The following is a 57,671-nucleotide window of genomic DNA, read 5'->3' on the forward strand; positions in this document are numbered from 1 at the left end:
GTGATTCAATATAACGTTGTCTTTTCTTTCTCGAAGAAAGAATGGTGGCTACTGCGGGATTTGAACCTGCGACCCCATCATTATGAGTGATGTGCTCTAACCAACTGAGCTAAGTAGCCATCTGAGAGCGAGACAATATAATATAATCTTGCTTTCAATGCCATTATCTTTTTAAAGATAATTACACTTTAAATAGTGGCTGGGCTACCTGGATTCGAACCAGGGAATGCCGGCATCAAAAGCCGGTGCCTTACCGCTTGGCGATAGCCCAACAATGATATCTTAAACACATTCTAAATAATGGTGCGGTCGGAGAGACTTGAACTCTCACACCTCTCGGCGCCAGAACCTAAATCTGGTGCGTCTACCAATTCCGCCACGACCGCGTTATTTCCTAAAAACTCTTTGTTACTAAAGACAAACTTTAATATCAAATAGAGTGCTTAGGAAATGGTGGCTACTGCGGGATTTGAACCTGCGACCCCATCATTATGAGTGATGTGCTCTAACCAACTGAGCTAAGTAGCCATTTCCATATTGTTGCTCATTTCGAAACGTTGCCGCTTCGCTGTGAACGGGGCGCATTATGCGGAGTTGAGTGAAACCCGTCAACTTTTTTTTTGAATAAATCGCGAATAAACATCTGTTCGGTTTCTTTTTAGGCAAAGAGGCGTATTTGTCGACAAAAAACAGGTCTAAAAGGCGATATATATAGGAAGTTAAGTTTCTGGTGAGGGACAATTTAGAAAGGGGAAAAACAAAAAGGCCAGTGAATTCACTGGCCTTTTTTCTAGATGTTTAATCAGAATTATACATTGAAGCGGAAGTGAACAACGTCACCATCTTTAACGATGTATTCTTTACCTTCAAGGCGCCATTTACCTGCGTCTTTCGCACCGCTCTCACCGTTAAATTCGATGAAGTGATCGAATCCAACAACTTCAGCACGGATGAAACCTTTCTCGAAGTCTGTGTGGATCTTACCCGCTGCTTGTGGCGCAGTTGCACCTACAGGGATTGTCCAAGCACGAACTTCTTTAACACCAGCTGTGAAGTAAGTCTGAAGAGTCAGTAGTTCGTAACCAGAGCGGATCACTCGGTTAAGACCTGGTTCTTCGATACCCATATCCGCAAGGAACTCTTCGCGATCTTCGTCATCAAGCTCAGAAAGCTCTGATTCGATTGCTGCACAAACAGCAACAACAACGTTGTTTTCGTTTTCTGCGTATTCACGAACAGCGTCTAGGTATGGGTTATTTTCAAAACCATCTTCTGCAACGTTTGCGATGTACATTGTTGGCTTAAGCGTTAGGAAGTTTAGGTAGCCGATTGCTGCCGCTTCTTCTTTGCCAAGTTCAACAGTACGTGCCATACCACCTTCAGTTAGAACTGGAAGTAGCTTTTCTAGTACAGTGATTTCGAATTTAGCGTCTTTGTCGCCGCCTTTCGCTTTCTTCGCGTTACGTTGAATTGCACGCTCACAGCTGTCTAAGTCAGCCAGTGCAAGTTCTAGGTTGATCACTTCGATATCTTCAATTGGAGATACTTTGCCAGCAACGTGAACAATGTTTTCATTTTCAAAGCAGCGTACAACGTGACCGATAGCGTCAGTTTCACGGATGTTAGCTAGGAATTTGTTACCAAGACCTTCACCTTTAGATGCGCCAGCAACTAGGCCCGCGATATCTACGAATTCCATTGTCGTTGGAAGGATCTTCTGTGGATTAACAATTTTTGCTAATGCATCTAAGCGTAGATCTGGAACCGGAACGATACCTGTGTTTGGTTCGATCGTACAAAATGGAAAGTTTGCTGCTTCGATGCCTGCTTTAGTCAGTGCGTTAAACAGAGTTGACTTACCAACGTTTGGTAGACCAACGATGCCACATTTAAAACCCATGATATAAACCTTATTCTGCTTTGAACGTATGTAAGCGATTTTGTGCTTTTGGTAGGCCATCTTTTAATAAGATGTCTAGGCTGCGAACCGATTCGTCAACGACGGCCTCGATACACTCTTGCTCTTTTTGAGGAGCTTTGCCTAATACATAACCTGCAACTTTATCTTTGTGTCCTGGATGGCCGATGCCTAATCTAAGACGATAGAATTCTTTATTGTTACCCTGCTTGCTGATGATGTCTTTCAGACCATTATGTCCGCCATGACCACCACCTTTTTTAAACTTTCCAATACCAGGAGGCAGATCTAACTCATCGTGAGCGACCATGATCTCTTCTGGTTTAATTTGGTAGAACTTTGCTAAGGCTGCAACTGCTTTGCCTGACAAGTTCATAAAAGTCGTTGGGATCAGCAAACGAAGATCTTCACCGTGAACCATGATACGACCCGTTAGGCCAAAGAACTTTGGTTCGTTCTTTAGTGTCACGTTATGTACACGCGCTAATTCTTCAACTACCCAAGCGCCCGCGTTGTGGCGAGTTTTGGCGTATTCTGGACCTGGATTAGCCAGTCCAACGAGAAGTTTTATTTGTTGGCTCAAGGTATGGATCTCTCTTGGGATTTCAAAAAGCGCCGTATGATATCACAGTTTATGAAAAAGGTGCGAGCTAGCTGATAGCTGCGCGATTATTCCTGTTTGTGATAACTAGCAGTGCAATATTACTCAGACATAAAAAAAGCACTTCATTGACTGAAGTGCTTAATATCTTTCTCTCGCGTGTTTCTAAAACCAAGCTTTTGTAAAAAAAGCTATTGGGCTTTGATTAGTTGAACATCGCTGAGATTGATTCTTCGTTGCTGATACGACGAATCGCTTCAGCAAGCATGCGAGAAAGGCTAAGTGTTGTCACTTTACCCGTCGCAGCCATCTCTGGAGATAGAGAGATAGAATCCGTTACGATAACTTGGTCTAGAACAGAGTTCTTGATGTTGTTCGCAGCAGTACCAGAGAAAACAGCGTGAGTTGCGTAAGCGAATACACGCTTAGCACCGCGCTCTTTAAGCGCTTCAGCTGCTTTACATAGTGTGCCACCCGTATCGATCATGTCATCAACGATAACACAGTCACGACCTTCAACATCACCGATTAGGTTCATTACTTCAGAAACGTTAGCACGTGGACGACGCTTATCAACGATAGCGATGTCAACATCACCTAGCGCTTTAGCCGTTGCACGAGCACGTACAACACCACCAAGGTCTGGAGAAACCACTACTGGGTTTTCTAGGCCACGGTTAGCCATGTCTTCTAGAAGAACTGGAGTGCCGAAGATGTTATCAACAGGTACATCGAAGAAGCCTTGGATTTGCTCTGCGTGTAGGTCGATAGTAAGAACGCGGTCAACGCCAACGTTAGAAAGGAAGTCTGCAACAACTTTTGCAGTAATTGGCACACGAGCAGAACGTACACGACGATCTTGACGGGCATAACCGAAGTAAGGGATTACAGCAGTAATACGGCCAGCAGAAGCACGGCGCATTGCGTCAATCATTACCACCAATTCCATAAGGTTGTCATTGGTTGGTGCACAAGTTGATTGAATCAGGAATACATCGCTACCACGAACGTTTTCATTGATTTGAACAGCGACTTCGCCATCAGAAAAACGGTCTACAGTAGCATCGCCAAGAGAGATGTATAGACGATCAGCAATACGTTGGGCTAGTTCAGGTGTTGCGTTACCAGCAAATAGCTTCATATCAGGCACGGTGGAAACCTCGGGTTGCGTCCAGTTTTAAATAGATTGTGGGTGGGCTGATTGGTATTCAGCCAGAGTTTCTTTTAAAGGAGAAATGTTTCTTCCTTTCGCTACGAAAGCGGAAACTGTGTCAGGCAGTTGTTCTCGCACCAATTCGGCTTCTTTTTTGCTGTTAAATTCAGCAAAAACGCACGAACCTGTACCAGTCAATCTCGACGGCGCGTATTGTAGCAGCCATGAAAGTTGCTTATCAACCTCTGGGTACAGCATTCGCACAATTTTTTCGCAATCGTTTACGTATTCTTGCTCTAGAAGCGTTGCTAGCGCTCGCTTTGGCGTATTTCGAGTTAATTCTGAATGTTTGAATATGTCTGCAGTTGCTATGCTCACTTGAGGTTTGGCGACTAGATACCATTTTTCATCCGGATTAGCTGGTGACAATTGTTCTCCAACCCCTTCAGCAAAGGCGGCGTGGCCTCGAACGAAGACAGGAACGTCAGCACCAAGCTTCAAACCGATCTCGGCGAGTTGATCGTCTGACAGGTTGAGTTGCCATAAATAATTCAGAGCGACCAACACGGTTGCTGCATTTGAAGAGCCTCCGCCAATACCGCCACCCATAGGCAGCACTTTCTTGAGTTCAATATCGGCACCGAAACAGGTTGAGGTATATTGCTGTAGCGCAGTAGCGGCTTTCCAGATCAGGTTGTCTTCAAGTGCTACCCCAGGGATTTCTGGTGTGATTGTTATCGAGCTAGTTTCTGAGTTTGCGGTAACTGTCAGTTCATCACCAAAATCGACAAACTGAAATAAAGTTTGAAGTTCGTGATAGCCATTGTCACGTCGACCAGTGATATAGAGAAATAAATTCAGTTTAGCCGGAGAAGGCCAATGGGTTGGCGTTGTTATCATCTTTTCAGTGTCCACTTCGAAACTACAATGTTGATTTTGTTATTGTCTTGCTTGAATGACAATCGAGTAGGGAGTGGGATTATCTCTACCTTAGTGTTGTCTTCACCCGATAGTTGCTTATTCGGCATCTCTGTATTGCGATAGTTAGCAAAACTCAGTGTCCATAATTGGTTGCTGACTTGTTTGGTGAGAGATTCAAGCGTGTTGGTCGTGTTCAATTGGTAGCTATCGGCTTGGTCTGGAATGCCAAGGAACCATTGTGGCAGGTGATCAATAGGGATCTGTAAACCTGTCAGCTGCTCAACCAAGACTGAAGCGCTCGCATGAGTAAATACTTGATCGCCATAGGTCACGACTTTTGCACCCGATGGATCTATGGTTAGGTTCAGTGCAGTTTGACCGAGAAAAGTAGTGAGCCTTAATTGACTTTGATTTGGTGAATGTTTCCAAATGAAATTTAGGCTTTGACGTTGCTCTGGGGAAATGTAAGCGAGCTTGCCTGAGGCTTGATAGTTGTCTATCTGTAAAAGCCGATCTTGATGACTTTGCCATTCAACGCTGGTTGGTTGTTCTGGGATAGACGAGCAACCCACCATAGTTATGGCCATAAAAATAAGAGACGCGATTTTGAGAAGCTTGCTCATGTTTGCTCACAACTTGTTCAAATTTATCTAAAAAACGCTTCAACTATAGCATTGAATTCACGAACTCAGGAAAACAAATCCCGCTTGCTCTTTAAATAGAGCCATGCATCAAGTAAAATTCGCCCCTTGTTTCCATTCCCTGATCGAGAACTTCTGATACATGTCTTTGCTTGCCGTAGGTATCAATCACAATACAGCGTCGGTTGAATTGCGAGAAAAAGTCGCTTTTGGTCCAGATAAATTATCTGAGGCACTCAAGCAACTTAACGCAAATGCACACGTGAATGGAAGTGTCATACTTTCTACCTGTAATCGAACTGAAGTGTATTGCGACGTTAAAGGCGTGGCTAAAAACAAACTCATCGATTGGTTGTCGGTTTTCCATCAAGTTAGCCCAGAAGAGCTAAAGCCAAGCCTTTATATCCATGAAGAGCAGGCGGCGATTAAACACTTAATGCGCGTTGCTTGTGGTTTGGACTCTTTAGTCTTGGGTGAACCGCAGATCTTAGGTCAGGTGAAGCAAGCGTATACGGACTCGCGAGAGAACAAATCCGTTGATGCTTCAATGGAAAAACTATTCCAGAAATCATTTTCTGTTGCGAAGCGTGTTCGAACTGAAACTGAAATCGGCGGAAGCGCGGTTTCTGTAGCTTACGCAGCCTGTACCTTAGCCAAGCATATTTTTGAATCCATCGCAGATTCAACCGTGTTACTGGTTGGTGCGGGTGAAACCATTGAGCTGGTGGCTAAGCACCTTTCGGCGAATGGCTGTACAAAAATGATTGTGGCGAACCGAACTCGAGAACGTGCTCTAGGGCTAGCAGAAGAATTTGGTGCTGAAGTGATCAGCTTGAATGAGATCCCTGATCATCTTCATCGAGCGGACATCGTAATTAGCTCAACCGCAAGTCCATTGCCTATTATCGGTAAGGGTATGGTTGAGACTGCTCTAAAAACAAGAAAGCATCAGCCGATGTTATTGGTTGATATTGCCGTTCCACGTGATGTGGAATCGCAGGTTGGTGATCTAAATGATGCCTACCTTTATTCGGTTGATGATTTGCAGTCGATTGTTGATGGCAATATCGAACAACGTAAAGTTGAAGCGATTCAAGCTGAAGCGATCGTCAGTGAAGAAAGTGCCGCGTTCATGAGTTGGATGCGCTCTTTACAAGCGGTAGACAGTATTCGAGATTACCGTAAATCGGCTAACGAAATCCGCGAAGAATTATTAAGTAAAAGTTTACAATCGCTTGCCGCTGGCGGTGACCCTGAAAAAGTTTTACTCGAGCTCAGCAATAAGCTCACAAACAAATTGATCCATGCTCCAACGCGCGCACTTCAAAGTGCAGCTGAGCAAGGAGAACCTGCAAAATTAATGGTCATTAGACAGAGTTTGGGCTTAGAAAACCCTCAATAATATTAGACCTCCAACAAGATAAGACATTATGAAAGCCTCGATTCTAGTAAAGCTTGAAACACTTGTTGAACGCTATGAAGAAGTTCAACACCTACTTGGTGATCCAGATGTAATCGGGAATCAAGACAAATTCCGTGCACTTTCGAAAGAATACTCTCAACTTGAAGAAGTGACAGCTTGCTTCCAGTCATACCAGCAAGCGAAAGAAGATCTAGAAGCTGCTGAAGAGATGGCAAACGAAGACGACGCAGAAATGCGTGAAATGGCTCAAGATGAAATCAAAGATGCGAAAGCAGCAATTGAGCGTCTGACTGATGAGCTACAGATTCTTCTTATTCCAAAAGATCCAAACGATGAGCGTAACTGTTTCCTAGAAATCCGCGCAGGTGCGGGTGGTGATGAAGCAGGTATCTTCGCGGGCAACCTGTTCCGTATGTACTCTAAGTTTGCTGAGAAGAAAGGTTGGCGCGTTGAAATTATGAGCAGCAATGCTTCTGAACAAGGCGGCTACAAAGAGATGATCGCTAAGGTTAGTGGCGACGCTGTTTACGGCACCATGAAGTTTGAGTCAGGCGGTCACCGTGTACAACGTGTACCTGAAACCGAATCTCAAGGCCGTGTTCACACGTCAGCATGTACGGTTGCGGTTATGCCTGAGATCCCAGAAGCGGATCTTCCAGAAATCAAAGCGGGCGACCTTAAAATTGATACTTTCCGTGCATCAGGCGCGGGTGGTCAGCACGTTAACACCACGGATTCAGCAATCCGTATTACTCACTTACCAACGGGTACAGTAGTAGAGTGTCAGGACGAGCGTTCTCAGCATAAAAACAAAGCGAAAGCGATGGCTGTTCTTGCTGCTCGTATTGTTCAAGCAGAAGAAGAGCGCCGCGCGGCAGCGGTTTCTGATACACGTCGTAACCTACTAGGTTCGGGTGACCGTAGTGACCGTATTCGTACGTACAACTACCCACAAGGCCGTGTTTCGGATCACCGTATCAACCTTACAATTTACCGTCTTAACGAAGTACTTGAAGGTGACATGCAAAGCTTGCTTGATCCTGTACTTCAAGAGCACCAAGCCGATCAGCTTGCTGCACTTGCAGAGAACAACTAACCAGTATGCAGTCAGCATATACGGTTGAAAGTGCTTTAAAAGCAGCAATCGTAAAGCTTCAAGAGGGTGATAACACATCACCCTCTATTGATGCCGCGGTACTGCTTTGTCACGCCTTAGATAAACCAAGATCTTACCTACTGACTTGGCCTGAGAAGCATCTCACCTCTGAGCAAGAGTCTGAATTCAATGCCCTTCTAAAACGTCGCTTAACCGGTGAGCCCGTGGCTTACATTATCGGTGAGCGTGAGTTTTGGTCACTGCCGTTAAAAGTTTCCCCTTCTACATTAATCCCACGCCCAGATACCGAGCGTTTGGTTGAAGTAGCGTTGGATAAAACCTTTGGCAAGCAAGGCGCGATTCTCGATTTAGGGACAGGTACAGGTGCTATCGCGTTAGCATTGGCGTCTGAGATGCCGAATCGACAGGTGACGGGTATTGATCTTCGCCCTGAAGCGCAGCAGCTTGCGACAGAGAATGCACAGCGTCTCAACATCACCAATGCGACTTTTTTGCATGGTAGTTGGTTTGAGCCTTTGAGCTCTGAAGGCGTTGTGAAATTCTCTCTGATTGTTTCTAACCCGCCATACATTGAGAAGAATGATCCTCATTTGTCTCAAGGCGATGTGCGTTTTGAGCCGATCACAGCACTGGTTGCTGAAGAGAAAGGGCTTGCAGATATTCGATACATTTCTGAAAACGCACGTGGCTTTTTGGAAAATGAAGGTTGGTTAGCATTTGAACACGGCTATGACCAAGGTTTGGCAGTTCGTGAGATTATGCAGGCGCTCGGTTATCTCGATGTTGTCACAGAGAAAGATTACGGTGGTAATGACCGAGTGACATTGGGTCGTTACTGTTCATAGTTAGTGATTGTTAATCGTCTTGTGAGCAATGGATGATGAACTTGCTAAATTGATACCTTTAACTCGACAATACATTTAACCCGATAATGCATTTAACGCAGAAATGCAGAGATTTTATGCAGAACTACAGAGCATTAACGGGTATTGTGAGGCTCGTGTTAACGAAAGCACATATAAAAATATAAAGGAATACCATGTACGAAGGTCTAAAACATTTTCACCTATTAACGATTGCTATAAGTGCGCTACTTCTCTCGATTCGTTTCGCTCTTATGATGGCTAACTCACCTAAGCTTAAGCATCCTTTCTTGCAGCGTTTCCCTCATATCAATGACTCGTTGCTATTGCTATCGGGTATTGGTTTGATTTTCATCACTGGCTTTATTCCATTTACACCAGCAGCACCATGGTTAACCGAAAAACTAACTTGTGTTATGGCTTACATCGCATTAGGTTTCTTTGCGCTTAAGCTAGGTAAAAACAAGCTACTGAGAGTATTCTCTTTCTTTGGTGCGCTTGGCTGGTTAGCGATGGCAGGCAAAATCGCAATGACCAAGACACCAACATTTTTCGGTTAATTATCTCCTTATTTCGGTTAACTATCTATGTACGAATTTTTTGATGAAGACTTTGACCAGCTAGAGTTAGCTGAAGGTGCATTGATCTTAAATAAAGCGATTAACCCAGAAACTCAAGACAGTTGGGCAGAGCAAGAGCTGGCGAGATTGTTAAAAGACGCCGAGTTTGCTTTGGTTAATGAAACCGATGAACAGCAGAAGTTTGAATCTTTTATTCGACTATTCTTTTATGAATGGGGCTTTGCTGGCGATAAAGATGCGTATTTCTCTTCGGAAAACGCGTTCATCGATAAAGTGCTTGAGAGAAAGAAAGGCATTCCAGTGAGTCTGGGGGCGATCTTTCTTTTTCTAGGTCGCAAGCTAGGCTTTCCTGTAGAGGGCGTCTCTTTTCCGACTCAATTCTTACTTAAAGTAAGTTGGTACGGGCAAGCTGCGGCCTACATTAACCCTTATAACGGTGAGTACGTTGGCGAACAAACGCTGCGAGCATGGCTAATTGGCCATGATGGCCCATTAGCTAAGGTGAAACCTGAGCACCTAGAAGTCGGCGACCACCCAACGATTATTGGTAAGTGGTTAGCCCTGCTCAAGAGTGCACTGCTGCGAGAAGAGCGTTATACACTTGCATTGAAGTGTACCGATCTTGCGTTAACGTTTGTGCCGGATGATCCGTATGAAATCCGTGACCGCGGTTTTATCTATCAGCAGCTAGACTGTCACCAAGTGGCCGCAACCGATTATCAATACTTTATCGACCAATGCCCAGATGACCCTGCATCTGAGTTACTGAAATCTCAAGTGAACGTCATGAACGAAAAGACAGTGGTAGTTCACTAATTAATAATTATTTAGAGAGAATATGATGGAACAAAAAACAGTTCACATTGGCGATATGCCAATTGCTAACGACAAGCCATTTACGCTATTTGCAGGCATGAACGTTCTTGAATCTCGTGATCTTGCTATGCAGATCTGTGAGCACTATGTAAAAGTAACCGAGAAGCTGGGCATCCCTTACGTATTTAAGGCGTCTTTTGATAAAGCGAACCGCAGCTCAGTTCATTCATACCGTGGTCCAGGAATGGAAGAAGGTCTCAAAATCTTCCAAGAGCTGAAAGATACTTTCGGCGTGAAGATCATTACTGATATCCACACAGAAGCTCAAGCTCAGCCAGTTGCGGATGTGGTTGATGTAATCCAACTACCTGCATTCCTAGCTCGTCAAACTGATCTTGTTGAAGCAATGGCTAAGACTGGCGCAGTAATCAACGTGAAGAAGCCTCAGTTCATGAGCCCGAATCAAGTTGGCAACATCGTTGATAAGTTCGCTGAGTGCGGTAATGACAACATCATCCTTTGTGAGCGTGGCGCTTGCATGGGTTACGATAACCTTGTTGTGGATATGCTTGGCTTTGGCGTAATGAAGAAGTCTTCAAACGGTAGCCCAATCATCTTCGACGTGACGCACTCTCTACAAATGCGTGACCCATCAGGTGCTGCATCTGGCGGTCGTCGTGAGCAAACGGTTGAACTTGCTAAAGCGGGTCTTGCTACGGGTATTGCGGGTCTGTTCATTGAAGCTCACCCAAACCCAGACCAAGCTCGTTGTGATGGCCCATCTGCGCTACCTCTAGACAAACTAGAGCCGTTCTTGAAGCAGATGAAAGCACTTGATGACCTTATCAAAGGCTTTGAGCATATTGATATTAAATAATTGAGATGGATGTGAAGTAACGGAAACGTTATTTAACAAAGTTGATCTAAGAAAGCCCAGTTCTCTGAATTGGGCTTTTTTTTATCTCGTAAAATCAGCCGAACATAAACCGTTCATTTAAAGAGTTGTTAACGTGGCGGGTTATTACCTAAGAAACTCTTATATGAGTGTGAGGTCAGTCCTGTTTGCAGTAAATTACTGATATTCATCACACTTTGTAAGTAAACGATTGCTTGTGATGCAGGGGAAGTTTGAGTGTAATCTCATAATTTTGTTACACTTAACTGTTGACCTATGCGTGACCAATTCGACATAAATATGAAATCGTCGTGTTACATCTAGAATGTTAATTTAAGATTAGTCATGTTGAAGTCTTATTGTTCGAACTCCAGGAAAGGGGTCGCAATAGATTATAAAAAGCAGTGGATTCCCTAAAAAGTTCAAAGGTATGACAATGAAGCAACGCCTTATTCTAAAGACAGCACTAAGTGCTGCAATTCTAGCTACTCTAGCTGGGTGTGCGTCTCAATCAGCTCATGATTGGAACCAAGACGAAACTTACAAGCTAACGATTCTTCACACAAACGATAACCATGGTCGTTTCTGGCAGAATAAATATGGCGAATACGGCATGTCTGCACGTAAAACGCTAGTTGACCAACTTCGTTCAGAAGTTGAAGCAGAAGGCGGTAGCGTGTTGCTTCTATCTGGCGGTGACATCAACACGGGTGTTCCAGAGTCAGACCTTCAGGACGCAGAACCTGATTTTAAAGGTATGAACAAAATTGGTTACGATGCCATGGCATTGGGTAACCACGAGTTTGATAACTCTTTAGACGTATTACAAAAGCAGATCGACTGGGCTAACTTCCCAATGCTATCTGCAAACATCTACGATAAAGCGACAGGTGAACGTAAGTTCCAAGCTTACGAGATGTTCGAAAAGCAAGGCATCAAGATTGCGGTTATTGGTTTAACAACTGAAGATACCCAAAAGATTGGTAACCCTGAATTTATCGCAGGCATCGACTTCCGTGATCCTAAAGAAGAAGCGAAGAAGCTAATCGCTGAACTTAAAGAAACAGAAAAACCGGATCTAATCTTTGCTGTGACTCATATGGGTCACTACGAAAATGGCCAACGTGGTGTTAATGCTCCGGGTGATGTCGCACTTGCTCGTTACCTAAACGAAGGCGATCTAGACATGATCGTTGGTGGTCACTCTCAAGAGCCTGTATGTATGGAAGGCCCTAACGTTGCGAAGAAAAACTTCAAGCCGGGTGATGAGTGTAAGCCTGACGTACAGAACGGTACTTACATCGTTCAAGCTCACGAGTGGGGCAAGTACGTAGGTCGTGCTGATTACGAATTCCGTAATGGCGAGCTAGAGATGGTGAGCTACGACCTGATTCCAGTTAACCTTAAGAAGAAAGTTAAGATCGACGGTAAGAAGCAACGTGTTCTTATTCAAGATGAAATCGCACAAGACCCAGAGCTACTTGAATTCCTACGTCCTTTCCAAGAGCAAGGTCAAGCACAGCTAGAAGTTCAAATCGCAGAGACAAATGGCAAGCTTGAAGGCGATCGTAACGTCGTTCGCTTCCAACAGACCAACCTAGGTCGTTTAATTGCGACTTCTCACATGGAGCGTGCAAAAGCAGACTTCGCTGTGATGAACTCTGGTGGCGTTCGTGACTCAATTGAAGCCGGTAATGTCACTTACAAAGACGTGCTAACAGTACAACCTTTTGCAAACATCCTGACTTACACAGACATGACGGGTAAAGAAGTTCTAGATTACCTAAATGTAGTGGCAACTAAACCAATCGATTCTGGTGCTTACGCTCAGTTTGCTGGTATCTCAATGACAGTAGCAAACGGTGAAGTATCGAATGTATTCATCGGTGGCAAACAGCTTCGTCTAGACGAAACATACCGTTTCACAGTACCAAGCTTTAACGCTGCTGGTGGTGACGGTTACCCTAAACTGTCTGACCACCCAGGTTACGTAAATACTGGTTTTGTTGATGCTGAAGTACTGAAAGAGTACCTAGAAGCAAACAGCCCGGTTGACGTGAACAAGTACGCGCCTTCAGGCCAAATGGTTTACAAGTAATTGAATCCAAGCAATTGTATCAATAGGTGCTAAATTAGATTGACTCTAGCACCATGATAAATTTAACTAAAGCGACGCCTCGGCGTCGCTTTTTGTTTATCTATCGTTTGGATTTGTTATGACCCCAGCAATCAATCTCGCCAAGAAAAAGAAAATCGCTCATAGCGTGCATCAGTACCATCATGATGCCAATAATACGAACTATGGTTTAGAAGCCGTTGAAGCGCTTGGTCAAGATCCCAAACGTGTATTCAAAACGCTGTTGTTCTGCTTGAATGGTGTGGCGAAAGATTTGGCGGTTGCCGTTATTCCTGTCGACCAGAAGCTAAATCTAAAGCTTGCCGCTAAAGCAGCGAAAGGCAAAAAAGCAGAGATGGCCGATCCTGAGATTGCTCAGAAAACCACGGGTTATGTTGTTGGTGGCATTAGTCCGCTTGGACAGAAGAAAGCACTGCCTACCTTCGTTCATTCCAGTGCGACAGATTTTGAAACGATATGTGTGAGTGCAGGTAAGCGTGGGCTAGAGATTGAATTAGACCCAAAAGACTTAACATTTCTGACTCGCGGCCAGTTTGCTGATTTATGTTTATAGATTGTCGTCGTCATGATGATAAAACTATCGAATGACCAACAAAAACGCCCGCTAGACTAATCTAGCGGGCGTTTTTATATCGAGAGTCTCGTCTTACTGATTCAGACTACTTCTTCAGACCTAAAGTACCACCAACACGCTTTGGTGCAGGTTTGTTCGGTCTGTTTGAATCTTGGCTGCGGTTTGCCGGCTTCCCGCTTCTACGATCGGTATTATCGCGATCTGTGCGATTGCGATCCGAACGATTTCTATCTGAATTAGAACGCTCTGAACGAGAGTTCGATTTCCAGTTCTCGGTATTACCACCGCTTTCACCATTCGATGAATTGCGGCCACGCTTTGAATTAGGTGCATGACGGAATTCATCCGCATTGTTACCGCGGTAGGTGCGTGTACGGTTCTCGTTTTGATTACGGCGCGCTGTTGAAGCTTGGTTCTCTTCACGGCTATCAAAAAGTTTCGCGTCAGTCGCTTTGCGAATGCGTTGACCTTTCGCGTTCATTTTTGACGCATCTTCCGTACTTACTGAGCCTTCACACATCGCTAAAATTTCAGTGATCTCTTCGTCGCTCAGGTAGCGCCATTTGCCGTTAGGAATACCGTCTAGTGAGATATTCATAATACGAACACGGCGTAGCTTAAATACTTCATAACCGAGCGCTTCACACATACGGCGAATTTGGCGGTTAAGGCCTTGTGTTAGCGTAATTCGGAATGAGAACTTAGTCTCTTTCTCTACTTTACATGGCAAAGTGACTGTATCGAGAATGTGAACGCCAGCGCCCATTTGCTTCAAGAATTCCGTCGTAATCGGCTTATCTACACGCACCACGTATTCTTTCTCGTGGTTGTTACCTGCACGTAGGATCTTGTTTACGATGTCGCCGTCATTGGTTAGGAAGATAAGGCCATCAGAAGGCTTATCTAGACGACCAATCGGGAAAATGCGCTTGTGGTGGCCAATAAAGTCGACGATGTTGCCAGGAATATCACGCTCAGTCGTACAGGTGATACCTGTTGGTTTATTGAGAGCAATGTAAATCGGCTTCTCTTTTGAGCGAACAGGCTTATTGTCGATCTCAACATCATCACCTGGCAAGACTTTAGTACCCATTTCAGGGATCTTACCGTTAATAGTAACTCGGCCTGCATCAATCAGTTTATCGGCTTCGCGGCGTGAGCAAAAACCAGTTTCACTGATGTATTTATTAAGGCGTTTAGCTTGGGATTCTTGTGACATGATATTCTCTTAGCGTTTCACAACGGAAATGTAGATAAACAAAAAGCAACCTTTGGATAGTTGCTTTGAGTTGAAATTCGTTAACTGAGGTAATTTTAGCACTTGGTGTGAGTCTAGGCACGAAATATCGATCTTGATGCAAAATCGTTACTAGTCCATTTATCTATCTCAACCTATTAACTGGTGCGTTTTTGATGGCGCTCTCTGTTCTCTAGCTTTTTCTCATTACTCTTTCTGAGCATTACGTAGACTGCGCCCGTACCACCATGAAATTGCTGAGCAGAATGAACACATTGAACGTCGTTGATTTGTGTTAGCCAATTTGCCACGTAGCTTTTCATCATTGCAGGTGGATTCGAACGCTCACCCTTACCATGAACAATGATGACGGTACGAACATCCATTCTTAAACACTGACGCAAAAATGAAAGCACTTCGTTACGTGCGTCTTTCAGTGTTTTCCTATGAAGGTCGAGCTTGGCTTGAATAGGGTATTTTCCTAGGCGCAGCTTTTTGTATACGCCTTCTTGTACACCGTCTTTTTTATAAGCAACAACATCGTCTGGCTTGATCATTGGCGAATAGTCTAATGATAAGTAGTCTTTCTCGTCGTCAGACAGCCACATAGCGGCTTCACGCTTAGCAAGGTGAGATTCGGTGACTCGGTGTACTTTCTGGTGTTCAGCGGTGTCATGGTCGATACGTTTAACATCGCCCATCATTTCTTGGAATAGATCTAAGTCATCATCATGAGACATAGTGTGTATCTCAAGTTGGAGAAGGATAGGGTAAGTATACCTAAGTTGAGGTTAGGTTTAAAAATGAAAAAACCGGAGAAGACAATAAGTCTGCTCCGGTGCAAAGCGTTTTGACATTTACTTATAAAGTAAAAGAATACTTAAAAGTAAATGATTTAGGCAGAGCGATTCTAGTGAGGAGATTTTTCAGTCATAACTTTGTATATGAAGAAGCCTCCATAAAACATCATGAGACCCAGAGCCCCGAAGATTACTATCATTGAAGATAGTCCCACCGCATTACCAAATAGGAGATCTAGCCAAAAGTCCATGTGTATACCTCAAAGTTATATGACATGGCTTAGTGTATTAACAAGCATTATCAATTCACTGATCTGGATCAATCCTGTTTCATAAGTTAAATACTTGTTGGTAACTGTGTGTTTTTCGTCACATCATGTTCGTTGTTGTATGTCTTTTGTTCGAACGATTCAAAATCGCAATAAATATGAGAAAAAGCCCTTGCGGATAAATTCAGAACCCGTATTATACGCTCCATCGACAGGCAATGAGCCAGTTAGATATCTCGGTGAATAGCGCAGCTTGGTAGCGCATCTGGTTTGGGACCAGAGGGTCGGGGGTTCGAATCCCTCTTCACCGACCACATTAAAGAAAGCCGTAGCAGAGATGCTACGGCTTTTTTGTATTTGGGATTTCTACATTCTAACTGCATTGACTGTTTATGGTTGAGGGCAGAGAGTTAGGTCTATTGGACAAACTCATTTGTCGCAACGTTGTTCTTAACCCAGATCAAAGCTTGTAAGCGATTCTTCACCTTGATTTTTTTAAACGTGTTGTGAAGGTGTGCTTTGACCGTATTCTCACTGACATAGAGGGTATCTGCTATCTGAGTGTTAGATGCTCCATCACCGAGTAACTTAATGATCTGCTGCTCGCGTTTGGTCAGCTTGAGGTAATAAGGACTGGTTTTCGCGCACTGCCTCTCTCTGTAGAAGCTAATGTACTGGTAAATGAGCTTTCTACTCATCCACATCTCGCCTTGCAAAATGCAGTTAAAGCCGGCCACGAGCTTTTCAAGCGTGTCCGACGTATAAAAAATGCCGACAAGATACTGCCATTTAAGCATTTCAGAGTGCGGGAAATCGCCTGGTGTATTGAGTAGCACTTCATGGACATCACTTGCTACGTCATCTCTGAGCTCCTGGTATTTCTCAATGTATTGCTTACTCATTGTCGGGAAATCAATAATAATCAGAACTAAGTCATCGTTTTTTAGGGATTTAGCACTGAGCCTTTCCGGTGATATGAGTTTTATGTTCAGGTTAACTTTCTGTTCTATAGACTCTTTTAGTAGTATCGATTGTAAATTGTTCTCCGCAAGTAAAATGGTGTTATGAGCCTCCAGTTTAGCCATGTGGAACTCCTTTTCTTAACTCATTACTTGAACTTTAGGTGTTTTAGTTTAAAGCACGTATTGTTATTTTGCTAATTTTTAAAGCTAATTATTCATCAAATTTATAAAATTAATTTAATAGTATTGTCGAAGGTAAAATAATACTTAAGTAGAAAGAGGGAATTACCGAGATTTATGGTTTTATTTTATTGATTGTACAGTCTTTATGAATTTTCCAGATCCCCTTGTTTGGGTGAAGTTTTATAGTGGCAGGAAACTGATTTATATTAATAATCAACGTTGTAATACCACTATTCGTATTCTGGTTGAAATTAGAGTTGGTGTTCGTACTCAACGTTAATGAAGATGCCACACTGTTATTTATGGTCAGAATAAGACTTTTATTTTTTATCAGGCACTGTACTGAATTTAAATCAGAAGAAAATCCATTAAAATGGAAAGAAATAAATAAAACGGCGATCAACGCCGTTTTAATATATGCACTCTTTATCATATTAATTCTGATAAATTATACCGACATTACCACTTGCGCCATTACCTGAAACGAGAGCAGTATCATAAGAGGTTTGTTCAATCATAAATTGGTTTGAACTGCTGTTTGTTAAGCTAACAATGGCATCTGAATGAGATCCTGTTTGTAACGTGAATACTCGGTTATCGCTACTGCTCACGAGATCGATATCGACATAGTTATCGTCGCCACCACCAACATCGGTGTTGACTATCGTTTGAACATAGTTATTATCGCCGCTGATATCGATGTCTACATCATTATTATCAACACTCGCGTTACTAAACTCGGTATAGGTTGTATTGGAGTTACCAGAGACATTCACATCAGCTTCATTGTAGTCAGCACCACCTAGAGCATTGACGACAGAGATGTTCTCGTTACCCACTTGTGTAACTCGTAAATCATTGCTTCGACCATAAGGTTGAACTGTAATTTGGGCTTGGTTACTAACACCATCTTGATCAACCCAGGCGTTGTTGTTTACATAGCGTAACTTAACGTGAGCTTCATTGAGATTGCCATCTTGTTGAACCACTACGTCAGAGTTATAGCTAGCATGTGTGTCAACTAGTGCAACATGCCCATAAGTAACACCAGACGTGTTCTGGTTAATGGTGACATTGGCATTAGCGCCACTACCCATTTGCCAAACGGCAGTATTATCCATCGCTAAAGGTTGAATACCGGCTACTGTCGATGATATGCCAAGATCGGTTGTTCCTTCTATTGTCCCCAACGCTGGCTCAGAGGCTGGAAAAGGAGCAGGTAAATTATCTGCGTATGCTGCATTAAAGCCCAGAATAGCACCGACTATAATTCCAATTTGTGTAACTTTCATAAGTTGTATCCTTATACATTTCCATGTCGACTATGTTGTTACTTCATCGAGAAGCAACGGTGAATCAAGCTTTCCATACTGCGCGCTAATTGGCTTGATTGATGTGAATTCTCATTGAGCTAGACGCTTTCACTAAAGCAAAGTCGTTGCCGTCTTGAGAAATTCCTAAATTACTTCTTCCAGAACCAACCAAATAAGCAGTATTGCCATTGCCTTTTTGGTCAATGCTCAGCTGACTACTCTGTCTTGAGAAGTTAGCTTGTCCGATAACTGCTAAATTGTTATTCCCGTCTTGGGAAATAAGCGCTTCAGAATTTACTCCGAGTTGCCCAATTGCGGCATCGTTATTTGAACCATTCTGGTCTATTAAGGCGGTATTATTGCGCCCTGTTTGACCAATGTATGCGGAGTTAGAACTTCCGCTTTGCGTTATCTTCGCTCTGTTGTTCGCGGTAATACCAGGACTGCGTTGCTTTATTATTGCTATTGAATCAGTAGCATTAGATATATTTAATTCTGAATAATTATCTAAATCTCCAGAAGAGAAGCTTTCTAAATAATTATAATCATTGACTATATCTTGATTAACATTATGTAAAAAATCCCCTTCTATATCTGACGCGATAGCATTATTAAAACCTCCTGATAAAAAATATAAACAAGTTAAGCTGATAAGTGATGCTTTCCCAATTACCATCATCTTTACCTTAAAGTGTTCGTGATTATGATCCCTACGAAAATAAACTGCGTAGGGAATGAGTGAACCTTTGTCTTATCGAAATCCTAGGCCTTGAATTTACGAACAGCTATAAACTTAAAGTTGAAAATATTTAGTTGTTCATATGAAATTTAATTAGTATTTGACCGAATCCTACCAACCTTAGTTAATCAATTCCCTTCAGTAATTAATTCGAAAGTTTATATATGCCACTGTAAGCATGAATTACGCTTTATTCAGTTTCAACGAATCACATTCTCATTTTGTAAATAGACTTTGAATGGGAGCACATATGAAAATCAAGCTGCTTACAATAACTCTGCTTTCCTTTGCTCTTCATGCAGAAGAAAAGAGTCATGGTCTTGAAAATGCTGCTCCTTTAGAAAATGGACAAAAACTTGAGGACTCGACAAATAATCTTAAGGAAAAATTCAATGACTTCAGTGAAGTCGATGGAATCATTGTGGACAGAACCATTACGCGGTTGGGAGAGGATTTCTATTTTTTCTTCTCGCAATCGCTCAATGATAGTTATCCCGACCTTAAGGAAAATTTGACGGTAAAAGAAAGGCCAACGGCGTTATCAGGAAGCATCATAGAGGTTCAACACTCTAGAAAACCGATCTTCCGTACGGCGTTGTCCCCTGGTCGTAGACAAGCGAAAGAACGCGCTGCCGATGCAACACGAGTGGTTGGGAATTACATCATCCGATGGCAAGCGGAACGGATCTTTCAGGACACTTACGATCTAGACCATGATGAATTTTAAGGAGCCAAGGATGTCGATATTTTTCAGAAAGGCCGCGCTCATTGCGCTGATAGTTTCGCCTTCGGTTTACTCAAGCGAATTAGTTTATACGCCCGTAAATCCAAGTTTTGGCGGAAACGCTTTAAACAGTTCTCACCTTTTTAATCACGCTAATGCTATCAATGATTATGAAGACCCAAGTGCAAGGGATATCTTTGATGAGCAAGAATCAGCCTTAGATCGTTTAGCGTCTAGTTTAGAGTCTCGTTTGATAAGCCAGTTGCTTGCTGATGTAGGTAACGGAAATACAGGGCAGTTAGAAACAGATGACTTTTTCCTCAATATTGTTGACGACTCCGGGACTTTGTTGGTTCAAATCGTCGATAAAGAGACTGGGGAATCGACAGAAATCAGTGTCTCTGGATTAAACCCCGACCTCTAATCACAAGGATTGTGTTATGAAATCGATCATTATCGTCTTCTTGACCTTTGTGTTGGGAGGGTGCACTTACTCTATGCAAATTCCAGAGACTTCTGAAACGCCAAAGTTGATGCCGAGAGGATCGACTTATACGGACCTGATCTCATTACCTCAGCCTCGCGGTAAAATACTTGTTTCGGTTTATGATTTTAGAGATCAAACGGGACAGTATAAACCTCAGCCAAACAGTAACTTTTCGACAGCGGTACCACAGGGTGGAACGTCTTTACTGACCACGGCATTGATAGATTCCCAGTGGTTTGTTCCTCTAGAGCGTGAAGGGCTCCAGAACTTGTTGACGGAACGAAAGATCATTCGTGCTGCTCAGAAAAAAGACAAGGTAGTGAACAATCACGGAGCCGACTTAACATCGTTGAGCTCTGCGAATATCGTTATTGAAGGCGGTATTGTTGCTTATGACTCTAATATTGTTACAGGTGGGGCTGGTGCGAAGTATCTTGGCATTGGTGGCTCAGGGCAGTATAGAACCGATCAAGTGACAGTTAACTTAAGAGCCGTTGATGTAAGAACAGGGCAAGTTCTGTTGAGTGTGACTACGACAAAAACCATTTCATCACATGAGATAGGATTCGGCGCATTCAGGTTTGTTGACTACAAAGAACTATTGGAAGTTGAAATGGGCTATAGCCAAAATGAACCGGTCAATATTGCTGTGATGTCTGCTATTGATGCCGCGGTGATTCATTTGATTGTGAAAGGAATGAAGCGTGGAATGTGGTCGCCGGGCGATCCGAATGCATTAGAAAATCCGATTATCGCACGTTATTCCGAAGCGAGTACAGACATACTTTAAGCTACCGAGTAAGCAGCAAAATAGGGCTATGCGGAAAACGGACCTTTCCCTTAGCCCTGTTTTTTTCTTCAAGCAACTCAATGATCAATTCACATCACACGTAATATCTTTTATCGGTGTTTCCGAGGTAACAAAACAAACATACGCTTCCGCTGGCTTATTCGGGCCTATTCGAATGTAACCTGCCTTTATTTCATCTTCATCAAACGTCACCGAGTGAGAGCTTCCCGTTTGGTTGTCGTAAAAGTTTGCTTCAAAATTGTTGTTCATTTGGCTTGCGATACGGTTTCGTGTTGTAGATGTTGTGAACGTAATATTGGCGCAGCGCATCGGTGGTTTCTCTGTAATCAAAAACTGTCCGCTTTCTTTATCTAATACACCGCCTTTGGTATCCGGTTGTATGTCTATCGCCTGAAACTGTTCGATGGTGCATGTTTCTTTGGCTGAGGCTATTGAGGGCATCAGCATCGTGAGGGCTAAAGGGAAAGCAAAAAGTACTGGTTTCATTAGAACAACGCCATAGGTAAAAAGAGCGAAAGATAATAGCACTGCAATGGTGCTATTAAATGTAAAGATTCTGTTATTAAGGAAATGCTTTTATAACGAAAACAAAATGAGGTTGAGCATCGTTAGCTTTTTTAGCTAGTCTCAAATTGACATTGGGCTGATTGGCTTTGTGATTGCTGAATGACACTGAAGCCTTTCTTTTCTAATAACTGTATAAGGTTACCTTCTCCAATTAGGTGCAAGGTACCAACTACTATCATGTAGTTCCCTTTAGTCTTAAGCTTCCAATCATTGGAGGATAGTTTGTTTGCCCAGTCTATGTTGCGATCGGTTAAGAATGCTTTCTCAAGTTCAGGCGATATCTCTGACAGTTCTGAGAAGGCTTCCAGCTTCGCTAAATCACCCGCTTTCCAGCTTTCAATCAGGCAATGAACCACGCGATCAGTTTGGTCAAATTCTTCAAGGCTACTGACTAACCACTCTTTACCGTCGTCCTTTTGTTTTGTCATCAGGTCTATTTGGAATTGCAGAGGCTCCAAACTGATAACCGGAACATCTTGGGTAGTCGCTTTGTTCGCTAGCGTCGCATCAACGCCGCTGGCGGAGCCATAACCAAGGTTTTTTAACTGCTGCATTTGTATGGAGAGAGAAGTTGCCCAAGGCGGTGAGCGAAGCAGTTGTTGCGTCGGCATGCCCAATGATTTTGATATGTCGGTTAATAATTGCAGCTGTTCTGTATTGAGTACATCGGCAGTCGTGAGTTTGTTGCGGGGATATACAACGCCATCAGACTTTCTGATATCCGTTTCGATAACTAACCCATCACTGTTTTTTAGCGCGTCGGTGATCGCTGAAGGAAGTGGGTACATACTCTCGTCCCCAACGTGCACGGAACCTAAGATAGTGAGTGTCAGTTCATCCTTTTTTGCTTGCCAATAAAGGGGCTCGGCGACCGCTTGCCTAGCTGAAAAAGCGAGAACGAATAAAACCATGTATAAGAATGGGCGCAAAGGGAGCTCCTTTAGGAAGTCTTAAACTCGTTAAAATCGATTTTGACGGTGTTTTTTAACGGTTTTTTTTGAGAACGATGTCACGTTGTTTGTACGAAAAGTATAACAACACCAACAAACTCTTAAACCTTTCTCAGTAACAACGACACGATTTTATGAAATCCTTTCAAAAGATTGTGATTCAATTCTCAAATATTACGTCAAAATAAAACTGACGGAACTGTCGATGTCGGTAACTTTATGATTTTAATAAGGTTAATTTTATCAATATTTTTTAGATTTGAAGTCGATCACTTTATTAACTTGATTTAATTCACGGCGAAAAATAAGACCATATAGTTTATCTAACTTTTGAAGCGTTCTATTTTGCTTCTGACTCAATTTTTTAAATTTATGGGTGAATACGATGTTGAAGAGAAACTTACTATCTGTAGCAGTACTGGCTGGTTTAACGGGTTGTGCGGTAACACAAGCACCAGAACAAAAGGTGGTTAATGCACTGGCTGATAACCTTGATGTGCAATACGAAATCTTGACGAACCACGGCGCAAACGAAGGCATGGCTTGTCAGGATTTAGGCGCAGAGTGGGCATCATGTAACAAAGTGAACATGACTCTGACCAATGACGGTGAAGCGATCGATTCGAAAGATTGGACTATCTACTTCCACAGTATTCGCCTTATCTTAGATGTTGATAATGAGCAGTTTAAAATCACTCGTGTAACAGGCGACCTACACAAACTAGAACCTACAGATAAGTTCGATGGTTTTGCCGCTGGTGAAGAAGTGATTCTTCCACTAACAAGTGAATACTGGCAACTGTTTGAAACCGACTTTATGCCGGGTGCATTTGTAACGGCGCCAAATGCTGAACCTAAGATGATTGCTTCATTGAATACGGAAGATGTCGCGTCGTTCGTAACCGGTTTGGAAGGAAACAACCTTAAGCGTACACCTGATGACAACAATGTCATGGCAACAGCGGTTACTCGCTTTGAAAAGAATGCTGATCTGGCAACGCAAGATGTATCAACCACTTTACTACCAACGCCAATGTCGGTAGAAGCGGGCGAAGGTTCAGTGAGCATTGCTGGTGGTATTGCCCTACCTAAAGACGCATTCGATGCTGAGCAGTTCGCTGCAATTGAAGAACGTGCAGATGTGGTAAACGTAGATGTGAGTGGCGACCTACCTGTTAGTGTTGCTGTTGTTCCTACTCAGTTTACGGGTGATTTAGCGAAATCTGGCGCTTATGAACTAAGCATCTCGGAAGAGGAGATTGCGATTAAAGCGTTTGATAAAACAGGTGCTTTCTACGCAGTTCAGTCTATTTTTGGCCTAATAGACAGTCAGAACGCTGAATCATTACCACAACTGTCGATCCAAGATGCGCCACGCTTTGATTACCGTGGTGTGATGGTGGATGTTGCTCGAAACTTCCATTCAAAAGATGCCATCCTAGCCACGCTAGATCAAATGGCAGCCTACAAGATGAATAAACTGCACCTTCACTTAACGGATGATGAAGGCTGGCGTTTAGAAATTCCGGGTTTACCAGAGCTAACGGATGTAGGGTCTAATCGTTGTTTTGATTTGGAAGAGCAAAGCTGTTTACTGCCTCAGCTAGGTTCGGGTCCAACAACAGACAACTTTGGCTCCGGTTTCTTTAGTAAAGCGGATTACGTCGAGATCTTAAGCTACGCAAAAGCGCGCAGCATCGAAGTAATTCCAGAAATTGATATGCCGGCACACGCTCGTTCTGCTGTGGTATCAATGGAAGCTCGTTACACTCGCCTAATGGCGGAAGGCAAAGAAGCTGAAGCAAGTGAATATCGCTTGATGGATCCACAAGATACATCGAACGTGACTACTGTTCAGTTCTACGATAAGCAAAGCTTCATTAACCCATGTATGGAATCGTCGACTCACTTTGTTGATAAAGTGATCTCTGAAGTGGCAGCAATGCACCAAGAAGCGGGTGTTCCGCTAACGACTTGGCACTTTGGTGGCGATGAAGCGAAAAACATTAAGTTAGGCGCTGGCTTACAAGATATTAATGCAGAAGACAAAGTGGCATGGAAAGGTAACATTGACTTATCTAAGCAAGATAAGCCGTTCCAACAGTCTCCACAATGTCAGAAATTAATTGCTGACGGTACAGTAAGCGATTTCGGTCACCTGCCAAGCCATTTTGCAGAAGAGGTGTCTAAGATTGTTGCTGAGAAGGGTATTCCACACTTCCAAGCGTGGCAAGATGGCCTGAAATACAGCGAAGGTGAAGAAGCATTTGCAACAGAAAGTACGCGCGTTAACTTCTGGGATGTTCTTTACTGGGGTGGCACTTCATCAGTTTACGACTGGTCTGCGAAAGGTTATGACGTAATTGTTTCTAACCCAGATTACGTATATATGGATATGCCATACGAAGTAGATGCAGCAGAACGTGGTTACTACTGGGCTACGCGTGCAACCGATACTCGTAAGATGTTTGGCTTTGCTCCAGAGAACATGCCACAAAATGCAGAAACGTCACTAGACCGTGACGGCAATGGCTTCAGTGGTAAAGGTGAGATTGAAGCGAAACCTTTCTACGGTTTGTCAGCGCAGCTTTGGTCTGAAACTGTACGTACTGACGAGCAGTATGAATACATGGTGTTCCCTCGTGTTCTTGCTGCGGCAGAGCGTGCATGGCACCGAGCAGATTGGGAAAACGACTACAAAGTGGGCGTTGAGTACTCTCAAGCTACTGACTTAGTGAATAAGCAGGCTCTAAACAGCGACTTTAATCGCTTCGCGAATATTGTTGGTCAACGTGAGCTGGCTAAGCTCGAGAAAGCGGGTATTGATTACCGACTACCAGTTCCAGGTGCTCAGGTTGTTGATGGTAAGCTAGCGATGAACGTTCAATTCCCAGGCGTAGAGCTTCAATACTCAGCTGATGGTGAAAACTGGCTGACTTATGATGAGCAGCAACGTCCTTCGGTTTCTGGTGAAACGTATATCCGCTCTATCTCTGAAAGTGGCGAGAAAGTAAGTCGAGTAACTTTGGTAAAATAATCGACAAGCAAAATTAATAGATGAGCTCCCTAGCTTTTATCTGATTCAGATAAGAGTGGGAGCTTTTTTTTCGTCCAAATCAAGTTAGCCACTTCTCTTAAACTGAAACATATAGAAATAGCCTTTATGTATATCGTCAACAATGTACATAAGGTGAGTTCCATCGCAAAAGTGACGCGCTTCTCATTATTCTCTTCAAAAAATAAGTCTCTCATCAAAAACTCTAAATCAGGTGTGATTCAACCAACTAAATCTAATTTTGCATCGTAAAATAATGTGATCCTGATCTGTGCGTTTTTTAATCTTGAGTTTTTTATCAATTTTTATGTTTTTAAGTGACTGATTTTAATGTGTTAAATAACTTGTTCTTTTTTGATAGTGAGAGAGATCACTCTGCTCATTCTTTTATTTTGAAACGCAAATTAATTCGAGCAACATAGATTTCATGCCAGGGAGGCAACTAACTACTCAAGCGGTGAAGGTGAATGATGTACCGAAGATGTGCCGCTGAAAAAATCAAACTAAGGCAGTTTACTATGAAAAAAATTATCGCTCTAAGTGCACTTTCTCTTGCTTTTGCTTCTAGTGCTTTTGCTGGTTCTTCTTACGTTACAGGTAACATCCAAATTCATGACGATGGCCGTATCCACGGTTCTGATATGACTTCTACGCTAGAAGCTGGTCACACGTTTGACAACTCTCTAGGCGGCTTCACGGTTTATTCTGAGTTTGATGGCATCCAACTTGGCAAACTTGAATCTGAAAATGGCGGTGCAGGTAATACTACTCCAGGCATCACTGTCGGTGGTGAGCAATCTTTCAACATTACTGACAAATTATGGGTTGCTGCTGGTTACCAACACCTATTCTCTGCGGGTGAGAGTATTCAGTTCCGTCCATTAGTTAAGATCGGCTACAACTTCGATAACGGTATTTCTATTAGCAACCGTACTCGTGCACACATCGATGATACTTCTGCTAATGCTGATACAGATTACCGCATGGATAACCGCATTGGTTACACAGTGAATGCTGACCTAGCACTTAGCTACAACAACGTATACATGATTGATGCTGAAGCGATGGATCATGAGTTACGTGCTACATGGACTCGTCAAGGTGTTCAACCTTACTTTGAGTTCCGTAGCCAAGCTAACGGCGTAGATTTCGCAAACGGCGATTCTAAGCAGAACAACGCATTCGTATTCGGTGCTTCTTACGGCTTCTAAGCCGATTCACTTAGCTGCTTAGTCTATTAGATTATTAGCCGAGTGAGCTTCTTCGCTAAATAGCTTTTTTGTTAAATCGCTTTTTGCTCAATAGCTTCTTAGCCAATTAGCGAGGAGAAATATAGCGGCACTAACAGCCCGGTTGGTGCCGCGACAAGATTTGCTTTACTGTCCAAAAGCAAAGAGCCTAGCAAGTAAACCACAGTCTTGGGTTTACTCATGCTAGGCTCTATTTTTATGACTTCTTTTTATGACTTCTTTTTATTGCTTTGCGTTTGTCTAGTTAAGCTTTATTTTCCGTTGTAATGACGGTACTCAAACACCTGACCTTCTTCATTAAACGCATACACAGAATACTCGTCTTTCTTATCGCCATACTCCATGCCTGGTGAGCCCATTGGCATACCTGGAACCGCTAAGCCAATCGCATTGCGTGGTGGGTTTTCTAAAAAGGCTTTAACGTCCTCTGCTGGAATGTGCCCTTCAAATACGTAACCGTCGATCTCTGCCGTGTGGCAAGAGGCTAGTTTTTGCGTTACCCCTAACTTCTGCTTTATTGGATTCATATCATCGTGGAGCTTCTCAGTAACATCGAACCCAGCATCTCGCATATGTTCTGTCCATTCTGTGCAGCAGCCGCAGTATGGAGATTTGTGGTTTAGAACATCAGTAGCTAAAGCTTGTCCTGAGATTGCAGCGAGTGCAGTAAGAGTCATAATTTTACGAATCATGGTTAACCTCATGAATATGGTTTTTATTAATATTAGAATGAGTTGGTTTGAACAATCTCAGCCTGTTGGCATTGCTTACTACAGTAATTGACGACATCGCCATCGCTGCCCCTGCAACTACTGGACTAAGCAGAAATCCGAAAAATGGGTAAAGCACACCGGCCGCGATAGGAATACCAAGCGAGTTGTAGATGAAGGCACCAAATAGGTTTTGCTTCATATTTCTCACGGTCGCTTGAGATAGCTCGATCGCGTTGCTTACTGATAATGGCGATGAGTTGAGTAGCGTCATTTGCGCACTTTCAATCGCGACATCACTGCCACTGCCCATTGCTATGCCTATATCTGCTTGAGCAAGTGCAGGCGCGTCGTTAATACCGTCTCCGACCATGGCAACACTCTTATATTGCTGTTGCAGCTGAACAATGTGTTGAGCTTTCTGCTCTGGAAGCGCTTCTGAAATCACTTCGTCGATACCGACGTTTTTACCTATCGCTTGAGCTACAGAGTCGTTGTCGCCCGTTAATAGCACAGTGTGAATTCCGGCGGATTTTAGTTGAGCTATCGCCTGTTTGCTATCTATTTTTAACGCGTCTGAAATGCCCAATATGCCTTCCAGTTTTTGGTCAATCGCAATGAAAATAGGCGTCCACGCTTGCGAGCGGCAAAGCTCGATGAAATCCGCGCCAACCTCTGTATTGATACCTAATTGGGTGAGGTACTTAAGCGAGCCAACTTGCACTTTCTTGCCGTTAATTGTTGCTTGAACCCCAAGCCCTCGTTGGTTTTTAAATTCGCTGTGTGGGAGTACTGAAACTTCCAAGCTCTCTGCATATTGGCAAACGGCTTTGGCAAGTGGGTGCTCAGATCCTACTTCTACTGAATAAGCACAAGCCAGTAATTCTTGTTCTGATAAATCGCCATAAAAGGCTTGCTGAACGGTTGGCTTACCTTGGGTTAGGGTGCCTGTTTTATCAAACACGACAGCATCAATTTTGCTTGCAGATTGCAACACATCGGCATCTTTGATCAGAACGCCAAACTCAGCGGCTTTGCCAACGCCGACAGTAATTGAAAGTGGTGTCGCAAGGCCTAAGGCACATGGACAAGCGATGATCAGCACTGTGGTTGATACCACTAACATGTAACTGGCGCTTGGTTGTGGGCCAACAAAAAACCAAACTAAGGCGGCAGCAACTGCGATTGCGACCACAACCGGAACAAAAACGGCTGAGATAGAATCGGCAAGCTTGGCGATTGCTGGTTTACTGCTTTGCGCTTGGCGAACCATTTGAATGATCCGAGCCAGCATGGTGCTTGATCCAATCCCAGTCGCTTCAATAATTAAACTACCATCCCCATTAATAGTGCCCGCAGAAACGCCATCATTTATTGTTTTGACGTTGGGCAGTGGTTCACCGGTCAGCATCGACTCATCGATATAAGATTCACCTGAGACCACGACACCATCAACCGGTACTTTTTCTCCGGGTTTTACTCGTACCTGCATGCCTACCTGAATCGCTTCTACTGCGATGGTTTGTTCTTTGCCATCGACAATAACCACCGCTTTTTGAGGCTGTAAGTTAATCAATGCCTGTAAAGATTTTGTGGTACGCGCTTTGGCTTTGGCTTCGATGTAATGACCCAAAGAAATTAAGCCAACAATCATCGCACTTGCTTCAAAATAGACATGACGAGAAGCTTCAGGGAACCACGATGGAATGAGCACAACCAACATTGAGTAGAACCATGCTGCGCCTGTACCCAAAGCTACTAGCGTGTCCATGGTCGCGCGTTTATGCATCAAGGATTGCCAAGCATTGGTGAAGAAGCTGCGTCCAGAAGTGGCTAACAACACTAAACAAACCACACCAATGAATCCCCAAGCCAGTTGGTCGTAAAATGTAGTAATGGTCATGCTGCCGCCGAACACGCCCCATGCCATCAGCGGCGCACCGATTACCAACGCGCTTACTGAGTTTCTAAGGAAGGCTTGTTGAGTACGAAGTTGCTGTTCTTGTTGTTTTTGCTGTTGAGTCGCTGCATCGTCGACAAACTCAGCGCCATAACCAGCAGCTTTCACCGATTCTATTAGAGCGTTTTCAATGATGTCTCTTGTTTGAGAGGTGAAAACCAAGGCAGTTTGTTCGGCAAGGTTGATCTGAGCTTGGTCGACAAACTCATTCTTTTTCAGTGCTTTCTCTACCGAAGAGACACAACTCGCACAAGTCATCCCCTCAAGAACAAGGTGATAGGTATATTGGCTAGCTGCGGTTTTATCTTCACTCTTTTTATCTGCTTGTTCGTCTTCTAAATCTGAACTCGATGAAAGGTCATTCGTTTCTGAGTAGGGAGCTGCGTGGTAATCCAGGCTTTCGACCAGCTTAATCACCTCAGACTCAGAAAGCAGAGTAACCAGTGATAATTCCTGTTTGCTGACTTCTAGGTTTAAGGCTTGCTCAGTTTGTTCAAGCGCTTTAGTCAGTTTGCTCACACACTTGCCGCAACTCAGACCGGATAGCGAAAGGTGCAGCTGATTACCCATAGAATAGCCAAGCGTTGCTAACTGTTCGTTGAGCTGAATGTAACTAAATGGAGTCGAAATATCGATGTAGGTCGGCGATATGTCATTAATCATCGTGCTGTCGAGATCGCTAAACAGTGTGCGAACTTTCTTCGCGCAACCCATGCAATTTAGGCCGTTGAGCGCCGTTGTGTAGTAGTTCATATCGATACTCCAATTCTCATCTACGCCTAACATAAACCTTCCCGTAAGGGTAAGGTCAAACATAAATTCAAGAATTTGATCTTGGTGGAGTGCTAGCTGGTGGTTTCAGTTTGGAATGGAAGAGGGAAATTAAGAATGTGCGGCTATAATCTACTTGCTAAGACTATCTATTTACGACTTTAAGGGCGTAATTGGCCTTTCAATAACGGCTTTCGTACAACAACAGCGCATTAATCATTCACTACTGATTGTAGATTTAAGCGGTGGTGATAAAATAGCGCCCAAAATTTAGTGATATTTTTCTGTTACAGGCTTTGTAATGGCGAGCACTAAAAGAATCACCTACATAATCAAGGTATTTAAATGACGGTTAAAACTCGTTTTGCTCCTAGCCCAACTGGCTATCTTCACGTTGGTGGTGCACGTACTGCACTTTACTCTTGGCTATTCGCTAAAAACCAAGGCGGTGAATTCGTTCTACGTATCGAAGACACAGACCTTGAGCGTAACTCTCAAGAAGCGGTTGATGCAATTCTAGAAGGCATGCAATGGATGGGTATGGAATGGGATGAAGGTCCTTACTACCAATCTAAGCGTTTTGACCGTTACAACGAAATGGTTGATAAGCTACTTGCTGAAGACAAAGCATTCAAATGCTACGCGTCTAAAGAGCTGCTTGATGAAATTCGTGCAGAGCAAGAAGAAAACAAAGAAATGGCTCGCTACGATGCTAACCACCCTAAAATTGTTGCAGCAAACGAAGCAGCAAAAGAAGGTGATGCATGCGTTATCCGTTTCCGTAACCCTAAAGAAGGCAGCGTAGTATTTGATGACCAAATCCGTGGTCGCATTGAAATCGCGAACAGCCAACTTGATGACCTAATCATTCGTCGTACAGACGGTGCACCAACATACAACTTCGTAGTTGTAGTGGATGACTGGGATATGGGTATTACACACGTTGTTCGTGGTGAAGACCACATCAACAACACACCTCGTCAAATCAACATCTATGAAGCACTAGGCGCGCCAGTTCCAACTTTCGCTCACTGTGCAATGATTCTTGGTGATGACGGTGCGAAACTTTCTAAGCGTCACGGTGCTGTTTCTGTAATGCAATACCGCGACGAAGGTTACCTACCAAATGCACTAAACAACTACCTAGTTCGTTTAGGCTGGTCTCACGGTGACCAAGAGATCTTCTCTCAAGAAGAGATGATTGAATTCTTCAGCCTGAAGGCTATCAGCAAGTCTGCTTCTGCATTCAACACTGATAAGCTACTTTGGTTGAACAACCACTACATCAAGACTTCTGAGCCTGAGTACGTTGCTAAATACCTGCAATGGCACCTAGACGCACAGAAGATCGATACAACAAATGGCCCAGCTATCACTGAAGTGATAAAGCTAGTTGGCGAGCGTTGTAACACGCTTATCGAACTTGCTGAGCAATCTCGTTACTTCTACGAAGATTTCTCTGAGTTTGAAGCTGGTGCAGCGAAGAAGCACCTACGTGGTGTTGCTAAAGGCCCACTAGAGCTTGCTCTTGCTAAGGTTGAAGCGCTTGAAGATTTCACTACTGCAAACATCAAAGATGGTGTGATTGCAGCAGTATGTGAAGAGCTAGAGATCGGCATGGGTAAAATCGGTATGCCACTTCGCGTAGCAGTAACAGGCGGCGGTCAGTCTCCTTCTGTTGATGCAGTGATGGAGCTTGTTGGTAAAGAGCGCGTAATCGCTCGCATCAAGATGGCTCTTGAGTTCATTGCTGAGCGTGAAGCTAACGCTTAATCCTATTTCTCTTGTTTGAGATAGAATGTACTTGAGATAGAACGATCATCAGCCGACAGCTTAATTCGCTGTCGGCTTTTTATTGTTTAATGAAAATACGGTCAACGTATTTTAGGACGAGACAGTTATAGCAAGTCTTGAGCTTTTGCTAAAACACTGAGTTTTGGGAATATATTTTGGCAGCTGTGCTGGTGGTTCATCGGGTTCATATCTGCAATCGCATCTTCGACAATCACCACGTTATAACCCAGTTCAAATGCTTGTCTAGCCGTTGATTCGACCCCAATACTTGTTGCTACCCCGGTCAGATAAATATCCGTAATACCTTGCTCACAAAGCTGCTTCTGCAAATCTGTGTTGGTAAATGCACCCCAGGAATATTTGGTTAGATAGCGATAATTAGGGTTTAGGCGCAGGCTTTCGATGACCTCTCCCCATACGATCTTTGATGCGTCAGGCTGAGCCGCTTTATTTTGCAGTTCCGTTCGGCCTTGTGGACGACCGGCTACATTAACAATAATTACGGGTAAATCAGCATCATCAAATGCATCGCAGAGAGCAAGGCTGTTCTCTATGATCGGTCGGGACACGGTTTCCGGTAATTGATCAACGATACCTTGTTGCAGGTCGATAACGACAAGCGCAGAGCATTTACTCATTTTCATTACTTTATGCCTTAGTGGTCTTTGTGTGAGGTTATAGTGGTTAACTTTTACGGTGTATTAAGCGGGTGTAAAAGCGGATGAAAGCCAGTGCAACCATCATATAAATGAGTAGGTTCAAAGGGGTAGTGACGTCATAAACAGGCACAAGTTGCGTTGCGCTCATGGTAATCATTACTAATAGGTTGCCCCCGAGAACTCGATAGACCATCCACTGATTACCAGCGAACAGGCGATACACCGTAAAGACATTAACAAAGTAAAATGCCATTAATTGCCATACTTCGGTCATCGAAGGTAACAGCAGAACATACTGAATGAGGAACAGTGACCCAAAGGCTAAGTAGCCAATGGTCCAGTGCTTTATCATTTGCCTAGGCATGTTGCTTAATATCAAGGCGCAAATGGCACTGTTAATGATGAACAGACTTCCCGATGATATTGGTAGATATATCCAGACTAGAATTGCTGAGATGAAGCTCATTGTGCCGACTAACGTATTGCTTAATCGTTGCTGGCTGTTGTCAAGTAATCGGGCAAATAAGCGCTTTTTCTTAAAGTTACCCTGGTAGAATTGTTTGACTGTCTCTGGAAAAGGGGGCTTGTAATCGACATTAACCGATGATGCTTCAATAAAAGCCATAGCCTGGTTAAGTATCGAAAAATCATTGTGATCAACCCCTTGATCATGGGCGTTTTGCAGTAACTGTTTGGCAACCCAGATTGCTTGAGTTTGCTGTTGATGCTTCCACTGCTTTCTGGCAGGCATACGGCCATGCAAATCGGGCAGGCGCATCAGATCGTTCAGCGCTTTGAAGGTCGGGCTTTCAATATTTAACTCGCAGCTCGTGTGTAACTGGAAACGCTGCGCTGAGTCATTGTAAGCGAGTGAATGAATGAGGGGAGGCATCGCCTCTAAAACAACACTGACTTCGTTGTTAAAGCGTGTGTCATCATCCTCAGGCCAAACCACGCTATAGATGGTCGTATAGACCACGAAGCCAAGCAGGGTTTCTTGCAGCCTTAGTACCGCAATATTAAATGTAGCTACACCATCAAAGCTGCCAGATATCGCCAGCAGGATGCAGACAATAAATGCCGTAATGTAAGCATAGCCGATGACCGGATCGGAACCCATGTATATACAAATTGCGAGTAACAGTGCGATGTTTGCTAAAAAATAATATCGATCTTGCCCAAAAACAGCGATTAACCAAAGCCCGACAAACGCGCCACAAAGCGTCCCCAACAATCTGAGAATGCCTTTTTTCTTGCCAGCAGTAATAGTATCAGTGATGGCCAATATATTGACCACGATAGCCGCCCAGTAAGGCTTCTCAAGGTTAAAATACAACGCAAGGTAGATAGCTAAACAAAATGCTAGGGCAACCTTTATGGCATTCTTGGCTGGAGTGCTCAGTGACTTTATAATGAGTAGCATAGTGGGGTTTAGCGGCAGAGGGATCGAATACGAGGATATTGCCTGATCTTTTGGTCAGCCTAAACTCTAGTTTGAAGGCCTTGATCCATCAAATATAGCAACTCTATTGCATCGTTTAACATTCAGGGGGAGGGGGGCGATCAGTCACTCTACTTATACGATATTGTTCGATGCTGATAATGATCGATAGATCTTCTAATAGTTAATAGCGATAGAACATCAGGTTTATCGTTCTTCTAAGCTGGCTAGTTGTTCCGATTATTTTAGCGCTGTTGAGAGTATGATTACTTCAGATCGATACTGTTTAGTCGACCCATAAAGATCAGCAGATCAATCACATCTTTGTGGGCATCCAATAGCGCCCTTTTGGTTTGGCTATAAGCGGCAAGTCTGCCGTGCTTTCTAATGGAGCACACCTTAGTTTTGTATTTGTAGTCGCCGTTTTCTGAGAATACACGCCACTTAGCGATGTAGCACTCGTCGCGGTGCTCAGGATCACTCTGAGTTGGATTTGGCTTGAATACAATTTTGGGTTCTAAACTATGAGGCAGGCGCGTCATCAGGTAGGGCTCTTTGAGGACTTTGGGCCAAAATTTGCCCCATAGCTGTCTGCCCAGTTCATCTCTTAATTTAATGGTTTTCTTCAGTGCTTTGTCTTCACCCATACGAACAAAACCGACCGACCGATGCAACACCGTATCTTCGGGAGTATGAATGTGGATCTTAAAAGCGGTTTTACCTTTCGAGATAAAGCGGTAACCGGTAGCACCAATTAGATTATTCTGACTCATAGTTTGCTAAGTGATGATTATGTTATTAATAAGATTACGCCAAATACTGCAAAACCGAAACTAATACCCATGAAAAAAATAAAGCCTTAACAAAAATGCTAAGGCTTTATTAGAAACTATGAGACGGGCGTGTCGCTAACTACATGATTTTCTGCATCACATCACCAATTTGAATGCTTCCTGCAAGGCTTGGTTGGTCGATCGTCAGTTCTGCTTCGTTTTCATAAACGCGAGAAACCGTCAGTGTGATATCGCTTTGAGATACCTTATTACGTGGCAAGCCGCGTTGGTCGATAAACGAACCTGTGTGCCACAGTTGCAGCTTGTCACCTTGTTGAACACCATGCATTCGACCTAAATCAATGGTCACAGTGTTACCAAATACCGCTGCCACCTCTGGAAGCGTGATTTTACATGACACTTCAGATTCCAAGTCCAACATAATATTGCGGCTAACACGCAGCATCATACTGCCGTAGGTTGATGCCCAGAAACGAGCACTGCGGGTGTCCACTTCACTGGTCTTAGCAAATGGCCACTTTGCCACTTCACGATAGCTGCGGTTGTAAACCTGATGTCCTGTTTTGCCATCGAAGACTTGCATCTCTAACGCAAACTGACGATTGATGATGTCATCTTTCAAAAGCTTGGATTCGATGGTCGCGGTTAAATCTGTAATGTCACCACCAATGATGTACTGCGCGCCAGTGTCTTGGGCGATCATCTTGATCACCTCTGGTCGACGCTTGTCGATATCGTAATTGGTCGTGCCAACGGAAACAAAGCTGCGAGATTCTTGCGCCAGCTGTCGATCCACGACATGGCCAAAATCATCACCAATGTTATAGATTCTGCCCATCACTGCTTGCTGAGGGGAGGTCACATCAATGTTGCCGACCAAAAATGTCTTCTTGTATTGGCTCTCATGGCAAGCATTTGCCGAAGGATAGATATCGATCCTTGCGGTGATCATTATATTGCCACTGCGTTTTTTCTCTTTTTCTACCAAGATGTAGCGCACTTCATGATTGGTAAATTGAAACTCTTTCTTGTTTGCGTCGAGGTACGGCGTGAGGTTAGCAATGCTACCAATGTCGGCTCCTGAGAACTGGATCGCTTTATATACCGCGTCTTCCAAAGCATGGACCCTTGCGGCGCTCTCTGACGATACGATGGCTGCTGTACCGGTAACTTCATACCAAGAGGCATGAGCACTGAAGCTTATGGTTATCAGTGAACTTATTGAAAATAAGTAAGAAATTATTTTTTTCATCTATTCGTTACCAGTTGGGTATAAATATTGCTTAACAAATAACTATAAGCTTGAAGCTGACTTAAGTGCGTTTTTCTTAATCTGAACCATTAATGAAAAGCAAAGACTGTTCCAACATTGTAATCCATTGAAAAGAATAATGGTGAGAACATATTGGAACAGGGAGCACTAAACCTATCTGGAGATAAGAGAATGAAAAAATGGCTCGTAGTAATGAGTGTCATGTTGTTGACCTCATGCGCTTATTCGCCAATCTATAACGGCAAGTCTGAATATTCAGGCAGTCAGTTTATGTTGATGGATAGCCCTCGTCATACCATGGATTTCTTCGTGGAAAGTATGACCGAAGATCTGATCATTTCGAATACGAGTATCTCAGCAAGAACTCCGATAGCGATTACGTCGTTTGTTGACCTGCAACACATGGACACAACGAACTGGCTAGGAAACTCGGTATCAGAAGGTTTCATTCATCAGTTTCAGCGTCGTGGCTTCAAGGTTGTTGATTTCAAAACAACAGGTTCTATTCAAGTGACTCATCAAGGTGACTTTGCGTTAAGCCGCGATTGGAAAGACTTAGCTCAAGAACAAGACGTACAGTACGTACTGACAGGCACTATGCTTCGCCAAGAAGGTGGTGTGTTAGTCAATGCTCGTGTTGTTGGCATGCAAACTCGCATTGTCGTGGCGACGGCACAAGGCTTCTTGCCTGCAGACCGTATTGGTCGTGACCTAGATACTCTAAACAGTATTCGAACTCAAGATGGCGTTATCATTCGTTCTGACCCAACGATCAGCCAGCCTTATACTGTTATTCTTCGCCCTTAGGAGTTCGAGATGAAGAAGTTAATATTTGTTGTTGCCGCTTTACTGCTTGTTGGCTGTCAGCCACTGCAAAACATGAGGCCAGACGACTACTTAGTTGCCGTTGGCTACGCGAGTATCAGTGAGCAGAAAGGACGTAACGATGAAGAAAGACGTATCCGTGCGATGAGAGCTTCTAAGATCGACGCCTATCGTGAACTTGCAGAACAAGTTTACGGTATGCGAGTGAGTGGTCGGGCAGAGTTGGAAGATCAACGCCTTGGTACGGAACGTACTTCTGGTGCGGTTGATGGCGTAATCCGCGGTGCAGAAGTGGTACGCAGCTACCCTGTGGGCGATAGCTATGTTACTGAGCTTCAGCTTGATATCCGTAAGATGGAACAGCTACGTAATTACGGTGAAGTTCAACCTGTACCTGAAAAGAGACAACAAACGCTGTTCTAGCCCAAGGGGCGTCTAGCGATAGGACTATCCAGTTATATTGGCTGCTTTCGTTTTCCAGATGGCGTATCGGCAACCAATAACTAATATGAATGTAAAAGCGGCAAGTATGAAAATACTTGCCGCTTTTTTGTTTATCGATTTTGTCAGGGCGTTCAAAGGCTGATTAGGTGTTTTAATAAAAGATAACGACAGGAATAGTCTGAGATACAGATAAACGGTTAACAAGGGGTATTACTGAAGAGGAAGAGTTAACTTAACTAGGCTTTTACGTTGGTTCCCAGCGTAGAGATAGTATGCGTTTGACCACCGGCATTGTAGGTCATGCCAATTTTTCCGTGACTTTGCTGCATCATATTGCTGAGTTTTTTGAAGCTAAGGTGCGCTCGATTTAAGGCTTCGCCATTCACAAGGTTCGCTTGCTGGCAATCGTGCACTATGGACTGGATCTTAGTGACTAACTGAGCAAGTTCAGGGTTCTCGGTCAGTTCTGAGATATTGGTATGGGCTGCGATTCGCTGATCGGTTGATCTTAGTTGTTCAACTAGGACCACTTTTTCTTTGGCGATTCGCTCAATATCGTTTGATTGTCGGCTCGTAATAGCGGTTTTCTCTGAACTTAGTAATTCAGATAAGGCTTTGGCATTTTGAAGTTGAAAATTAACTAAATCTGCTAGTGCCGCCATAACGTAAACCTATTCATAACCTCGTGTACTTTAAGACAATAACTTCAATCAAAAGTGAGTGTTGGCTTAAAGGCCTTTTAATTCATCTTCGAACTTGATCATGTTGTCAGCCAGTTTCTCTGGATCGACAGTGTATGAACCATTCGCAATTGCTTCTTTGATCGCTGCTACTTTCACAGAATCAAAGCTTGGCTGTGCTGCCATATCTTGGTGGAGCTGACCAATCGCTTTGCCTTGTTGGCTCAGTGAAACCGCATCTTTGCTTGCTGGTGATTTAGTTGATACATCAGAGCGTGATGCCTCAGAACTAGAATCAGAGCGTACTGCTGATCGGTTAGTGGTCGTTAGGGTTTGCCCTGAACGAATATTATCAATGCCTGCCATAGTTAAGCCTTTTTCTTCAAAAATGGGAACCTGTACAGTCAATATCGACCAAGGGTTCGAATACTTTAGCAATTTTTAGCTCAATAGTCGAAAAGGGACAAAACACCGCAGCCGTTATATTTGGCGTTAGAGTTGAGGGTGAAATCGCTAACGATACCGTCAATTTAGAAGTAAAGAGTTAAAAGTAAACCGTGACTTCAGACATGCTGGTAACAATCCCTTCAATTATACGCTGTGATTTATCATTTTTCACTCTTACTTGATCACCCATAGAGCCATCGGTAAGCGCAGTTCCTTTGGTGGTAATGGTCATGCCACCTTTTACTGCCTGTATGATAACGTTCTCGTTTCGGCACACGACACAGATATCACCTCTTTCTACAACATCGCCCGGTCTTAGGTTCTTTTTTACCTTAGCGCCGATGACCTGATGTGGAGCTGTGAAACCTTGGCGACGAAACTTGTTAAGAGAAATCATAGCGGTGGTAACATCGTATTGACCGACGATTTCGCCTCTCGCGAGTGAGCGAGTGGTGGTGACAAGAGGCACCGACATCGAAAGGCGCACCGGTACATAAACTCGCCACTCATCAGGAACACATTGCACTAAAACCGTAATACTGCTGCGGGTATTGGTGGTCGTTGAAGCGCTGGTCTCTAAAGGCACTGGGCAGTCTGTCGCTTTGATTCTTGAGTCAACATTTGCTGAATTAACAAAGAGTTCGCCACCTTGTGGCTGCTCAACTGTATCAAGGATATGTTGCTCCGCTGCAGACTGAATCATCTCAATTTGTTCTGGGGTCGCAGCTTGTACAAAAAAACTAAACAATATTGATAAAATGCCGATAAACTTAGCGACAGTTTTAAAAGTAGCTCTACACATTGCTATGGAAAGAGGTGGCAAATTTGCTTTATAATACGTCATTCTGTTTCTCTGGTGGTTCGTAGCCTGCAGTAGACTAACACTTTTTATACAAAAAAGTTTGATATGGAGATGAGCTCATGACGGGTATTCTTGATTCGGTGAATCAGCGTACGCAACTCGTCGGTCAAAACCGATTAGAATTACTAACCTTTCGCCTAATGGGGCGTCAGCGTTACGGCATTAATGTCTTTAAAGTAAAAGAAGTGCTGCAATGTCCTAAGCTGACAAAGATGCCAAACTTGAACCCACTGGTTAAAGGTGTAGCACACATTCGTGGCCAAACGATCTCTGTGATCGACTTGAGCTTAGCGATTGGTGGCCGTCCTACAACGGATATTGAAAAGTGTTTTGTGGTTATCTCTGAGTTTAACCGAACCATTCAAGGTTTCTTGGTAAGTTCAGTTGAGCGCATTATTAACATGCACTGGGAATCGATTCTTCCGCCGCCAGATGGCGCAGGTAGAGCTAACTACCTGACAGCGGTAACCAACATTGATAATGAATTGGTAGAAATTCTTGATGTTGAGAAGATCCTTGCAGAAATTTCTCCTGTTGATGAAACAATGGACAGCAAGATTGCTGAAGATATTGCGAAAGTAGAACAAGAGAAAGAACTGGTTCGCCGCATCTTGATTGCTGATGACTCGACCGTTGCTCGTAAGCAGGTTCAGCGTGCTATTGAGTCGATTGGTTTTGAAGTTATCTCGGTGAAGGATGGTAAAGAAGCCTATGAGAAGCTGATGCAGATGTCATCAGAAGGCAGTATTTACGATCAGATTTCATTGGTGATTTCTGATATCGAAATGCCAGAAATGGATGGATACACGCTGACTGCTGAGATTCGTCGTCACGCCGAACTTAAAGATTTATACGTAATTTTACACTCATCGTTGAGTGGTGTATTTAACCAAGCCATGGTTGAGCGTGTTGGAGCTAACTCCTTCATCGCTAAATTCAACCCAGATGAGCTTGGTGCAGCTGTAAAAGCTGCGTTAACTAACTAAAAGAGACATTAATGACTGCTATAACAATAAGTGATCAAGAGTATCGCGATTTCAGCCGTTTCTTAGAATCTCAATGTGGCATTGTATTAGGTGACAGCAAGCAGTATTTAGTGCGCAGTCGTCTAAGCCCATTAGTAACGAAGTTTAAGTTAGCTTCTTTGTCTGATTTGTTGAGAGATGTAGTAACAGGTCGAAACCGTGAGCTGCGTGTGGCTGCTGTCGATGCCATGACGACGAACGAGACACTTTGGTTCCGTGATACTTACCCGTTTGCTGTGCTTGCGGATAAGCTTCTACCGGAAATAGCGGCAAATAAACGTCCTATTAAGATTTGGTCTGCGGCAAGCTCTTCAGGCCAAGAAGCATACTCAATGGCAATGACGATTCTTGAAACTCAAGCTCGTAAGCCAGGTATGCTGCCAAATGTATCGATTACCGCAACTGACATCTCAGCAAGTATGTTGGATATGTGCCGCACTGGCGCTTACGACAACCTTGCATTGGGACGTGGACTTTCTCCAGAGCGCCGTCGTACTTTCTTTGAAGATGCGGGCGATGGCCGTATGAAAGTGAAAGATAACGTCAAGCGCATGGTGAACTTCCGCCCTCAGAACCTGATGGACAGCTATGCATTGTTAGGCAAGTTCGACATTATTTTCTGTCGTAACGTGCTGATTTACTTCTCGCCTGATATGAAGTCAAAGGTACTTAACCAGATGGCAAATAGCCTGAACCCTGGTGGGTACTTACTATTGGGCGCGTCTGAATCGTTAACAGGCTTAACCGATCGTTTTGAAATGGTTCGCTGTAATCCAGGCATCATCTACAAATTAAAGTAACGAGCGGCACCGATATTAGGTGTAAGGTTACCGTCTAAATTTAAAACCCAGCCAAGTGCTGGGTTTTCTTTTTCCTGCTTAAGCTATATCTTTAAGTCAGAGTGACATTCCAATTTACTCTATTTTTTGGCTTGTTTATTGCAAGTTTACCCACGAGTAACCTGTAAAAGCATTGATAGACCGCCTTGTTTCAAAAGTTGGTATATATATTGCTTTGGTTATTTCATAACAGTCAGTTCTTGAGTTGAGGTTTACATGGCTATTTCTTTTGACAATGCTTTGGGCATTCACCAGCACACAGTTGGTGTACGTGAGCGTAACGCTGAGGTGCTTTCCACCAATATCGCGCAAGCAAACACGCCTGGGTATAAAGCAAAGGGATTAGACTTTAAGAAATCACTGCAAGCGGCAAGTTCTGGGGCAAGCATTGGTCTTAGCCGTACAGATGGTCGGCACATTTCTGCCTCAACAACGGTGAACGGGGAAACGAAGTATCGCATTCCTACCCAACCTGATACAGGAGATGGCAACACGGTTGATTTGGATTTGGAAAGAAACCTTTTCATGCAAAACCAAATTAGGCATCAAGCCTCTCTCGACTTCTTAGGAAGTAAGTTCAAGAATTTAACTAAAGCGATTAAAGGGGAATAATTAGATGAGTTTATTCAATGTATTCAATGTGACTGGTTCTGCGATGAGTGCTGAATCTGTTCGTCTAAATACGACCTCGAGCAACCTTGCGAACGCGGACAGTGTAAGTAGTTCTGCTGAAGAAACTTACAAGGCTCGTCACGCAGTGTTCGGCGCTGAGTTAAATAAAGCACGCAACAGTGGTCACACTGTGCCTGTGAAAGTATTAGGTATTGTGGAAAGCGATAAGCCGCTAAGCGCGGAGTACAACCCGGATCACCCATTAGCGAACAACGAAGGCTATATCTACAAGCCTAATGTCAACGTTATGGAAGAAATGGCAAACATGATTTCGGCATCACGTGCGTACCAAACAAACGTACAGGTTGCTGACTCGAGTAAACAAATGCTGCTGCGTACGCTGCAGATGGGTCAATAAGGATAAGGAGGTAGCACATGGCTGGAATCAACAACAATGTTGGTCAAAGCGGCTTGTCCTATGTTGACCAGCTGAAGAGTCTTCAAGATGGCGCTAAAAAGCCCGACGAAACAACAGGTAAGCAGGATCTTAAACAAGAAGACTTCTTATCTTTGTTGACTAAGCAACTAGCACAACAAGACCCTTTCAAGCCGGTTAGCAATGACCAGATGATTGCGCAAATGGCTTCATTTGCGACCGTAGATGGCATTGGCAAAATGAATACACAGTTTGAAAGCTTGAATTCATCAATGACCTCTAACCAAGCTCTTCAGGCCTCCTCTTTAGTTGGGCGTGATGTATTGGTTCCTGGTGCGGCAGGTGTAAAACCCGGTGATGGCGGTATGGCGGCAATGGTTAAGCTTCCTCAGGCAATGGACAATGTAATGGTCCGTGTTGAGAACGAAGTTGGCCAATTGGTTCGCACATTTGATATCGGCTCTAAACCATCTGGTGATACACGTGTTGAATGGGACGGAAAAGACGAAGACGGTAACCCATTGCCGGCCGGTAAATACAACGTGAAAGCGTCGGGTTTGCTGGATGGCGAGAACACAGAGTTCCAAGTTTCCAGTTATGCGAACGTGAACAGTGTGCTTCTTGGTAAGGGCGATGGCAACGTACTACTCAATCTGGCTGGTTTCACATCGCCAGTACGACTTGCTGAAGTACTAGAAGTTGGTAAAGCGTAGCTCTTTATTGAGTGACTATGCTAGCTAGATAGATTAGGAGAATAATGGAATGTCATATGTAGCTTTAAGCGGCCTATCCGCTGCACAATTAGACCTGAATACAACCAGTAACAACATTGCGAACGCGAACACATTTGGCTTTAAAGAGTCTCGTGCCGAGTTTGGTGATGTTTACTCAAGCTCGTTGTTTACTAACGCAAAAACGACGGCAGGTGGCGGTGCGCAAGCTAGCCAAGTGGCGCAACAGTTCCACGAAGGTTCAAGTATTTATACGAACAACCCAATGGACTTACGTGTAAGTGGTACAGGTTTCTTTGCAGTATCGAAAGACCGCATGGTGCCAGAGATTAACGAATTAACGCGTAATGGTGCATTTCACCTAAACAAAGACAACTACATGGTTACCGCTAATGATGAGTTTCTTTTAGGTTACGATGTTGATCCAAACTCGGGGGAAGTTCTTTCTTATGCGCCAAAGCCTCTCGACATTCCTGCTGAGTTTGGTAAACCAAAACAGACAGAAAACATTGAAGTAGGGGTTAACCTTCCTGCAAACGGTGATCTTAAAGACCCGGCTGCATTTAATTTCAAAGATGCTGATACTTATAACCGTGCAACGTCTTCGACGGTATACGATTCTATGGGTCAGTCTTACAAGTTAACGACTTACTACCTTAAAGATCAGACTCAACCAAACACTTGGCAAACGTACTACACCATGTCAGATGAGAACGGTGAAAAGCCGGTCAACATTACTGGTGGTGATGCGACGAATGCACAAGGTCATGTTGGTCACACAATGAAGTTCAACAATGACGGTACGTTAGCAAGCCTAAACAATGGTCAGCCGATTAACTCGGAACCACTGGGTGCTGGTGCGAACCCTATTGACTTGAACGGTGCTGATCCAACTCAAGTGCTTAAGTTTGGTTTAGATTCTTCAACTCAGTTTGCCGCTCCGTTTGAATTGACTAAGTTTGATGAAGATGGCGCGACAACAGGTTTCTTAACAAAAATCGATTTCGATGAGTACGGCAGTGTTCTAGGTACTTATTCAAATGGTGAAAACGTGATGCTTGGCCGTGTAGGCTTGGTTCGTGTACCAAATGAGCAAGGTCTGGATAAGAAAGGCGGTACTCAATGGGATTCTACCAACGACTCTGGTGACAAGATCTGGGGTGAATCGAACAAAGGTTCATTTGGTAGCATCAACAACGGCTCGCTAGAGCAGTCGAACATCGATATGACTCAAGAACTGGTTGATTTGATTTCTGCTCAACGTAACTTCCAAGCGAACTCGCGTTCTCTAGAAGTACACAACCAGCTACAACAGAATATTCTTCAGATTCGTTAATCGTTTAAAGCGTTTGAATCATCTGCGAATACCCAATTCAATGTTATTGAATTGGGTATTGTTGTTTGTCTTCTTATTTGCCGCCCCTATTGCCGCCCGGTAATGCCTCTGGCAACAATTATTCCTCAATGATCCTTTGATGATCACCCTTCTTGTTCGTTTTCTATTTAAATTATTGATAAATAACAGTTAAAAATATTGGCACAGTGTTTGCTTTATTAGCCCCAGAAGATGATTTTTGGAGCAAAATTATGGATCGCGCACTGTTTCTTGCCATGAGTGGCGCTAAGCAAAATATGCAAGCTTTGCAGCTACGTGCAAACAACCTTGCCAACGTAAGTACAACGGGTTTCCGTGCTGATTTAGCACAGGCACGTTCAATGCAAGCGTATGGCGAAGGCATGCCTACTCGTGTTTTCAGCATGACAGAGCGTCCGGGTCATAATTTCGCTCAGGGTAGTGTGGTTACTACTGGCCGAGATCTAGACGTTACCATTCAAGGTGATGGTTGGATTTCAGTGATGGACAATACTGGCCGTGAAGGTTTAACACGTAACGGTAACCTAAGGGTTGACCAAAACGGTTTACTAACCAACGCAAGCGGTCACTTAGTGCTTGGTGAAAACGATGCACCAATCACGCTGCCAATCCCAATCAGCAAAGTAGAAATTGGTACAGACGGTACGATTTCGGTGATTCCTCAAGGCGCTCCAGCTGAAGAATTGGCCGTGGTTGATCGTATTAAGCTTGTACGTCCAGACAACCAAAGTTTGTTTAAAGACACGAATGGTCTATTCCGTTCGAAAAACCCAGATCAGGCATACGAAGCAGATGCAGCGGTAACGTTGCTAAAAGGTGCTATCGAAGGCAGTAACGTAAATGCCGTAGGTGAAATGACCAGCCTAATTGACTTACAACGTCAGTTTGAAATGCAGGTCAAAATGATGAGCACAGCAGAGGAAATGGACAAGTCGTCTGATTCACTGCTTCGTATGAGCTAATAGAATTTAAAGGACATTGCTATGCATCCAGCATTATGGGTAAGTAAAACGGGTTTAGACGCCCAACAAACCAATATCTCAACGATTTCGAACAACCTTGCCAACGCCTCAACCATTGGTTTTAAAAAGAGCCGCGCGGTATTTGAAGATCTATTCTACCAGAATATTAATCAACCGGGTGGTCAATCGTCTCAGAATACTGAGCTGCCAAGTGGTTTGATGCTGGGTGCCGGTTCTAAGGTCGTCGCGACTCAAAAAGTGCACACTCACGGTAACGCACAAACGACATCTAACAGCCTAGACATGATGATTGAAGGCGACGGTTTCTTCCAAGTTGAAATGCCAGACGGTGAAACAGGTTACAGCCGCAATGGTCAGTTCACACTGAACGGTGAAGGCGCGATCGTAACGTCGGGCCAAGGTTATCCTCTACAACCAGAAATTGTGATTCCTGAAGACGCGATCTCGGTAACGGTTGGTAACGACGGTGAAGTATCGGTTCGTCTACGTGGCGAGCAAAACAACGTCGTGGTTGGTCAAATTACCATTACTGACTTTGTAAACCCAGGTGGTCTAGAGCCAGTAGGTCAAAACCTTTACTTGCCAACTGGCGCGAGTGGCGACCCACAAGAGGGTGTACCGGGTTTTGATGGCCTGGGTAACATCCGCCAATCGATGCTAGAAACATCGAACGTAAACGTAACCGAAGAGCTGGTAAACATGATTGAAGCTCAGCGTGTATACGAAATGAATTCGAAAGTTATCTCGTCAGTAGACAAGATGATGAGCTTTGTTAACCAACAGCTGTAATTGGTTTATTCGCCGTTTACTTTTTTAATTAATCTATCTGTTTTTGCTAATTGACCCATTTACCACTGCCTGCTGAGAGTATATCGCCATGAAACGTATTTTTTGTTTAGCCCTGTTAGCTTCGATGACTGGTTGTACAGTACTGGATCCAATTGAGACGCCAGCACAAGAGAACGCGACCACAGTGGTTGATGCGGTTGAAGGCGATAAGTCGGCAGAAGAAAGTTCAGGAATTATCGACACGCTTCGTGGGCGAACCGATCCAATTGCTGGTGACCCTGCATGGGCGCCAATCAACCCCAAGCAGAAGCCAGAGCATTATGCAGCGGCAACGGGCTCACTGTTTAATGTGAACCACATTGGCAGCATGTATGACGACTCAAAGCCTCGTGGTATTGGTGACATCATCACTGTAGCGCTAGATGAGAATACTCGAGCGACCAAAAAAGCCAACGCAGACATGTCTAAGTCGAATGATGCATCAATGGAGCCGCTGGCTGTTGGTGGTCAAGATCTGACGATCGACAAGTACAACTTCTCTTATGATCTGAGTAACACCAATACTTTTGCTGGTGATGCGTCAGCCAACCAAAGTAACAGCATCAGCGGCTACATTACCGTTGAAGTCATCGAAGTATTAGCTAATGGCAACCTAGTGGTTCGTGGTGAGAAGTGGATGACACTGAACACCGGCGATGAGTACATCCGCCTAAGCGGTACCATCCGTCCAGACGATATTGATTTTGAAAATACCATTGCTTCAAACCGTGTTTCTAACGCACGAATTCAGTACTCAGGGACTGGCGTACAGAAAGATATGCAAGAGCCTGGATTCTTGGCACGATTCTTTAATGTATCTCTGTAGAGCTTGATAGGACGACGACATACTGACAGCCTCTATCACTCAGCCACATTTAGCTAAGCTATTATAAATTAAAGCAATACAGACAGGTTACTCAATGAAAAAACTGACACTCGTACTATTCGGCATGCTATTTCTTGCCACCAGTGCCCATGCTGCGCGAATCAAAGACGTGGCAAAAGTGGCGGGTGTTCGTAGTAACCAACTTGTCGGTTATGGTTTGGTCACGGGCTTGCCGGGTACTGGTGAGACAACTCCCTTTACCGATCAAACATTTAACGCAATGCTGCAAAATTTTGGCATCCAATTGCCGCCCGGCACTAAGCCAAAAACCAAAAACGTCGCGGCTGTTATTGTGACTGCTGAACTGCCAGCATTCTCTAAGCAAGGGCAAGAAGTTGACGTAACCGTTTCTTCTATCGGTTCAGCAAAAAGCCTTCGTGGTGGTACCTTGCTACAGACCTTCTTGAAAGGTCTAGACGGTCAAGTGTATGCGGTCGCGCAGGGTAACTTGGTGGTAAGTGGCTTTAGTGCACAAGGTAACGACGGTTCTAAGATTGTCGGTAACAACCCTAACGTTGGTATCATCTCTAGCGGTGCGACGGTTGAACAAGAGATCCCAACGCCATTCGGTCGTGGTGACTACATCACCTTCAACCTAATCCAATCAGATTTCACAACGGCTCAGCGTATGGCTGATGCGGTTAATAATTTCCTAGGCCCACAAATGGCTTCAGCGGTAGACGCAACTTCAGTAAAAGTTCGTGCACCGCGTGAAATCAGCCAGCGTGTAGCATTCTTGTCGGCTATCGAAAACATCGAGTTCGACCCTGCTGAAGGCTCTGCAAAAATCATCGTCAACTCTCGTACAGGTACGATTGTGGTTGGTAAGCACGTTCGCCTAAAAGCGGCGGCGGTCACCCACGGTGGTATGACGGTTGCAATTAAAGAAAATCTAAACGTAAGCCAACCGAATGCATTCTCTGGCGGCCAAACGGTAGTGGTCCCTGATTCTGATATCGAAATCACGGAAGGCGATGGTAAGATGTTCAAATTTGAACCTGGCCTAACGCTGGACGATTTGGTACGCGCAGTCAATGAAGTGGGCGCTGCACCTTCGGATTTAATGGCAATCCTTCAAGCACTGAAACAAGCGGGTGCGATTGAAGGCCAATTGATCATTATCTAAGGAATAAAGCATGATTAAGAATAACAATGACATCGGCTTTATTCACGACATCGGTAGCCTAGACCGCCTTCGTCAACAAGCGGTAAACGGTGAAGAAGGTAGCGAGAAAGAAGCATTAACCGCGGCGGCAAAACAGTTTGAATCGATTTTCACCTCGATGTTGTTTAAGTCAATGCGCGATGCTAACTCGAGCTTTAAGTCGGATATGTTGAACAGCCAGAACGAGCAGTTCTATCGTCAGATGCAAGATGACCAAATGGCGAGTGAGTTAAGCGCTTCAGGTTCATTAGGTCTTGCAGATATGATCGTGGCTCAACTAAGCGCTGGCCAAGCAAGCGATACGTCTGAAGAGAAGGTTCGCAGTGAAGGCTTTGATGCTTCATTGCAAAGACCGCAATATTCAGGCCGTTCGGAAGAGCGAGCGTCAGACGTTCAACCTGCGCAAGCAGCAAAACAGCCAGTATCCTTTGATTCTCCAGAATCGTTTGTGACCTCAATGAAGCCTTACGCGGAAAAAGCGGCAAGTGCGCTTGGTGTGGACTCGTCTCTTCTATTGGCACAAGCTGCCCTTGAAACGGGTTGGGGTTCTAAAATGGTTAAGAACTCTTTGGGCAACAGCAATAACTTATTTAACATCAAAGCAGATAGAAGTTGGAAGGGCGATAAGGTCGCGACTCAAACTCTTGAGTTCCATGGCAAAACCGCCGTTAAAGAGTCAGCTTCCTTCCGTTCTTACTCTAATTTCGAAGATAGCTTTAATGATTACGTGAAGTTCTTGAACGAAAATCCAAGATACGAAACGGCGCTACAGCATCAAGGCAATTCAGAGAATTTCATCAAAGGTATTCATCAGGCTGGTTACGCAACTGACCCTAACTATGCAGACAAGGTTTTACGAGTTAAAGCCAAGATTGATGAGATGAACTAGCGTCATAAATCAACATAGAGAGCTTGCTACTGGCAGGCTCTTTTCTTCTCCGTCCCTTCAGTTCTTACGCGTAATCCATAGTTATCTCCTTACACTTCAATAAATTATCGTCTTTTAATTTTCTATTGTTTTTGTTGGCACATATATTGCAATTATCTTAGTAATATACGGTTGTAGTTAATCAGTTCATTCTGGTTTTGTTAAGTTTTTTGGGGGCATTATGGCGTCGGATCTTCTGAATGTAGGGGCACAAAGTGTTCTTACGGCTCAGAGACAGCTCAACACCACTGGTCATAACATTTCTAACGCTAACACAGAGGGCTATAGCCGCCAGTCTGTGATTCAAGGTGTGAATGACCCGCGCCAGTACGGTGGGCAATCCTACGGTATGGGGGTACATGTGGAAAATGTTCGCCGCTCTTGGGATCAGTTTGCCGTCAAAGAACTTAACTTATCGACAACCAATGCCGCCAACAAAGGCGATACCGAAGCCAACCTCGATATGCTGTCGAGCATGTTGTCGTCGGTCGCTTCAAAGAAGATTCCAGAAAACCTCAACGAATGGTTTGATTCCGTTAAGACTCTCGCCGATACCCCAAATGATGTGGGTGCGCGTAAGGTCGTGTTAGAGAAAGCAGGGCTTGTAACTAAAACCTTGAATGAATTTCATGAAACAGTTCGTCAACAGTCTGATTCTACGAATAAAAAATTAGATATGGGTATCGAGCGAGTTAACCAACTTGCGTACGAGATCCGTGATGTTCAGCGTTTAATGATGCGAACTCCTGGGCCTCATAATGACCTACGAGATCAGCATGAAAAGTTGATTAATGAGCTTTCTGGTTACACCAAAGTTACGGTGACACCACGCTCAAATGCCGAAGGGTTTAATGTCCATATTGGTAATGGCCATACCTTGGTCTCTGGTAGTGAAGCGAGTCAGCTGAAGATGGTTGATGGCTTACCCGATGCGCATCAGCGTCGCCTAGCAATTGTTGAAGGTAAGTCTTTAAAACCGATCACCAGCAGTGATATCGACGGAAAAATCGGCGCCATGCTAGACATGCGTGACGAACATGTCCCGGCAATCATGGATGAGCTTGGTCGTTTAGCGACCGCGTTTTCATATGAGGTCAATAGTCTTCAAGAACAAGGTTTGGATCTTAACGGCAACGTAGGTAAGGACTTGTTTACCGACGTGAACTCAGAGCTGGTGGCAAAATCTCGTGTCACGGCTAGCGGGCAATCGAAAGCCGATGTTGCGGTATACATTGATGATACTTCTGCCTTAAAAGGCGGTGAGTATGGCCTGAAATACGATGGCAGTGACTATGTCGTGACTAAGCCGAACGGTGAGACCGTTAAGATGGCGACCGACTCTAGCGGTAGTGCTTTTTATCTTGATGGCATGCGAGTGGAAGTACGTAATCCTCCTGAACTAGGAGAGAAACTGTTACTGCGTCCAACGCGCAATTTTGCTGCTCAAATACAGATGGAAACCAAAGACCCAAAAGACATTGCTGCGCAAAGTTATGAGGCATCGACCACGTTTGCTAAGGGTACTGCTGGTTTCAAAATTCTAGAAGCTGGTCAACTACGTGAGTTTGAAGTGATTGTCTCACCAAAAGGTGAGCAGTTTGCTGTGACGGATCCGAAGGGCAACATTTTAATGCAGCCGCAACCGTATCCGCCACAAGGGCCAGTGACCATCAACGGTACAACGTTTGAGCTCACACCCGGTGCGGTGGCAAATGATAAGTTTACGGCAAACCTTGTCCCATCAGAAGGTGACAACGGTAACCTGCGTAAGCTACAAGATCTTCAAACAGGAAAGCTGTTGAATGATGGTGAGTCTACGATTTTAGACCTTTACCACAACTTGAATACTAATACGGGCTTGAAGTCTTCAACGGCAAATCGCCTGAGTGATATTGCGACATTAGAAAAACAGTCGGCTCAAGAACGTATTGCTTCTATCTCGGGAGTAAACCTCGATGAAGAAGCGGCAAACATGATGAAATTTCAGCAAGCGTATATGGCTTCTTCACGTATCATGCAAGCAGCCAACGATACGTTTAACACTATTTTGGCTCTGAGATAGGAAGGTATAAATGTTGAATCGTATCTCTAGCTTCCATAATTATCAGTCAGTACAAAACGACTTGCGCCGTCAAGAGAACAAGGTGCATCACAACCAAGCACAACTTGCTTCGGGTAAGAAGTTACAGTCGCCAAGTGATGACCCATTAGCGACGCACTATTTACAGAACATTGGTCAGCAGTCAGAACAGCTTAAACAGTATGTCGATGCGATTACTCTAGTCAGAAACCGTCTTGAGCATCATGAAGTATTGGTTTCTAACACTGAAGGCTTTGCTGATGAAGCAAAACGAACCGTGATGGAAATGATCAACGGTGCGCTTTCTCCGGAAGACCGTTTAGCTAAGAAGCGTGAAATTCAAGAACTGGCGAATAACTTCCTGCATTTAGCCAACTCTCAAGATGAGTCGGGTAACTACACGTTTGCAGGCACTAAGCCGAAAAATCAGCCTTTCTTTCGAGATAACGAAGGGAATGTGACATATCAAGGTGATGACTACCAACGCAAGATGCGTGTGGCAAGCAGCTTTGAAATGGCAATGAATGATCCGGGCAGCAAGATGTTTATGGAAATAGACAACCCGTTCGGTGACTACGAACCTCAGTACGAGCTTGAACCTGCGTCTGAGTTATTGCTCGGGCGTGCGACCAACAGCGATGAAGATGGGTCTACTTATAAAGTGACGTTTGTCGACATGCAGACGGGCAATTTCGCTTATCAGCTTGAAAAAGATGGCGCAGTGGTTGCGGCGGAAGACTTTGATCCTTCGACTGGCATTGTCTATGAAGGTCTGAATATCCAAATCAAAGGCCAAATCACTAAAGGTGATTCGATCACCTTAGAACCGCGAGAGACTTTCTCTATCTTTGATACGTTCAAAGAGGCGGCTGAGCAGGCTGAAAACCCGGTATCGGATGCATCAGCAACAGCGAAATTGCACCAAGTGACCGAAGAATTTCATGCTGCGTTTATTCATCTAACGAAGGCTAGAACCGATGTCGGTGCGCGTTTAAGTACGCTGGATATTCAAGAGCAGCAACATGAAGATTTTAAGTTGTCTTTAGCCAAAGCGAAAAGCAACTTTGAAGACTTGGATTACTCGAAAGCGATCATTGAGTTCAATGAAAACTCTCGAGCATTGCAAGCTTCTCAACAAGCGTTTGGTAAAACCAAAGACCTGACCTTGTTTAACTATATTTAATGATCAATCGGTATTTAGTGGTGGCTTGTCGATCACCATGGCGTTGATTCCTTGCCGTATGTGCTATGCCATACGTGCGAATGACGCCACAGTTTGCCGCTTTTTTGTACGAAGCATGATGTTTCTAGAATAGCGGCAAAAAACGGCAATAAGGAAGGTGAATGTTTTTCATCTTCTAATAGTAGAAAATCATAATTGCGCAGTGTTGTTTGTAAGCTTCTGATTTTTAGATAATTAAAAAATTATTTATATGATATTAAACTTGGCATACAACTTGTATCTGTGTTGGTTATAAATGATTAATACAGATCTTAAACCTTGTATAGGGTTTATCGAGTAATACACGGTCAGTGCTTATCCATATGAGAGTAAAGCTGGCCGCTTCGCAGAAACTTTGCGAACTCATAAGGAGAGCAAAATGGCTATCAATGTAAGCACTAACGTATCTGCTATGACAGCACAGCGTTACCTGAATAAAGCATCTAATGACTTAGCGACTTCTATGGAGCGTTTGTCATCTGGTCACAAGATCAACAGCGCGAAAGATGATGCGGCAGGTCTGCAAATCTCGAACCGTCTAACCGCTCAGTCTCGTGGTCTTGATGTGGCAATGCGTAATGCCAACGACGGTATTTCGATTGCTCAAACAGCAGAAGGCGCGATGAACGAATCGACTAACGTACTACAACGTATGCGTGATCTAGCGATTCAATCATCAAACGGCACTAACTCGCCGGCAGAGCGTACTGCACTGAACGAAGAGTCAATGGCACTTCAAGATGAGCTTAACCGTATTGCGGAAACCACATCGTTTGGTGGTCGTCGTCTACTGAACGGTTCATTCGGTGAAGCTTCATTCCAGATCGGTTCTAACTCTGGTGAAGCAATGATCATGGCTCTGACAAGTATCCGTGCAGATGACTACCGTATGGGTGGTACTACGTTCGATTCAGAAAACGCGAAAGATAAGAACTGGGAAGTGCCGCCAACAGCGAGCGATCTTAAGTTCGAATTCAAAACCAAAGCGGGTGAAGACATCGTTTTAGATATCAATACCAAAGCGGGCGATGATATCGAAGAGCTTGCGACTTACATTAATGGTCAGTCTGATCTTGTGAACGCATCGGTTACTGATGATGGTCGCATTCAACTGTTCGTTGCTGAACCTGACCTTGACGGCCCAATGTCTATCTCTGGTGGTCTAGCGTCTGAGCTAGGTATTAAGAGTGAAGGCCGCGCAACATCGGTTCAAGATATTAGTTTGATGAGCGTAGCAGGATCACAGAATGCTATTAGCGTGATTGATTCTGCAATGAAATACGTAGATTCACAGCGTGCTGATTTGGGTGCAAAGCAGAACCGTCTAAGCCACAGTATTAATAACTTGGCAAACGTACAAGAGAACGTAGACGCTTCAAACAGCCGAATCAAAGATACGGACTTTGCGAAAGAGACGACGCAAATGACCAAATCACAAATTCTGCAACAAGCAGGTACTTCGATACTTGCTCAAGCGAAACAGTTGCCTAACTCTGCGATGTCACTATTGCAATAGTTATTGGTTGAACTCGCTGCTCGTGTTCAGACGTGAGCCATGCAGCAAGGGAAACTGGCAAGCATACTTACTATTGAGTGTTTAGCTCTCTCATCTCTCACCTGCTATCCATTTTTACAGTAAGAATGCAACGGCAAGTCGGAAATGTGTTCATTTCTCGATGATCTCCACACAGGCTCTGACGCGCCAACTAGCCCCGGTTCTCTCAAAGGAAAAGGGGCTTTTTCCTTTCTGTATTTCTTGTTTTTGCTATTTACTTTCCTGCGAATTTTCTCGCTCTACCTTTTTCAAATCTCTATTTGACTGTTCTTCTTCACGATAAATAATCTCATCTATTACACAAGATCTGCCTAACTCGGAGATCTTTGGCGATTGATCATTTCTCCACCTTGAGCCATTTAGACGGCGGTTCGTACGCTTTCTGAACAGATTAAGATCTTTTTCCAATTGAAATCTATCGCTGTATTAGAAAATGATGAAAATTAAGTTGTTGATAAATATTAGATTAATATTTTTTTTGTGGTTTTTTGAAAGTTTTTCTAAAGCTTCTGATTTTCGCGCCGTTATTAAAAGTAACTTTGAGAGAACTACTTGGTTTTCCGAGACGTCGGAAACCGCTATACCGGAAAATCAATTGGAGAAATCACCATGGCAGTGAATGTAAATACAAACGTTTCAGCGATGACAGCGCAACGTTACCTAAACAACGCAAACAGCGCACAACAAACATCAATGGAGCGTCTAGCTTCTGGCTCAAAAATCAACAGCGCAAAAGATGACGCTGCGGGTCTACAAATCTCGAACCGTTTGAACGTTCAAAGTCGTGGTCTTGATGTTGCTGTACGTAACGCGAACGACGGTATCTCAATTGCACAAACAGCTGAAGGTGCAATGAATGAGACGACTAACATCCTGCAACGTATGCGTGATTTGTCTCTACAATCTTCAAACGGCTCAAACTCAAAATCTGAGCGTGTAGCGATTCAAGAAGAAGTAACAGCGCTGAACGACGAACTGAACCGTATCGCGGAAACGACGTCTTTTGGTGGCAACAAGTTGCTTAACGGTACTCACGGTACTAAATCATTCCAAATCGGTGCAGACAACGGTGAAGCGGTAATGCTTCAACTGAAAGACATGCGCTCTGATAACGCTCAGATGGGTGGTAAGAGCTACCAAACTGAGAACGCGAAAGATAAAGATTGGAACGTTCAAGCAGGCTCTAACGACCTAAAAATGTCGTTCACTGATAACTTCGGTCAAGCACAAGAAATCGACATCAGCGCAAAAGCGGGTGACGACATCGAAGAGCTAGCAACGTACATCAACGGTCAACAAGACTCTGTTAAAGCGTCTGTAACTGAAGACGGTAAGCTACAAATGTTTACTGGTAACAACAAGGTTGAAGGCGAAGTGGCATTCTCTGGCAGCCTGGCTGGCGAACTAGGCATACAACCTGGCAAAGACGTAACGGTTGATACTATCGACGTAACATCAGTTGGCGGCGCACAAGAGTCTGTAGCTATTATCGATGCGGCACTTAAGTATGTAGATAGCCACCGTGCTGAGCTAGGTGCTTTCCAAAACCGTTTCGACCACGCTATCAGCAACTTAGACAACATTAACGAGAACGTTAACGCATCTAAGAGCCGAATTAAAGATACCGACTTCGCGAAAGAAACGACTCAGATGACTAAATCTCAGATCCTTTCTCAAGCTTCAAGCTCGATTCTTGCTCAAGCGAAGCAAGCACCGAACTCGGCACTTAGCCTACTAGGTTAATCGATTAAAAAGCCACGTTGACTATAAGCGTCAACGTTAGGCTTCCACAAATTAGCTCGTGGTGAGAGATGAGCGCTAAACAGACCCAGCTTCGGCTGGGTTTTTTATTGCCTGCAATTTGGAGAAGGGGGAGTTTTGGTGTTGGTCGTTGATTGGAAAGCGAGATTCCCTATCACGCTCGCTCCTCACTGTAGGGAGTGACGGGAATTGGGAAATGATGGTTTCCTCGCTTACTACATCGAAGCAGTCTTTCGTCACCCCAGAATCGAGTAGAACGAGATATCAGGGATCTCTTCTGACTTTATATTCAACACTACGCTCATTAACTTAAATAATGGGGCAACTTTAGCGAATGTCGCCCTATTAATTGAAGCCCGATCACACTTTCCTTTGTTGTTGAAAAGAATACGAAAAAAATCGCATTTTTTATTAAAGCTTCTAATTAAGGGGCCGTTAAAGGGATTGAGAGAAATGATATGTACCAATGTAAGGTGAGAGAGACACTGGTGCATAAACAAATTGACATGTATTTGTGTGAGGTGAGAGTCACATAAGTGCATTAAAAAATGCCTAAAGGAGATCAACTATGGCGATTAATGTAAACACTAATGTGTCTGCAATGACGGCTCAGCGCTACCTGAATAGCGCGGCTGAAGGTACTCAAAAATCAATGGAGCGTTTGTCTTCTGGCTATAAAATCAATAGCGCAAAAGATGATGCTGCAGGCCTACAAATCTCTAACCGCTTAACGTCGCAAAGCCGTGGCCTAGATATGGCTGTGAAAAACGCGAATGACGGTATCTCTATTGCACAGACAGCTGAAGGTGCAATGAATGAGTCAACCAACATTCTACAACGTATGCGTGACCTTTCTCTTCAATCTTCAAACGGTTCGAACAGCAAATCTGAACGTGTTGCGATCCAAGAAGAAGTCTCTGCTCTAAACACAGAACTTAACCGTATCGCTGAAACGACCTCTTTTGGTGGTAACAAGCTTCTGAACGGTACTTACGGCAGCCAATCTTTCCAAATCGGTGCTGACTCAGGTGAAGCAGTAATGCTATCTATGAGCAACATGCGTACTGACACTCAAGACATGGGTGGTAAGAGCTACGGCGTTACAGAAGGCAAAGATGCTTCTTGGCGTGTAGGTGCGGGTGCTGATTTAACAATCAAATACAACGATAAGTTTGGTGAAGCGCAAGAGCTATCTATCTCTGCTAAAGAAGGCAACGATATCGAAGAGCTAGCAACTTACATCAACGGTCAAAGCCAAGACGTTAAAGCGTCTGTGGGTGAAGGCGGTAAACTGCAACTTTTCGCTTCAAGCCAAAAAGTTGAAGGTGATGTTGAGTTTGGCGGCAGCCTTGCGGGCGAACTAGGTATCGGTGCTGGTAAAGACGTTACCGTTAACGATATCGACGTAACTTCTGTTGCAGGTGCAAACGAAGCAGTATCTATCATTGATGGTGCTCTAAAATCTGTTGATAGCCAACGTGCTTCTCTAGGTGCTTTCCAAAACCGTTTTGACCATGCAATCAGCAACTTAGACAACATCAACGAAAACGTTAATGCGTCTAAGAGCCGTATCAAAGATACCGATTACGCGAAAGAAA

54 protein-coding genes and 5 tRNA genes (1 of these 59 running past the window's edge) are annotated in these 57,671 nt (G+C 43.9%); 33 read left to right on the top strand and 26 right to left on the bottom strand.

Annotated elements, in window-relative coordinates:
- Positions 1-42: 42 nt before the first annotated feature.
- The 9 genes from AB4371_RS06160 to lolB form a co-directional block, all read right to left on the bottom strand.
- A tRNA-Met gene (locus AB4371_RS06160) sits at positions 43-119 on the bottom strand.
- Between the two features lie 77 nt (positions 120-196).
- Positions 197-271, bottom strand: a tRNA-Gln gene (locus AB4371_RS06165).
- Positions 272-301: 30 nt separating this feature from the next.
- Positions 302-386, bottom strand: a tRNA-Leu gene (locus AB4371_RS06170).
- Between the two features lie 65 nt (positions 387-451).
- Positions 452-528 (bottom strand) — tRNA-Met (locus AB4371_RS06175).
- Between the two features lie 280 nt (positions 529-808).
- Entirely contained in the window at positions 809-1,900 is a 1,092-nt protein-coding gene (gene ychF, locus AB4371_RS06180; RefSeq protein WP_010439159.1) for a redox-regulated ATPase YchF, read from the bottom strand.
- 10 nt (positions 1,901-1,910) lie between these two features.
- Positions 1,911-2,501 carry an aminoacyl-tRNA hydrolase gene (gene pth, locus AB4371_RS06185; protein WP_004739815.1) on the bottom strand — a complete coding sequence of 197 codons (591 nt, stop codon included), beginning with the start codon at positions 2,499-2,501 and terminating at the stop codon, positions 1,911-1,913.
- A 223-nt stretch (positions 2,502-2,724) separates the two neighbouring features.
- On the bottom strand, positions 2,725-3,669 hold the full coding sequence (locus AB4371_RS06190) for a ribose-phosphate pyrophosphokinase (RefSeq protein ID WP_004739814.1): 945 nt from the start codon (positions 3,667-3,669) through the stop codon (positions 2,725-2,727).
- Between the two features lie 27 nt (positions 3,670-3,696).
- Positions 3,697-4,572, bottom strand: a complete 876-nt coding sequence (gene ispE / locus AB4371_RS06195; protein ID WP_170962373.1) for a 4-(cytidine 5'-diphospho)-2-C-methyl-D-erythritol kinase — start codon at positions 4,570-4,572, stop codon at positions 3,697-3,699.
- A complete protein-coding gene (gene lolB / locus AB4371_RS06200; RefSeq protein ID WP_017067135.1) occupies positions 4,569-5,216 on the bottom strand; it encodes a lipoprotein insertase outer membrane protein LolB in 648 nt (215 codons plus the stop codon). The genes ispE and lolB overlap by 4 nt, the downstream gene beginning before the upstream one ends.
- 160 nt (positions 5,217-5,376) lie before the next feature.
- On the opposite strand from lolB, the gene hemA reads away from it, so the two are divergent.
- The 8 genes from hemA (at position 5,377) to ybaK (ending at position 13,619) form a co-directional block, all read left to right on the top strand.
- Entirely contained in the window at positions 5,377-6,636 is a 1,260-nt protein-coding gene (gene hemA / locus AB4371_RS06205; protein WP_017062312.1) for a glutamyl-tRNA reductase, read from the top strand.
- 28 nt (positions 6,637-6,664) lie between these two features.
- Complete coding sequence (gene prfA / locus AB4371_RS06210; protein WP_017062313.1) at positions 6,665-7,753, top strand: peptide chain release factor 1; 1,089 nt, start codon at positions 6,665-6,667, stop codon at positions 7,751-7,753.
- 5 nt (positions 7,754-7,758) lie between these two features.
- The gene (gene prmC, locus AB4371_RS06215) at positions 7,759-8,619 is read left to right on the top strand and encodes a peptide chain release factor N(5)-glutamine methyltransferase (RefSeq protein ID WP_017062314.1); all 861 of its coding nucleotides are present in this window, start codon (positions 7,759-7,761) and stop codon (positions 8,617-8,619) included.
- Between the two features lie 194 nt (positions 8,620-8,813).
- Positions 8,814-9,197 (top strand): SirB2 family protein, encoded by a 384-nt coding sequence (locus AB4371_RS06220; RefSeq protein ID WP_009848726.1) that lies wholly within the window; start codon positions 8,814-8,816, stop codon positions 9,195-9,197.
- 27 nt (positions 9,198-9,224) lie between these two features.
- Entirely contained in the window at positions 9,225-10,034 is an 810-nt protein-coding gene (locus AB4371_RS06225; protein ID WP_372149271.1) for a SirB1 family protein, read from the top strand.
- A gap of 22 nt (positions 10,035-10,056) precedes the next feature.
- Positions 10,057-10,911 carry a 3-deoxy-8-phosphooctulonate synthase gene (gene kdsA / locus AB4371_RS06230; protein WP_017069619.1) on the top strand — a complete coding sequence of 285 codons (855 nt, stop codon included), beginning with the start codon at positions 10,057-10,059 and terminating at the stop codon, positions 10,909-10,911.
- Positions 10,912-11,365: 454 nt separating this feature from the next.
- On the top strand, positions 11,366-13,027 hold the full coding sequence (gene ushA, locus AB4371_RS06235; RefSeq protein WP_017062317.1) for a bifunctional UDP-sugar hydrolase/5'-nucleotidase UshA: 1,662 nt from the start codon (positions 11,366-11,368) through the stop codon (positions 13,025-13,027).
- 118 nt (positions 13,028-13,145) lie between these two features.
- Entirely contained in the window at positions 13,146-13,619 is a 474-nt protein-coding gene (gene ybaK, locus AB4371_RS06240; RefSeq protein ID WP_017062318.1) for a Cys-tRNA(Pro) deacylase, read from the top strand.
- Positions 13,620-13,725: 106 nt separating this feature from the next.
- Here ybaK and rluF read toward each other — a convergent pair whose 3' ends face one another.
- The 3 genes from rluF to AB4371_RS06255 all read right to left on the bottom strand — a co-directional run bounded on the left by rluF (position 13,726) and on the right by AB4371_RS06255 (position 15,928).
- Positions 13,726-14,859 (bottom strand): 23S rRNA pseudouridine(2604) synthase RluF, encoded by a 1,134-nt coding sequence (gene rluF / locus AB4371_RS06245; RefSeq protein ID WP_017064161.1) that lies wholly within the window; start codon positions 14,857-14,859, stop codon positions 13,726-13,728.
- Between the two features lie 176 nt (positions 14,860-15,035).
- On the bottom strand, positions 15,036-15,617 hold the full coding sequence (gene smrA / locus AB4371_RS06250) for a DNA endonuclease SmrA (RefSeq protein WP_017062320.1): 582 nt from the start codon (positions 15,615-15,617) through the stop codon (positions 15,036-15,038).
- A 170-nt stretch (positions 15,618-15,787) separates the two neighbouring features.
- The gene (locus AB4371_RS06255; RefSeq protein ID WP_017062321.1) at positions 15,788-15,928 is read right to left on the bottom strand and encodes a DUF3149 domain-containing protein; all 141 of its coding nucleotides are present in this window, start codon (positions 15,926-15,928) and stop codon (positions 15,788-15,790) included.
- A gap of 255 nt (positions 15,929-16,183) precedes the next feature.
- Between AB4371_RS06255 and AB4371_RS06260 the strand changes: the two genes are divergently transcribed.
- Positions 16,184-16,260 (top strand) — tRNA-Pro (locus AB4371_RS06260).
- Between the two features lie 102 nt (positions 16,261-16,362).
- Here AB4371_RS06260 and AB4371_RS06265 read toward each other — a convergent pair.
- The 3 genes from AB4371_RS06265 to AB4371_RS06275 form a co-directional block, all read right to left on the bottom strand.
- Positions 16,363-17,031 (bottom strand): LuxR C-terminal-related transcriptional regulator, encoded by a 669-nt coding sequence (locus AB4371_RS06265; RefSeq protein ID WP_102321508.1) that lies wholly within the window; start codon positions 17,029-17,031, stop codon positions 16,363-16,365.
- A gap of 494 nt (positions 17,032-17,525) precedes the next feature.
- Positions 17,526-18,383, bottom strand: a complete 858-nt coding sequence (locus AB4371_RS06270) for a curlin (protein ID WP_372136069.1) — start codon at positions 18,381-18,383, stop codon at positions 17,526-17,528.
- 85 nt (positions 18,384-18,468) lie between these two features.
- On the bottom strand, positions 18,469-19,080 hold the full coding sequence (locus tag AB4371_RS06275; protein ID WP_017064156.1) for a hypothetical protein: 612 nt from the start codon (positions 19,078-19,080) through the stop codon (positions 18,469-18,471).
- Positions 19,081-19,393: 313 nt separating this feature from the next.
- Between AB4371_RS06275 and AB4371_RS06280 the strand changes: the two genes are divergently transcribed.
- The 3 genes from AB4371_RS06280 to AB4371_RS06290 are packed head-to-tail and all read left to right on the top strand — an operon-like array spanning position 19,394 to position 21,144.
- Entirely contained in the window at positions 19,394-19,870 is a 477-nt protein-coding gene (locus AB4371_RS06280; protein ID WP_017064155.1) for a curli production assembly/transport protein CsgE, read from the top strand.
- Positions 19,871-19,880: 10 nt separating this feature from the next.
- Positions 19,881-20,291 (top strand): curli assembly protein CsgF, encoded by a 411-nt coding sequence (locus AB4371_RS06285; RefSeq protein ID WP_102333662.1) that lies wholly within the window; start codon positions 19,881-19,883, stop codon positions 20,289-20,291.
- 16 nt (positions 20,292-20,307) lie between these two features.
- A complete protein-coding gene (locus tag AB4371_RS06290) occupies positions 20,308-21,144 on the top strand; it encodes a CsgG/HfaB family protein (protein WP_372136068.1) in 837 nt (278 codons plus the stop codon).
- 84 nt (positions 21,145-21,228) lie between these two features.
- Here AB4371_RS06290 and AB4371_RS06295 read toward each other — a convergent pair whose 3' ends face one another.
- Entirely contained in the window at positions 21,229-21,651 is a 423-nt protein-coding gene (locus AB4371_RS06295; RefSeq protein WP_102321503.1) for a hypothetical protein, read from the bottom strand.
- 131 nt (positions 21,652-21,782) lie between these two features.
- Positions 21,783-22,661 carry a TraB/GumN family protein gene (locus AB4371_RS06300; RefSeq protein ID WP_372149274.1) on the bottom strand — a complete coding sequence of 293 codons (879 nt, stop codon included), beginning with the start codon at positions 22,659-22,661 and terminating at the stop codon, positions 21,783-21,785.
- 406 nt (positions 22,662-23,067) lie between these two features.
- Here AB4371_RS06300 and AB4371_RS06305 point away from each other — a divergent pair, with 406 nt between their 5' ends.
- Together AB4371_RS06305 and AB4371_RS06310 are read left to right on the top strand one after the other, a co-directional pair.
- Positions 23,068-25,719 carry a beta-N-acetylhexosaminidase gene (locus tag AB4371_RS06305; protein ID WP_372149277.1) on the top strand — a complete coding sequence of 884 codons (2,652 nt, stop codon included), beginning with the start codon at positions 23,068-23,070 and terminating at the stop codon, positions 25,717-25,719.
- Between the two features lie 536 nt (positions 25,720-26,255).
- Entirely contained in the window at positions 26,256-26,948 is a 693-nt protein-coding gene (locus tag AB4371_RS06310; RefSeq protein ID WP_004736127.1) for an oligogalacturonate-specific porin KdgM family protein, read from the top strand.
- Positions 26,949-27,238: 290 nt separating this feature from the next.
- On the opposite strand, the gene AB4371_RS06315 is transcribed toward AB4371_RS06310, so the two are convergent.
- Positions 27,239-27,679, bottom strand: coding sequence for a DUF411 domain-containing protein (locus tag AB4371_RS06315; protein ID WP_004736129.1), 441 nt, complete (start codon positions 27,677-27,679; stop codon positions 27,239-27,241).
- The gene (locus tag AB4371_RS06320; protein ID WP_372149279.1) at positions 27,669-30,473 is read right to left on the bottom strand and encodes a copper-translocating P-type ATPase; all 2,805 of its coding nucleotides are present in this window, start codon (positions 30,471-30,473) and stop codon (positions 27,669-27,671) included. Before AB4371_RS06320 ends, AB4371_RS06315 begins: the two co-directional genes overlap by 11 nt.
- Before the next feature lie 300 nt (positions 30,474-30,773).
- Here AB4371_RS06320 and gltX point away from each other — a divergent pair, with 300 nt between their 5' ends.
- Complete coding sequence (gene gltX / locus AB4371_RS06325; protein WP_017064147.1) at positions 30,774-32,201, top strand: glutamate--tRNA ligase; 1,428 nt, start codon at positions 30,774-30,776, stop codon at positions 32,199-32,201.
- A gap of 125 nt (positions 32,202-32,326) precedes the next feature.
- On the opposite strand, the gene AB4371_RS06330 is transcribed toward gltX, so the two are convergent.
- From AB4371_RS06330 to AB4371_RS06345, 4 genes are all read right to left on the bottom strand, one after another.
- Positions 32,327-32,860 carry an isochorismatase family cysteine hydrolase gene (locus AB4371_RS06330; protein ID WP_240698162.1) on the bottom strand — a complete coding sequence of 178 codons (534 nt, stop codon included), beginning with the start codon at positions 32,858-32,860 and terminating at the stop codon, positions 32,327-32,329.
- Positions 32,861-32,906: 46 nt separating this feature from the next.
- Positions 32,907-34,304: an FUSC family protein gene (locus AB4371_RS06335; RefSeq protein ID WP_372149280.1), complete on the bottom strand. Its 1,398-nt coding sequence runs from the start codon at positions 34,302-34,304 to the stop codon at positions 32,907-32,909.
- Positions 34,305-34,588: 284 nt separating this feature from the next.
- Entirely contained in the window at positions 34,589-35,095 is a 507-nt protein-coding gene (locus AB4371_RS06340) for a hypothetical protein (RefSeq protein ID WP_017062268.1), read from the bottom strand.
- A gap of 139 nt (positions 35,096-35,234) precedes the next feature.
- Positions 35,235-36,368, bottom strand: a complete 1,134-nt coding sequence (locus AB4371_RS06345; RefSeq protein ID WP_048615749.1) for a flagellar assembly protein FlgT — start codon at positions 36,366-36,368, stop codon at positions 35,235-35,237.
- A 192-nt stretch (positions 36,369-36,560) separates the two neighbouring features.
- Here AB4371_RS06345 and AB4371_RS06350 point away from each other — a divergent pair, with 192 nt between their 5' ends.
- Both AB4371_RS06350 and flgP read left to right on the top strand, forming a co-directional pair.
- The gene (locus AB4371_RS06350) at positions 36,561-37,196 is read left to right on the top strand and encodes a FlgO family outer membrane protein (protein ID WP_017064137.1); all 636 of its coding nucleotides are present in this window, start codon (positions 36,561-36,563) and stop codon (positions 37,194-37,196) included.
- A 9-nt stretch (positions 37,197-37,205) separates the two neighbouring features.
- Positions 37,206-37,637, top strand: a complete 432-nt coding sequence (gene flgP / locus AB4371_RS06355) for a flagellar assembly lipoprotein FlgP (protein WP_017062265.1) — start codon at positions 37,206-37,208, stop codon at positions 37,635-37,637.
- A gap of 257 nt (positions 37,638-37,894) precedes the next feature.
- Here flgP and AB4371_RS06360 read toward each other — a convergent pair whose 3' ends face one another.
- The 3 genes from AB4371_RS06360 to flgA all read right to left on the bottom strand — a co-directional run bounded on the left by AB4371_RS06360 (position 37,895) and on the right by flgA (position 39,629).
- A complete protein-coding gene (locus AB4371_RS06360) occupies positions 37,895-38,320 on the bottom strand; it encodes a flagella synthesis protein FlgN (protein WP_017064136.1) in 426 nt (141 codons plus the stop codon).
- A gap of 66 nt (positions 38,321-38,386) precedes the next feature.
- Entirely contained in the window at positions 38,387-38,704 is a 318-nt protein-coding gene (flgM, locus tag AB4371_RS06365; protein WP_017062263.1) for a flagellar biosynthesis anti-sigma factor FlgM, read from the bottom strand.
- A 178-nt stretch (positions 38,705-38,882) separates the two neighbouring features.
- Complete coding sequence (gene flgA / locus AB4371_RS06370; RefSeq protein WP_372149282.1) at positions 38,883-39,629, bottom strand: flagellar basal body P-ring formation chaperone FlgA; 747 nt, start codon at positions 39,627-39,629, stop codon at positions 38,883-38,885.
- 77 nt (positions 39,630-39,706) lie between these two features.
- On the opposite strand from flgA, the gene AB4371_RS06375 reads away from it, so the two are divergent.
- The 16 genes from AB4371_RS06375 to AB4371_RS06450 all read left to right on the top strand — a co-directional run.
- Positions 39,707-40,633, top strand: a complete 927-nt coding sequence (locus AB4371_RS06375; protein ID WP_017062261.1) for a chemotaxis protein CheV — start codon at positions 39,707-39,709, stop codon at positions 40,631-40,633.
- Between the two features lie 11 nt (positions 40,634-40,644).
- Positions 40,645-41,472 carry a protein-glutamate O-methyltransferase gene (locus AB4371_RS06380; protein WP_004736174.1) on the top strand — a complete coding sequence of 276 codons (828 nt, stop codon included), beginning with the start codon at positions 40,645-40,647 and terminating at the stop codon, positions 41,470-41,472.
- Positions 41,473-41,727: 255 nt separating this feature from the next.
- Positions 41,728-42,123: a flagellar basal body rod protein FlgB gene (gene flgB / locus AB4371_RS06385; RefSeq protein ID WP_004736175.1), complete on the top strand. Its 396-nt coding sequence runs from the start codon at positions 41,728-41,730 to the stop codon at positions 42,121-42,123.
- A 4-nt stretch (positions 42,124-42,127) separates the two neighbouring features.
- Positions 42,128-42,541: a flagellar basal body rod protein FlgC gene (gene flgC / locus AB4371_RS06390; protein ID WP_004736176.1), complete on the top strand. Its 414-nt coding sequence runs from the start codon at positions 42,128-42,130 to the stop codon at positions 42,539-42,541.
- A 17-nt stretch (positions 42,542-42,558) separates the two neighbouring features.
- Positions 42,559-43,272 (top strand): flagellar hook assembly protein FlgD, encoded by a 714-nt coding sequence (flgD, locus tag AB4371_RS06395; RefSeq protein ID WP_010439286.1) that lies wholly within the window; start codon positions 42,559-42,561, stop codon positions 43,270-43,272.
- A 49-nt stretch (positions 43,273-43,321) separates the two neighbouring features.
- Complete coding sequence (gene flgE / locus AB4371_RS06400; protein ID WP_017062260.1) at positions 43,322-44,626, top strand: flagellar hook protein FlgE; 1,305 nt, start codon at positions 43,322-43,324, stop codon at positions 44,624-44,626.
- A gap of 251 nt (positions 44,627-44,877) precedes the next feature.
- Positions 44,878-45,627 carry a flagellar basal-body rod protein FlgF gene (flgF, locus tag AB4371_RS06405; protein ID WP_017056855.1) on the top strand — a complete coding sequence of 250 codons (750 nt, stop codon included), beginning with the start codon at positions 44,878-44,880 and terminating at the stop codon, positions 45,625-45,627.
- A gap of 21 nt (positions 45,628-45,648) precedes the next feature.
- Positions 45,649-46,437, top strand: coding sequence for a flagellar basal-body rod protein FlgG (gene flgG, locus AB4371_RS06410; RefSeq protein ID WP_017062259.1), 789 nt, complete (start codon positions 45,649-45,651; stop codon positions 46,435-46,437).
- An 88-nt stretch (positions 46,438-46,525) separates the two neighbouring features.
- Positions 46,526-47,302, top strand: coding sequence for a flagellar basal body L-ring protein FlgH (gene flgH / locus AB4371_RS06415; RefSeq protein ID WP_017071817.1), 777 nt, complete (start codon positions 46,526-46,528; stop codon positions 47,300-47,302).
- A 94-nt stretch (positions 47,303-47,396) separates the two neighbouring features.
- On the top strand, positions 47,397-48,488 hold the full coding sequence (locus AB4371_RS06420; protein WP_017062257.1) for a flagellar basal body P-ring protein FlgI: 1,092 nt from the start codon (positions 47,397-47,399) through the stop codon (positions 48,486-48,488).
- Positions 48,489-48,498: 10 nt separating this feature from the next.
- Complete coding sequence (gene flgJ / locus AB4371_RS06425; RefSeq protein WP_017064131.1) at positions 48,499-49,416, top strand: flagellar assembly peptidoglycan hydrolase FlgJ; 918 nt, start codon at positions 48,499-48,501, stop codon at positions 49,414-49,416.
- Between the two features lie 220 nt (positions 49,417-49,636).
- Positions 49,637-51,517 carry a flagellar hook-associated protein FlgK gene (flgK, locus tag AB4371_RS06430; protein ID WP_372149284.1) on the top strand — a complete coding sequence of 627 codons (1,881 nt, stop codon included), beginning with the start codon at positions 49,637-49,639 and terminating at the stop codon, positions 51,515-51,517.
- Between the two features lie 10 nt (positions 51,518-51,527).
- Positions 51,528-52,718: a flagellar hook-associated protein FlgL gene (gene flgL, locus AB4371_RS06435; RefSeq protein ID WP_017064129.1), complete on the top strand. Its 1,191-nt coding sequence runs from the start codon at positions 51,528-51,530 to the stop codon at positions 52,716-52,718.
- A gap of 418 nt (positions 52,719-53,136) precedes the next feature.
- A complete protein-coding gene (locus AB4371_RS06440) occupies positions 53,137-54,273 on the top strand; it encodes a flagellin (RefSeq protein ID WP_017069005.1) in 1,137 nt (378 codons plus the stop codon).
- Between the two features lie 648 nt (positions 54,274-54,921).
- The gene (locus AB4371_RS06445; RefSeq protein WP_372135264.1) at positions 54,922-56,055 is read left to right on the top strand and encodes a flagellin; all 1,134 of its coding nucleotides are present in this window, start codon (positions 54,922-54,924) and stop codon (positions 56,053-56,055) included.
- A gap of 586 nt (positions 56,056-56,641) precedes the next feature.
- Positions 56,642-57,671, top strand: the 5' portion of a protein-coding gene (locus AB4371_RS06450; protein WP_102332840.1) for a flagellin. The gene runs 101 nt beyond the window's last position; the window shows 1,030 of its 1,131 coding nt (coding positions 1-1,030); it begins with the start codon at positions 56,642-56,644; the stop codon falls past the right edge of the window.

The sequence above is a fragment of the Vibrio sp. 10N.261.51.A3 genome (genome assembly GCF_041471965.1).
In the GTDB taxonomy this organism is placed as follows: domain Bacteria; phylum Pseudomonadota; class Gammaproteobacteria; order Enterobacterales; family Vibrionaceae; genus Vibrio; species Vibrio crassostreae_C.

Excerpts from the sequence above, each read along its gene's own strand:
- prfA (WP_017062313.1), top strand. The coding sequence starts at position 6,665 with ATGAAAGCCTCGATTCTAGTAAAGCTTGAAACACTTGTTGAACGCTAT.
- AB4371_RS06220 (WP_009848726.1), top strand. The coding sequence starts at position 8,814 with ATGTACGAAGGTCTAAAACATTTTCACCTATTAACGATTGCTATAAGT.
- AB4371_RS06225 (WP_372149271.1), top strand. The coding sequence starts at position 9,225 with ATGTACGAATTTTTTGATGAAGACTTTGACCAGCTAGAGTTAGCTGAA.
- ychF (WP_010439159.1), bottom strand. The coding sequence starts at position 1,900 with ATGGGTTTTAAATGTGGCATCGTTGGTCTACCAAACGTTGGTAAGTCA.
- flgD (WP_010439286.1), top strand. The coding sequence starts at position 42,559 with ATGGCTGGAATCAACAACAATGTTGGTCAAAGCGGCTTGTCCTATGTT.
- AB4371_RS06380 (WP_004736174.1), top strand. The coding sequence starts at position 40,645 with ATGACTGCTATAACAATAAGTGATCAAGAGTATCGCGATTTCAGCCGT.
- AB4371_RS06265 (WP_102321508.1), bottom strand. The coding sequence starts at position 17,031 with ATGGCTAAACTGGAGGCTCATAACACCATTTTACTTGCGGAGAACAAT.
- flgL (WP_017064129.1), top strand. The coding sequence starts at position 51,528 with ATGTTGAATCGTATCTCTAGCTTCCATAATTATCAGTCAGTACAAAAC.
- flgF (WP_017056855.1), top strand. The coding sequence starts at position 44,878 with ATGGATCGCGCACTGTTTCTTGCCATGAGTGGCGCTAAGCAAAATATG.
- AB4371_RS06345 (WP_048615749.1), bottom strand. The coding sequence starts at position 36,368 with ATGAAAAAAATAATTTCTTACTTATTTTCAATAAGTTCACTGATAACC.
- kdsA (WP_017069619.1), top strand. The coding sequence starts at position 10,057 with ATGATGGAACAAAAAACAGTTCACATTGGCGATATGCCAATTGCTAAC.
- ispE (WP_170962373.1), bottom strand. The coding sequence starts at position 4,572 with ATGATAACAACGCCAACCCATTGGCCTTCTCCGGCTAAACTGAATTTA.
- AB4371_RS06420 (WP_017062257.1), top strand. The coding sequence starts at position 47,397 with ATGAAAAAACTGACACTCGTACTATTCGGCATGCTATTTCTTGCCACC.
- AB4371_RS06290 (WP_372136068.1), top strand. The coding sequence starts at position 20,308 with ATGAAATCGATCATTATCGTCTTCTTGACCTTTGTGTTGGGAGGGTGC.
- lolB (WP_017067135.1), bottom strand. The coding sequence starts at position 5,216 with ATGAGCAAGCTTCTCAAAATCGCGTCTCTTATTTTTATGGCCATAACT.
- AB4371_RS06360 (WP_017064136.1), bottom strand. The coding sequence starts at position 38,320 with ATGGCGGCACTAGCAGATTTAGTTAATTTTCAACTTCAAAATGCCAAA.
- flgG (WP_017062259.1), top strand. The coding sequence starts at position 45,649 with ATGCATCCAGCATTATGGGTAAGTAAAACGGGTTTAGACGCCCAACAA.
- AB4371_RS06330 (WP_240698162.1), bottom strand. The coding sequence starts at position 32,860 with ATGAGTAAATGCTCTGCGCTTGTCGTTATCGACCTGCAACAAGGTATC.
- smrA (WP_017062320.1), bottom strand. The coding sequence starts at position 15,617 with ATGTCTCATGATGATGACTTAGATCTATTCCAAGAAATGATGGGCGAT.
- AB4371_RS06310 (WP_004736127.1), top strand. The coding sequence starts at position 26,256 with ATGAAAAAAATTATCGCTCTAAGTGCACTTTCTCTTGCTTTTGCTTCT.
- ybaK (WP_017062318.1), top strand. The coding sequence starts at position 13,146 with ATGACCCCAGCAATCAATCTCGCCAAGAAAAAGAAAATCGCTCATAGC.
- flgP (WP_017062265.1), top strand. The coding sequence starts at position 37,206 with ATGAAGAAGTTAATATTTGTTGTTGCCGCTTTACTGCTTGTTGGCTGT.
- AB4371_RS06295 (WP_102321503.1), bottom strand. The coding sequence starts at position 21,651 with ATGAAACCAGTACTTTTTGCTTTCCCTTTAGCCCTCACGATGCTGATG.
- AB4371_RS06305 (WP_372149277.1), top strand. The coding sequence starts at position 23,068 with ATGTTGAAGAGAAACTTACTATCTGTAGCAGTACTGGCTGGTTTAACG.
- AB4371_RS06350 (WP_017064137.1), top strand. The coding sequence starts at position 36,561 with ATGAAAAAATGGCTCGTAGTAATGAGTGTCATGTTGTTGACCTCATGC.
- hemA (WP_017062312.1), top strand. The coding sequence starts at position 5,377 with ATGTCTTTGCTTGCCGTAGGTATCAATCACAATACAGCGTCGGTTGAA.
- flgE (WP_017062260.1), top strand. The coding sequence starts at position 43,322 with ATGTCATATGTAGCTTTAAGCGGCCTATCCGCTGCACAATTAGACCTG.
- flgB (WP_004736175.1), top strand. The coding sequence starts at position 41,728 with ATGGCTATTTCTTTTGACAATGCTTTGGGCATTCACCAGCACACAGTT.
- flgC (WP_004736176.1), top strand. The coding sequence starts at position 42,128 with ATGAGTTTATTCAATGTATTCAATGTGACTGGTTCTGCGATGAGTGCT.
- AB4371_RS06445 (WP_372135264.1), top strand. The coding sequence starts at position 54,922 with ATGGCAGTGAATGTAAATACAAACGTTTCAGCGATGACAGCGCAACGT.
- AB4371_RS06340 (WP_017062268.1), bottom strand. The coding sequence starts at position 35,095 with ATGAGTCAGAATAATCTAATTGGTGCTACCGGTTACCGCTTTATCTCG.
- AB4371_RS06270 (WP_372136069.1), bottom strand. The coding sequence starts at position 18,383 with ATGAAAGTTACACAAATTGGAATTATAGTCGGTGCTATTCTGGGCTTT.
- flgA (WP_372149282.1), bottom strand. The coding sequence starts at position 39,629 with ATGACGTATTATAAAGCAAATTTGCCACCTCTTTCCATAGCAATGTGT.
- AB4371_RS06335 (WP_372149280.1), bottom strand. The coding sequence starts at position 34,304 with ATGCTACTCATTATAAAGTCACTGAGCACTCCAGCCAAGAATGCCATA.
- AB4371_RS06315 (WP_004736129.1), bottom strand. The coding sequence starts at position 27,679 with ATGATTCGTAAAATTATGACTCTTACTGCACTCGCTGCAATCTCAGGA.
- AB4371_RS06280 (WP_017064155.1), top strand. The coding sequence starts at position 19,394 with ATGAAAATCAAGCTGCTTACAATAACTCTGCTTTCCTTTGCTCTTCAT.
- AB4371_RS06285 (WP_102333662.1), top strand. The coding sequence starts at position 19,881 with ATGTCGATATTTTTCAGAAAGGCCGCGCTCATTGCGCTGATAGTTTCG.
- AB4371_RS06255 (WP_017062321.1), bottom strand. The coding sequence starts at position 15,928 with ATGGACTTTTGGCTAGATCTCCTATTTGGTAATGCGGTGGGACTATCT.
- ushA (WP_017062317.1), top strand. The coding sequence starts at position 11,366 with ATGAAGCAACGCCTTATTCTAAAGACAGCACTAAGTGCTGCAATTCTA.
- flgM (WP_017062263.1), bottom strand. The coding sequence starts at position 38,704 with ATGGCAGGCATTGATAATATTCGTTCAGGGCAAACCCTAACGACCACT.
- AB4371_RS06375 (WP_017062261.1), top strand. The coding sequence starts at position 39,707 with ATGACGGGTATTCTTGATTCGGTGAATCAGCGTACGCAACTCGTCGGT.
- flgJ (WP_017064131.1), top strand. The coding sequence starts at position 48,499 with ATGATTAAGAATAACAATGACATCGGCTTTATTCACGACATCGGTAGC.
- gltX (WP_017064147.1), top strand. The coding sequence starts at position 30,774 with ATGACGGTTAAAACTCGTTTTGCTCCTAGCCCAACTGGCTATCTTCAC.
- AB4371_RS06320 (WP_372149279.1), bottom strand. The coding sequence starts at position 30,473 with ATGTTTGACCTTACCCTTACGGGAAGGTTTATGTTAGGCGTAGATGAG.
- rluF (WP_017064161.1), bottom strand. The coding sequence starts at position 14,859 with ATGTCACAAGAATCCCAAGCTAAACGCCTTAATAAATACATCAGTGAA.
- AB4371_RS06440 (WP_017069005.1), top strand. The coding sequence starts at position 53,137 with ATGGCTATCAATGTAAGCACTAACGTATCTGCTATGACAGCACAGCGT.
- prmC (WP_017062314.1), top strand. The coding sequence starts at position 7,759 with ATGCAGTCAGCATATACGGTTGAAAGTGCTTTAAAAGCAGCAATCGTA.
- flgK (WP_372149284.1), top strand. The coding sequence starts at position 49,637 with ATGGCGTCGGATCTTCTGAATGTAGGGGCACAAAGTGTTCTTACGGCT.
- AB4371_RS06275 (WP_017064156.1), bottom strand. The coding sequence starts at position 19,080 with ATGGTAATTGGGAAAGCATCACTTATCAGCTTAACTTGTTTATATTTT.
- flgH (WP_017071817.1), top strand. The coding sequence starts at position 46,526 with ATGAAACGTATTTTTTGTTTAGCCCTGTTAGCTTCGATGACTGGTTGT.